This is a genomic window from Vibrio renipiscarius, from assembly GCF_000827885.1.
Lineage (GTDB): Bacteria > Pseudomonadota > Gammaproteobacteria > Enterobacterales > Vibrionaceae > Vibrio > Vibrio renipiscarius.
Genome location: NZ_JTKH01000024.1, coordinates 863,804 through 921,474 on the forward strand (window position 1 = coordinate 863,804; position 57,671 = coordinate 921,474).

The following is a 57,671-nucleotide window of genomic DNA, read 5'->3' on the forward strand; positions in this document are numbered from 1 at the left end:
GCTCTATTCGCACCATGTTGGGCAACCATCTTCGCTTCAACGCTACAGTCGGTTGATACACGTTATACCGAAACGGCGGGTGGCTTTGTTGTGATGTCGATCATCGGTGGTGCCGCTATTCCAGTTGTACAAGGTCTGCTGGCGGATAACATGGGCATGCAAACCTCATTCATCGTAAACGCAGCGTGTTTTGCTGTTGTCTTCTGCTACTTCTTGAGTGAGAAGAAGTACAAGCAAGTCTTTACCTACACGACCGCGAACGCATAATTGAATTAAGTGGCCATTCTGCAAAGGGTGGCCATTTTGAGAGGTGACAATGTTTACTATCCCGTTATACAAAGAACAATTTCGTAAAGAAAAAACGCTGATTGCGCAATCTGAGTCATTCGAGATTCATTCCTTCCTTTACAACTCTGGTATCCATGCGGTTGAGATTAAAAACTCAAAAGGCCATCTTGTGATTTTGCCGTTTATGGGACAAATGATCTGGGATGCCGAGTTTCTTGGTACCGATTTGTGCATGAAAAATATGTTTTCAGAGCCGAAGCCTGCAAAAACAATTGTAGAAACGTACGGTTGCTTTGCGTTCCATGCGGGTATGATTCGCATGGGGTGTCCAACACCTCAAGATGATCATGTTCTGCATGGTGAAATGCCTTGCGCTGCGATGGATAGCGCTTGGCTTGAAATCAGCGATAAAGCGGTAACAATCAAAGGCAGCTATGAATATGTGATGGGGTTTGGTGACCACTACTTGGCACAACCATCGGTCTGCCTAGCGAAAGATTCGAGCCTATTTGATATTCAAATGAAGGTGAAGAATTTGGCGACAGTGCCAATGCCGTTACAGTATATGTGTCATATTAATGCGGCCTATTTTGATAATGCGGTCATGACACAAAATATCCCAGACCACGCATTGCAGTTACGTGAAAGTATTCCTGCGCACGTACAGCCAAACGAACAATGGCTCGCGTATAATGAAAGCCTAAAAACGTCGGCACCAATTCAAACCTTAAACACACCGGATATGTACGATCCTGAGATCGTTTACTGCATGGATAATATTTCGCAGTACGCTAAACGTGCCGTGTTTACGATGACGGTTGGCGATAAGCAGATGGTAACGGAATTTAGCACCGATGAGTTTAATAGCGCCACGCGTTGGATTTTGTACAGTGGTGATCAACAAGTCGCGGCCTATGCCTTGCCTGCAACCTGTCGTCCAGAAGGGTTTTTAACGGCCAAAGAAAAAGGCACGTTAATCTACTTGCAGGCGAATGAAGAGCGGAGTTTTACGGTACGCACCGGTATCCGTTAGATCGATTATTGTCCATTTTCTTTTCTCTCTCCTCGTGCCAAATAAGATGCGTTTGGAGAGAGTAAAGGGAGATGCCTTTGGCCTTTTAGCCGATGATCGTTGAGCCAGAAACATGGAGTCTCAACGAGATAAAGGCGGAAAGGGAAAAGTCATCTGTTAGACAATCTGTTTGAAAAGAGTTCCTCGAGAACCAAGGATTACCCAATGAATAAGTTAGTTGTGCTAGGTAGTGTTAACGCAGACCACGTTCTTCAAGTGCCTTCTTTTCCTCGCCCTGGCGAGACGTTACATGGACGTAATTACCAGGTTATTCCTGGAGGTAAGGGCGCCAACCAAGCGGTGGCTGCCGCACGTTTGAACGCTGATATTGGTTTTATTGCTTGTGTCGGAGATGACTCGTTTGGCATCAATATTCGCGAGAGTTTCCGTTTAGATGGGATCAACATCAAAGGCATTAAGATGCAGCCGAATTGCCCAACGGGTATCGCGATGATCCAAGTCTCTGACAGTGGTGAAAATAGTATCTGTTTGTCTGCTGAAGCGAATGATCACTTAACCGCGGATGCGATTCATGATGATTTGGCGACCATTGCTGGCGCGCAGTACTTACTCATGCAGTTGGAAACACCGCTAGAAGGCATCGAGTGTGCCGCTAAAGTGGCAAAGGAGAATGGCACACAAGTCATTTTAAACCCTGCGCCAGCTCGTGCATTGCCCGATACACTGCTGCAAAATGTGGATGTGATTACACCGAATGAAACAGAAGCCGAAGTGTTGACTGGCGTGACGGTTCAATGCGATGAATCAGCTCAGCAAGCCGCCAATATTTTGCATCAAAAGGGCATTGCGACCGTTATGATTACGCTGGGGGCGAAAGGCGTTTGGCTCAGCCAAAATGGCATTGGCCAATTGATCGCAGGGTTTAAAGTTGACGCGATGGATACCACGGCGGCAGGCGATACCTTTAATGGGGCATTCGTCACTGGTTTGCTTGAAGAAATGCCTATAGAATCAGCGATTAAGTTTGCTCATGCCGCTGCTGCGATCAGCGTCACGCGTTTTGGTGCGCAAACATCCATTCCTCATCGTGAAGAAGTCGAGGAGTTTCTTGCTAAGCAGTAATTAGGATTAGATTAGTATGGCGACAATGAAAGACATTGCGAAATTGGCGTGTGTATCCACCTCTACGGTCAGCCATGTTATTAACAAATCTCGTTACGTGAGCGAAGAAATTGCAGAGCGGGTGAATAAAGCCGCTTTGCAGCTTAACTATTCGCCTTCTGTGTTGGCTCGTAGCCTAAAAACCAATCGAACCCAAACATTAGGCATGTTAGTGACGACGTCCTCGAACCCCTTTTTCGGTGAAGTAGTGAAAGGGGTTGAGCGCAGTTGCTACCAAAAAGGCTACAACCTCATTTTGTGCAATACCGAAGGCGACCAGCAACGAATGAAAGAGTCGATCACCACGTTATTACAAAAGCGGGTTGATGGAATGATCTTGATGTGTTCTTCGCTAGAAGGGGAGAATATCGATATTTTTGATCGATACCCTGATGTGCCTGTGGTTGTTATGGACTGGGGCCCAATGCTGTTTGCGAGTGATAAAATCCAAGATAACTCTTTTCATGGGGGCTACTTAGCCGCGAAATACTTGATTGAATGTGGGCATGAAGATATCGGTTGCATTACAGGGCCATTGAATCGTTACCAAGCGCAAATGCGTTATGAAGGTTACAAGCGCGCATTGAATGAAGAAAATTTTGCGTTTCATCCCAATTGGATCATTGAATCGAATTTTGAATGTGATGGCGGCTATGAGGCGTTTAACCGAATGTATCAAAAAGGGCCACTACCAAGCGCTATTTTTGTTTGTAATGACATGATGGCGATGGGCGTTATCAATGCCGCCAATGAAAAAGGCATTGCGATTCCTGAAGAGCTTTCCATTATCGGTTACGATGATATTCAAATCGCAAAGTACATGTCACCGTCATTAACTACGATTCATCAGCCCAAATATCGTCTAGGGCAAGCCGCGGTTGAGACACTGCTAAGTAAATTGAATAATACCGGTGAAGAGTCTCAAGTGATTCAACTTGAGCCTACGTTAGTTGAGCGCAATAGTGTCGCTATCTACTAAATTTTCGGGTTAAGAAGCATTAAAATTGATGGCCGATCGTGGTAAATCACAGTCAGGTCATGGTTGATATAAGAGCCTTTAGAGGCTCTTTTTTTATGTCTGAATTTTGGGTATAAAAAAACCGGCGATAAACGCCGGTTTTTCTTATGACTTAATATTAGTCTTCGTTGCGAGCTGGGCGACCATGGCCACGCTCACCACGGTGGTTGCCACGGTTGTCGCCGCCACGGTTACGGTCGAAACGACGTTCGCCATCACGGTTACCAGCTTCGCGGTTGCCGCCTTCACGGTTGCCACGGTAGCCGCCGCCATCGCGGTTAGCACCAGCACCAGCTGCAGCACCATCACGGTTACCACGGTAGCCGCCGCCATCACGGTTTCCGCCTTCACGGTTACCACGGTAGCCGCCGCCATCACGGTTGCCAGCTTCGCGGTTGCCGCCTTCACGGTTACCACGGAAGCCGCCTTCACGACGAGCGCCACCTTCACGGTTGCCGCCTTCACGGTTACCACGGAAGCCACCTTCACGACGAGCACCGCCATCACGGCTACGAGGCTCACGGAAATCGTTGAAATCACATACTACAGCGCCAACTTCTTTCTGACGAATACGCAGTTTGTTTAGTTTGCCAGCCGTTTCAGCATCCATCGCTTTAGGAAGCTGAACATAAGTTTGGCCTTGATCTAGTTTGATAGCACCGATAGAGCCTTTCACTAGACCTAGTTCGTTCGCTAGTGCGCCAACGATATCTTTAACTTGAACGCCTTGCTCACGACCCACTTGAAGTTGGTAAGTTTCCCAATCTTGAGTGCTGAAGCTACGACCACCTTCACGACGACCGCCGTCACGGCTATCACGACCGCCATCACGACGTTCTGTGCGACGTTGCTTGTCACGTGCAATAGCTTCTACCATTGGGTCATCACCAACGTAGAATAGTGGACGTTTGCCTTGTTGGCGCTTAAGCAGGATCGCCGCTAGAGTGTTTGCGTCGATTTCTAGAGATTCTTGTAGTTTTTCAACTAGCTCAACGAATTTCTCTAGTGCTTTGTGTTCTTTTTCTGCTTCTAGTTCTGCACCTAGTTTAACTAGACGAGATTCAGCAACTTGATCACGCATTGGAAGTTGGATTTCTTCCATTAGTGATTTAGTTACACGTTCGATAGTGCGAAGCATACGGATTTGGTTGCCGCGAACAAGAAGGATCGCTTTACCTTTACGACCAGCACGGCCAGTACGACCGATACGGTGGATGTATGATTCAACATCGAATGGGATGTCGTAGTTAAATACGTGAGTAATACGTGGAACGTCAAGACCACGTGCAACAACGTCAGTTGCTACTAGGATGTCGATTACGCCAGTTTTGATGTGATCAACAGTACGCTCACGTAGAGACTGAGGAATATCACCGTGAAGTGCAGCAGCTTTAAAGCCACGTGCAGATAGCCAATCAGCTAGACGCTCGGTGTCTTGACGAGTACGTACGAATACGATTGATGCGTCAGTTTCTTCAGTTTCAAGTAGACGAGACATTGCTTCGTCTTTCTCTACGCCTTTAACAACCCAGAATTGCTGCTCTACTTTATCAACAGTATGGTTTTTACCTGCAACGTCAACCATTACTGGTTCACGTAGGAAGCGCTCAACAATGTTTTTCAGCATTGGAGGCATAGTTGCAGAGAAAAGTACACGTTGCGCAGTTGAAGGCGCGTGTTCCATGATTGCAGTAACATCGTCAACAAAACCCATGTTCAGCATTTCATCTGCTTCATCAAGGATAAATGTCTTAACTTCGTCTAGGTGTAGACGGTCACGGTTGATAAGGTCTTGAACACGGCCAGGAGTACCAACAATGATATGTGCGCCATTTTTAAGAGCACGCATTTGATCAACGATAGAAGTACCACCGTAGATTTCTAGAACTTTAAGACCAGAAATGTTACGACCAAGGTTTTTCATTTCAGCTGCTACTTGGATCGCTAGTTCGCGAGTAGGAGCAAGAACAACCGCTTGTGGTTTACGTTGAGCAAGCTCAATCTTGTTTAGTAGAGGCAAAGAGAAGGCTGCTGTTTTACCAGTACCTGTTTGTGCTTTACCTAGTGCGTCAGAACCTGCAAGTAGGTGCGGGATCGCAGCTGCTTGGATAGGTGTTGGAGAAACGAAGCCCATATCGTTAAGAGCTGAAAGGATGTCGTCGTTTAGTGCTAAATCACTAAATTGAATTACTGAGTCTGTCATTGGGATCCCATTAACATAAAAAAACAAAAGGTCCCACGAGCTCTACCAATTCCAATACCAATCCAGATAAAGAGCTGATTCCATTCAGATGCGGAGAAGTCGTAAATCGCATCAAGCCGCTAGGGACATAAGGGAGGCGGATTATTCCCTAAAAGCATAAAAAAATCCAGAAAAAATTGAATTTCATCACAAAAATTTCTTAAAAAAGGCGAAATTGCAGAATTTGTCGCCGCATGCCGCTTTTTTTGTTGCTATTTTGCTCAGCTATGGCGAGGTAGAACGTGAACAAAGTCTCGCTTTAGGTAGCTTGGGTAAAACCGCAATGTTATAGTAAGCCCAATTTTACAAGTGATTAAGAATAAAAATGTTTCAAGATAATCCGCTACTGGCTCAGCTTAAACAAAAAATCCAAGAGAACCTGCCTAAGAAAGAAGGCACCATCAAAGCAACTGAAAAAGGCTTTGGCTTCTTAGAAGTAGACAGTAAAACCAGTTTCTTTATTCCGCCACCGTGTATGAAGAAATGTTTACACGGCGATAAAGTAAAAGCCATCATCCGCACTGAAAACGATCGTGATCAAGCCGAGCCGGAAGAGTTATTGGAGCACAATCTTACTCGCTTTATCGGACGCGTAAAAATGTTCAAGGGTAAATTGAATGTTACGCCTGATCATCCTCAACTTAAAAAGCAGGCATTAAAAGCAAAAACTCAGAAAGGTTTAAACCCGAACGATTTTGCTGAAGGTGACTGGGTTGTTGCTCATCTTATTCAGCACCCATTAAAAGGTGATGCTGGCTTCCTTGTGGAAATTTCTAAAAAAATCACGGATGCGAATGACAAAATCGCGCCTTGGTGGGTAACACTCGCGGAAAACGATCTGCCAAATAGTGAACCTGCGGGAATTGACAACTGGGAACTGAAAGACGATGCCGACCTAGAGCGTATCGATATGACTCACATCCCATTCGTGACGATTGATGGTCAGTCAACCAAAGATATGGACGATGCGTTATACGCAAAGAAAAATGCCAATGGTGACTTTGAGCTAACGATTGCGATTGCGGATCCTACCGCTTACATCACGCCAGAGAGTGATATGGATAAAGTCGCGCGCGAGCGTGGTTTCACCATTTACTTGCCAGGCCGCAATATTCCGATGCTGCCACGTGATCTTGCTGATGATCTTTGTTCATTGATCGAAGGTGAAGTTCGTCCTGCGCTTTGTTGTACCGTGACGGTAGATAAAGAGGGTGTGATCGGTGACGATATTCACTTCTTTGCTGCACACATCAAATCGCACGCCCGCTTAGTGTACGAGCATGTTTCTGATTGGTTGGAAAATGGCGAATCACCAGAATGGCAACCAAATGACGAGATTGCTCAAATTGTTCGTGATTTGTATGAGTTCTCATTAGCTCGTGCTAACTGGCGTCAAACGAATGCGGTGGTTTTCCCTGATCGCCCAGACTACCGTTTTGAATTGAGCGAAGACAACGATGTTGTTGCGATTCACGCGGATATGCGTCGCACGGCGAATCGCCTGGTTGAAGAATCGATGATCACCGCGAACATCTGTGCGGGTAAAACACTGCGCGCGAACTTTGACTGTGGTGTCTTTAATACCCACGCAGGTTTTAAACCAGAAAAAATTGCTGATGTTGTGGCGCTGGTTAATCCAGAGGGTGAATTGCCATTTACCGCTGAATCTATTGCAACTTTAGAAGGTTTCGCGGCACTACGTCGTTGGTTAGGTCAGCAAGACACTAGCTACCTTGATAACCGCATTCGCAAAGCGCAAGCGTACAGCGAGATGGGCAATCAGCCATTGCCGCATTACGCGATGGGGCTGGATATTTACGCGACGTGGACATCACCTATCCGTAAATATGGCGACATGATTAACCACCGTATGCTAAAGGCCTTCGTTCTTGGCAAAGATCCAGTGCAAACGGCAGATGAGACGGTAGGCGAAGAGCTGGCTCTGCATCGTAAACACCATAATATGGCTGAGCGCAAAGTGGGTGACTGGTTGTATGCACGCACGTTGGCGGAAGAGCCAAGCAAAGAAACCAAATTCAGTGCGGAAATTTTTGATATCAATCGCGCGGGTATGCGTGTTCGTTTGATCGAAAATGGCGCGGCAGCCTTTATCCCTAGTTCACTTATCATGGCGAACAAAGAGCGAATTGAGTGCAACGGTGAGCAAGGTACGATCTCTATCGATAAGCAGCTAGAATTCCGTTTGGGTGATGTACTTGAAGTGGTTCTTACTGATGTAAACCAAGAGAACCGTAATGTGGTTGCGAAACCGACTCAAGTGTTCGCTGAGCTTGTGACAGATTCTCCAGAAACACCAACAGAAGCGCCTGCTGAGACTAAAGCGGACTAGCTTTCGTTTTTGCAACGTTTGTTAACGCATCCCTCGAACTCAGTTCGGGGGATTTTTTTAGGATTCAGTACCCGTAAATAATGTGCATCCGATCGCATTGTTGTTGATTTTTAGGTCGGATTCGTACACACTAAGAGCTAAGGCATATCACTTTTGAAATTCCCAATACTATCTTGGGCTTAGATTGAATTTACTTGATGTGCTTTTTACGATTACGTATCGTCATTCTACTTACATGGTGTGGGTTTGTCAGAGGATAATAAACTGGCACCGTGGAAGACTATAAAAATGACAAAGGCGACCTGTAAGTCGCCTCTTTGTTGCCCACTTAACACTCTTGGTTTGGCCGCCGATCAGTTAGGTAGGGTGCAAAAATTGGTGTTACGCATAGCTGGCTATTGGCTTAGATTCCTTACTAGATACAAACTAATAGTTGTTGTAACCTGCCTGGGCATTGCTCAGGCATTTCTTTATCTGCCGCACAATCATAAGCAATCAGTACATTAGCGATAGTGAATTTAATATTCAATGCGATGCAACGCTAAAAAATATCCATTATCAGTATGCTATTCTGCAAGTTTGTATCATAAAACCTGTTCTATATGGCTTTTTGAAGGGCTAAAGCAAGAGTAATCAGGGCAAGTCAGTCTGATGTGCGCGCAAGAAAAACTGTTCAGATCGAGACACTGATTAGAGTTAACGGGGGCGGCTAATTACACCATTCTTCCAAAAACAGCGTAATAACGTTATCAGCGATTAAGATCATCAAGAATGCTCTGAGACGGGTGTTGATCGGTATGAAGAGCCTCAGTCGTTAGAATTCACGACTTGAAGGGGCGCAGCCTAGATACTGCAGTAAAACGTAAATACTTTCTTCTGCTAACGCAACGCGACGAAAAAGATTGGCAAACGTATCATCCCCGCCAAAACACGTTTGAATATAATAGTTAATCTGTTGCTCATCATAGCCTTCCACATACATCGTGCGTACCCATTGATACTCGACAGATTTTAAATCGATGAGTGTACTTTCACTTAATGTTGTCATGTTCATCATCAAGGCTTTACTCAATTAGTCGTATTGAGCAAGGATTTAAACAAATTATAGTGAAAGAAAAATGACAGTAAGGCGATTTAGGTTCGGTTGCTCGCTGTCATTCTCGGTTGTGACAATGTTTACTTTAGGTATTTAACGTGGGCTTCCATTTCGTCACCAATATGTTTGCGCATGTTCATCAAACGGATGGCGGACTCTCTTAATGCGATATCATCTTCGCTGATTGGAACCCATTCAGGGACGGTGGAGGGCTTACCATCTTCATCAACCGCGACCATGATGACAATGCAGTGGGTGGTTAATCGATTGGTGAGTTCTTTGGGATCGTTGGCTTGTACATCAATCGCGATGTGCATTGAAGAGCTGCCGGTATAAATGACCTTTGCATTCACCTCTACCAGATTGCCAACATGGATCGGGCGAACAAAGCGAATCCCCCCCGCGTAGGCCGTGATGCAGTATTTGCCACTCCACCCGGCTGCACAGGCATAAGCGGCTAAGTCGATCCACTTCATGGCGGCGCCGCCATGCACTTTTCCGCCAAAATTGACATCACTCGGTTCTGCTAAAAAGCGCAGGGTAATATCACGTTGTCTTTTGCTCATCGTCTTACTCCATGACGGTTATCACTGTTGTTACTTTTGCTTTATAGCAAGTTACAACGTAAATATTCGATTGTCATGTGTGGCGCTCATAGATTGAGCCTTGCGCGACGTTGCGATGGAAAATATGGCGGTTAGTCTATTTGTGCACTTCTTCAAACTCACCTTCGATGAAGCCTTTGTTCATTTCTGGGTTTTGTTGTTTTTGCATTTGTGCCTGTAAGTTATCGCGCAGGCGCTTACCTGTGATCGCACCTAGAATCGCTAATGGAATCGCGAGTAATAACCCAAACATCACAGTAAAAAAGCCAATGAACAACGCCAGTGCTGTTGTGATCATTCTATACATTATGTGTACCTCTATTGTGTCGTGTAGGAGAAAGAGTAAAAACAGAAGGTTCTGCTTACACGAGATAACAGGATTAAGATTAATACACGTTAGATGAACAAGAGATGAATACTGATTACCGCTTCAATAACGAAGCGGTAAGCGAGTTAGCAATGCATCGCGTCAATGTATAATGCAGGCTGACTTTTTGACTCAACTGGCGTGACTGAACTTTCGCGGCCGCATGTTAGTGATGGCCACTCGGTGTATCACTTGTCTGAGCCGTTTATCTCGTCTAGCGGTAGCCAGTTTACTTGTACATTCGCTTGCAAAAACATTTCTTGGCTGACTTTGATTTTATCGCCCCAGCGAGAGAGGAAATCGTCCGTTTGCTCTGGGCAGTGTACGGCGGAAATGCCCGTTTGAATGATTTTTGCCGCGCAATTTGGGCAAGGAAAATGCGTCACCCAGATTTCACAGCCATCTAAGTCGCGTTTAGCGAACAGGATTGCATTTTCTTCGGCGTGAAGTGTTTTTAAGTATTTCATTTCGCGTTCGTCGGTTTCCGCGCTGTCGGAGATACCATGTGGGTAGCCATTAAAGCCGACTGAGACGATGCGATTTTGTTTGGTAATAACGGCACCAACCTGAGTTGATGGATCTTTACTCCAAGAGCCAACAAGCTCAGCCATTTGGTAAAAGCGTTGCGCCCATTTTGAAATCATTAAAATGTCCTTACAAAGAGTGAATTTGATGACGAGTCAGCGATGGCACTCATACACTCGTTCTCGCTCAAAATACAATAATGTGATCTCGGTTGGATCATAATATCTCACTTTTTAATGAGTTAGTAGCCACAATCCGCCGGCATGGTTGTACGATTTTGTCACCGGGTGTTGCCTCCCTAGTCCGAGTAAATAGCAAGTGGGTTAAAAATCTCCCTTCGGCGTGTAAGAGATCGCTTACGATGATGTGAGAAACTGTCATTTGAGCGATAAGATTTTATTGAAGGATAGGATTTATCGTTCTGATAAATAAGGAATAAATTAGAATCGGCATAAATGTAGATAAATTCTTGGTCGATTAGGCTATTGAGACCTTCGGCTTGGATAGGTAGATTAAAGGGGTCGGCAGGAAGCGGACACGGAACAGGAAAGACCCACGGATTTGGTCATCTTCAGGATGAAGATATAGTCATCGAGGAACGATGATTAGCTAGGATAGCGTAGGACACCGCTAGGACAGCGATGTAAGGAAGTGCTGAAGGATACAGCGTACGATCAAGGATATGATGCAGGGAGCACTTATTAGTAGCCGGATTGCTGCGAGTAAGAATAGACCCCGTTAGGCTTGCCTAGCGGGGTTTTCTTTTATACGGACAAAATAGCGTGATTAGCGCTTAAAAGTGACCGCTTCAGTTTCAGCTAGGTGGATTTGCGTTGTTGCTGGTTGCGTTTCTGCAATCACCTTACCGTGGCGCACAGAGTAGCGTACTGGTACTTGGCGACGTACAGCATCAAAACCATTTTCAGCTGGAAGGATAAGCAGGCTACCCGGTTTCCCTAATTCGATGCCATGTTGGTCATGAATATTCAATGTGCGTGCTGAGTTCGTGCTGATGAGCTCTAAGCCGTTATTGATCTGATCGTAACCCATCACCTGACACACATGCAGCCCCATATGCAGCACTTGCATCATGTTCGCCGTACCCAGTGGATACCAAGGATCGAAGACATCATCATGGCCAAAGCACACGTTGATGTTGGCAGCCAGCATTTCTTTCACTCGTGTCACGCCACGACGTTTCGGGTAATCATCAAAACGGCCTTGTAGGTGAATGTTCACCAATGGGTTCGCGACAAAATTGATGCCTGACATACGCAGTAAACGGAATAAACGAGATGCGTATGCGCCATTGTAAGAGCCCATCGCTGTCGTATGGCTTGCCGTGACTTTGTGACCCATGTTGAACTTGTGCGCGAGCGCTGCCAAGGTTTCAATAAAGCGTGACTGTTCGTCATCGATTTCATCACAATGCACATCGATCAGGCGGTCGTATTTTTGTGCCAGTTCAAACACGTAATGCAGAGATTCTACCCCGTATTCACGGGTGAACTCGAAGTGCGGAATAGCACCGATGACGTCCGCACCTAATTGCACCGCTTCTTCGAGAAGTTCTTTGCCGTTCGGGTAAGAAAGAATGCCTTCTTGTGGGAACGCAACGATTTGGATATCGACCCATTCTTTCATCTCTTCACGCACTTCGATCATCGCTTTTAGCGCAATCAAGGTTGGGTCTGAAACATCAACGTGGGTACGTACGTGCTGTACACCGTTAGCAATCTGCCATTTGAGTGTTTGCTTAGCGCGCGATTTTACATCTTCGATTGAAAGCAGTTCTTTGCGTTCAGCCCAACGCTCGATGCCTTCAAACAAGGTGCCAGAAATGTTCCAGCTAGGCTCGCCCGCAGTTTGCGTGGTGTCTAGGTGAATATGCGGCTCACAGAAAGGAGCAACCGCTAGGCCGCCCTCGGCATCCAGTACGTCGCCCGTAAAATTAAGTTCGGCGGCATTGTCTTCAATACGCGCGAATTGACCATCCATAATCAGAATCTGCTTGAGACCTTCTTGTCCTTGCAGTGTTGCGTTCTTGATCAGTAGCGTTGTCATGATGGTTCCTTACGCTGGCTGCTCGGCCAGAGTCTTTTTATTAACAATAGGATTTAAAACTAAGTAGCTGATTGCGCCGCCAAGAACGGCATTTAATGGCACCACGCCTGGTAAGAAGTGTCCAGCGGCGACGCCAATCGCAACGGCTGCGATACCGGCCCAGTTAATCGTTTGGAACTGAGCTTGGTCGAAATTGAGGTAGCGTTTACGGTTGGCTAAGAAATCCGCGATGATTACACCACCGATAGGTGGAATAGCCAGTGATAAGAAGGTCAACCAACCCACGAAGTTATTGTACAACCATAATGCGCAAAGTGTACCGATTACGCCGTTGAGCATAGAGATATATTTGCTTGGTAGGCCAGTGATGTTTGAGAAACCTAAACCCGAAGCGTACAGGGCATTGTCGTTTGTCGTCCAAATGTTGAGGCCTAGAACGATAATGGCAGGAATCAACAAACCTTGTGCAATCATGACTTCTGAGATGTCTGATTGACCCGTCACCGCCGCTCCCGCCGCGCCAAAAGCAAACATCAGTGAGTTACCGACAAAGAAAGCAATCATCGTGACCATGACAGCACTCATTGGTTTTTTACCAAAGCGAACAAAATCCGCTGTTAATGTCCCTGCGCTGACAAATGAACCAACCACCATTGCGAGTGCGACAGAGAAATCAAGTGGCTCAGCTGGCTGTACTTTTTGCAGTTGCTCGATGCCACCGATGCTGTTGACGGCTTCAATCACTGAGTAACCACCAAGTAAAGCAATCGCTGGAACCGCAATCGCAGACAAAATCATCAGCGCTGCAATACCAAAATAAACCGTTGCTGTCATAAGCAGGCCGGATGCGATGATCAGCACATTGGTATCAATGCCGGTCGCTTTGTGCACGGGAATAGCGAACATCGCCACACCAACACCAAACCAACCAACTTGAGTGCCACCAAGAAGTGCAGAAGGAAGCCATGAGCCTTTAGAGCCAAAAGAGAATCGAGCAAGAAGATGAGTAGAGAGGCCAGTAGAAGCGCCGATATAGCCAAGAAAAGAAGTGTAGATGCCGAGGATGAGGTTACCAATTAGAACAGCAAGCAAGAAATCATTGAAGGAAAGCCCAATACCGAGAGAACCACCCGTCCACATGCTTGCGGAGAAAAAAGTGAGCCCGAGCATCACCATGGTTAACGACGCTACGCCTTTACGGGCTGAAACTGGAACAGGTCCAAGACTATAATTGTTATCTGCGGCCATTTTTACCTCTACAAGTTGGACAAAAAAATTTAAATGCCATGTTTTGGTTAAACGGCGCGTATTATGATGATTGAAAATAAAGTGTCAATGATAAAATTGTCATCTAAATTGATAATTAGCACCTTTCTGTGGTTAATGTTTTACTTATCAATAATTTAAATTTATTGTTTTAGTTTATTTATTATCAGGAAAACGTTTTGCTTGAGTATTTACGCCTTTTAAGAGGGCGTTTTTTTTGTTTTAGCTCATCGATGGGCTCTGTGGGTGATTACGTTATTTTCTTCGCTGATATGTGACCTGCTGCTTACCAGGCAAACGTTCTCTAATAGGGAAAGTAGAAGGAAAAACGTGGGATATCCATATTGGCGTTTATTTTGTGTATTTTTTGTCGGCTTTAGATGTGTTTATGGTTGAAGCACTTAAAAGCGAGTGTTGGTGATGTGTTTTTGAGCAGGTTTAGGTCATTTAATTTTAAGTTGTTCTTTGGTTGATGATTGTATACCACGAGTTAGTGATCGACTGAGTGTGAAAGAGAGTAGAAGAAACGAGTCCCAAAACTGGAATTTTCATGGATGATAGTTGTGAAAAAATTGATATCGACGTGTTAATTGAGAGGTTTGTGCAGGGAAAAATTGCGTGATTACCGTATAATGCATTCAGCATTCAAATAAGGAGATAAAGAATGAAACTTCGTTACTGGCTTTCAATGTCTACGTTACTCGCAGCGGCTTTTTCAGCTCAAGCAAGCGCAAGCTGTGAAGTGACGATTGAAGCAAATGATATGATGAAATTTTCGACCGATTTGATCAGCGTTCCAGCAACCTGTGAAGAAGTCTCGATCACACTCAAGCATACCGGCAGCCTACCTGCGGCATCAATGGGCCATAATATTGTGATTGCTGATACGGCAAACGTTCAAGCGATTGGCACGGAAGGTATGAGTGCTGGGATTGATAATAGCTATATCAAACCCGGAGATGATCGTGTTTATGCCTTTTCGAAAGTGATCGGTGGTGGTGATTCAACCACATTGACATTCGACACCGCGGAGCTGAAATCAGGTGGCGATTATACCTTTTTCTGTTCGTTTCCAGGCCACTGGGCGATCATGAAAGGCAAGTTTGAGTTCCAATAACACGCACAAATTTGTTAAGGCGTCGTTATTTATAAAGCATCGTTATAAAAAATGCCCCGATTCTCGGGGCATTTTTGTTGAACATGATTCACGATTGATCACTTGTTGATAATCGCTGTCTTATTTGTTGGTTACTTGACTGACCAAGTGACGTCTTCACCCGCTTTGATTGGAACAACGATATCGTTGCCAAATGGCATGTTCGCAGGCACCGCCCATGCTTGTTTGGTGAGTGTGACGGTATCCGTGTTACGTGGTAGACCGTAAAAGTCAGGACCATTATGACTTGCGAACCCTTCAAGCATCTCAAGTTTGCCTTCTTGTTCAAAGACTTCAGCGTAAAGCTCTAGAGCGGCATGTGCTGTGTAAGAACCGGCACAACCACAAGCGGCTTCTTTTTTATCTTTTGCGTGAGGCGCTGAATCGGTACCCAAGAAGAATTTTTTGCTGCCACTTGTGGCGGCGGCCACTAAGGCTTGCTGGTGGGTATTGCGCTTTAGAATCGGCAAACAGTAAAAGTGCGGTTTAATACCACCCACAAGCATATGGTTACGGTTATACATCAAGTGATGCGCCGTAATCGTTGCGGCAACATTATCGTTTGCCGCATTAACAAAGTGAGCGGCTTCTGCGGTCGTGATATGTTCTAAAACGATTTTTAGGTTAGGGAAGTCATTAACAATAGGCGCAAGAACCGTGTCTAGAAATTGTTTTTCACGGTCAAATATGTCGATTTCGTGCGCAGTCACTTCGCCATGAATCAACAGCAACATACCCACTTCTTCCATTGCTTCCAGCACTGGATAGATGTTTTTTGCTGAGGTTACACCAGAATCTGAGTTCGTGGTTGCGCCTGCAGGATAAAGCTTCGCTGCCACAACAAGGCCTGAAGCTTTGGCTTTGCGAATTTCGTCTGGGGTGGTGTTGTCTGTAAGGTAAAGTGCCATTAAAGGAGCAAACTGAGCACTTGGTTTTTCCGCCATGATACGTTCACGATAGGCAATGGCCATTTCGGTATCAGTAATCGGTGGGATGGTGTTTGGCATGATGAGCGCGCGGCCATTGTAACGGCTGATATCGCGCACAGTGTCTTTAAGTACTTCGCCATCGCGAAGATGTACGTGCCAGTCGTCCGGACGAGTAATTGTAATCGTTGTCATGTTAGCTCCCACCATGGAATAGTTGTCTGATTGGAGCCTAAGCATTTGTTTATATGAATAAACGCGAATGCTTAGGCGACAGGATGATAGAGGAAAGCGATGACGATTTCACCTTCTTTTTTTATCAGCAGTACTCGTGGCATAATAAAAAGCTAAACGTTTGCGTTATCCAAAGCACAATAAGATGCCGTCGTCGTTTGACTGACTTCGCGCTCGATCGTCAGTGAGTACGAACAATGTCGGCTATATTCGTAAGCACATATACCCAAGGAATGTGTCACTAAGGAAGAGTTATGTCAGCTTCAACACTTTCAACAATTCATGTTTATCCGGTTAAGTCTGTTGCCGGCGTTTCAATGTCTACCGCTTGGGTCGAAAAGCAAGGGCTGATGTTCGATCGACGTTTCATGTTGGCAAAAGCCGATGGTGCGATGGTCACCGCTCGAAAATACCCGCATATGGTGCAAGTGAAGTCGGTATTGTGCCCCGATGGTTTGCTGTTTACTGCGCCAAACCGTCCTTCACTGCGTATTCGATACAGCACATTTAAGATGCAATCGACACCAGTGACAGTGTGGGGGGATACCTTTAGTGCTTACACCACATCAGATGAGGCGGATGACTGGTTTAGTGAGGTCGTGGGATGCCGTGTTGAGTTGGTTTTTACGGGTGAGCAATCGCATCGTATTCGTGAAAAGTTAGGCCACAATGTCAGCTTTGCCGACGGCTATCCGTTGCTGATCATTAGTGAAGGATCATTGGCGGATCTTAATGAACGCAGTCGCGAGATGCATACAATGGATCAATTCCGAGCGAACTTGATCGCCTCGAATCTTGAGCCTTTTGTGGAAGACAGTTGGAAGCGGATTCGTATTGGAGAGGTTGAATTTGAGATCGTAAAGCCATGCGAGCGATGCATATTGACCACCGTGGATACAGAAAAGGGCGTGTTTAAGGCGAGCAAAGAACCCCTAAAAACCTTGAGTGAATTTCGAGCGAATGAATCGGGCGGCGTGTTCTTTGGGCAAAACTTAGTGGCGAAGAATGAAGGGATGATTCGTGCGGGTGATGCCATTGAAGTGCTGGAGTATAAAGAGAAAGAATACTACGTTGATCGCACTTCCCAACGCGATAAAGAAACCTTTTCGGCGGCGCAGGTTGAGCAAAGCGTCGAACAAACGGTCACAATAAAAGTGAATAATCGCGAGTTTGTGGGTGACAACCAACGAACGATGCTAGAACAGGCGGAAGCCGCGGGCATCAATATACCGAACAGTTGCCGAGCGGGTTTATGTGGAGCCTGTCGAGTGAAAGTGGTCGCTGGAAATGTCACTCATGCTCAAGTCCCAGCGTTGGATCATATTGATGTTGAGGGTGGGGAAGCACTGGCGTGTTGCGCCGTACCTTCATCAGATATTGAAGTGAACTATTAGTTTAAATTCATCTTAAGACTTGTGCTAATTATGTGATTAGCACAAGTCGTTATACTGGATCGTTATTTAGAATCGTAGGCTCGATATCGTCTTTTTTGCGGCGTTTTATTTGCGCCAAAATGACCCCACTGATCACCATGATACCGCCGATTAAGTGGTAAATATGCACGGTTTCACCCAGTGTTGTGGCTGCGAGCGTCACGGCGACCACAGGCAACAGATTCATAAACATTGCGCTGTTGTCTGCGCCAATGACATCAATCGATTTGATCCACATCCATGGCGCTGCAATCGATGCTGCAATCGATGCATAGAGGACAATGGGCATGGCTTCAGAAGGAGGAAGTAGCTGATCGCTCGTGAGCCAAATAGGGGCCAGCATAATCATTGAGGCGAAACCTTGCACGTAGATCGAGACGGTATTGGGCAGGTTCATCTTCCAACGCTTGAGCAATACACAGTATAAAGCATACGCAAAAGAAGCCACCACCATTAACGCATCACCCGTGGTTACGCTTTGCGATAAGAAAAACAGCATGTCCCCTTTGCCTAGCATGTAGGCCAATCCCACTAATGCGATTACGCCGCCCATAATACTATTGCGAGAAATCGGTTTCCCCAGTATTGGTACGCTAATAAAAATGGCAATCAATGGGACTAACGCACTGATTAGAGACATATTTGATGCTGTCGTCGTGACAGCCGCAAAATAACCACACGATTGGTTAATGACCATGCCAAGTAACCCGAGCACCGTGAGTTTGGCAAGATTCGGACGGATATCAGACCAAAGTTTGATGACCTTAGGTAAGCAAAATGGCGTTAAAATGGCGATGGCAAACAACCAACGATAGAAACTCATTGCGCTTGGCTCAATGAGAGATGCGGCCATTTTACTGGCAACAGCATTCGTACCCCAGATGAAAACAGTGAGTAGCGGTAGTAAGTAGATCATGTGAGGTTTATCGCATAGTTAGGCTGGCGGGTAGTTTGTCAGGTCTGTATAATTGCAAGTATCTATAAAACGACATTGTGCGCTCTAGGAAGACAAGTTTGAGAAAACCAGCCAAACATCTGCACCCGTCGTTATCGATCGATAAAGCGCCATCAGATGTATTTATGAATTTTGAGGCGTTTTTGTCGAACACCGAGACGCGTGTTCACAGCCATCCATGGGGTCAAGTTCAATTGATCAGTGGTGGCATTCTTGAAATGGAAGTTGAGGAAACTCGTTTTTTAGCCCCACCTCACCTAGCAATCTGGGTACCACCCGGCATTATGCACACCAGTTTTAACCGTAAGCCTTTGTCTTATTGCTCATTGAATGTGGCTTTGCATTTAACCGAAAACTTTCCAGATAAAACCAGCTTGATTCGTGTCACCTCAATCGCTTCCTCGATTGTGGATGATTTTCGCTCTCGACGAATTAATGTCGCTCAAACTGAGGCGGATAAACGCTTAGTTCAAGTATTGCTGGATCAACTTGCTACACGTGACACGCAGCATCACTTTCTTCCTTCTAGCGACAACAAATACATAGCGCCAATCCTTGCGGCAGTCGAAGAAGATCCGACCGATAACACCAGTTTATCGGAATGGGCAGAGCGGGTGCATACGACTGAACGCACATTAGCGAGGCATTGCCAATCGGAATTAGGAATGAGTTTCACGGAATGGCGCTTGCGCGTTCGTTACCTCTATTCAATGGAGCTATTGCAAAAGGGTCAGTCGGTGAAAGAGGTTGCCTTTACTCTCGGTTATAACCAAGCCAGTCCATACATTGCCATGTTTCGTAAGTACGCGGGTCAAACTCCGGAGCAATACAAAAGCAAACTGATCTATTAAGTCGGTTTACTCGACGTCGATAAAGTAGGTCGATTGTGACGATGGATTGAGGTAATGATACTGATCCAGCGTGAGATCTTTACTGTCCAATACTTTGCTAATGCTTAAGCCAAACTCGGCAATATTAATGATTGCCGCTTGGCCTCGAGGCACGTTCTGATCGTAAACCAATATGTATGGACTCAGTCGAGTTTCTTTATTGGTGGAAATCACCACTCCGATTTGGTGATCAGAGAGCTCAACAATCGTGCCTGGAGGATAAACGCCCACCACGCTAATCAACGCCATGATGTCTTTAACATCATGCTGATTACGGCACTTATTGTATAAGTAAGTTAGCGCATTGTGTGGGCTGCATGGGTTATCTAATCGGTTACAAAGATTATCGTAGGCATTGGCTAAAATGAGTATGCGTGCGAGTGGGTGAATCTCATCTTGGCTCAAGCCTTTTGGGTAGCCAGAGCCGTCGTTACGTTCATGGTGCTGCCCAATCAACGTTAATGCCGCGGCGGGAAACTGGGGGATTTGTGCGCTAATTTTCAGGCTTTTGTCTAAATGAGAATAAAGCCGTTTTCTATCATAGTCTTCCAGTGGTTCTGGTTTTGATAGCAAACTCACAGGCAGTTGAACCTTGCCGATGTCGTGATACAAAGCCGAGAAGGCCACTAATTGACACTGCTTAGCGTTAAAGCCTTTGGCCTGACATATCAACACCGACAATAGAGACACATTTAATGAGTGGTAATGCAGTCGACTGTAGCCGACGGAATCGTTCATCAAATGGATCGCACTCCCGCTTTCGCTACTGATGTTTTTATAGAGAAAGTTGACGATGGACAGCGATTTACTCACGCTTGGTTTTTCGCTCAGTTTGTCGAGTTCAAAGAGACCTTGGACATCGTTAAGGGTATTAGAAAATGCCTCTTTAGAACGAAGAATACGATCTTCAATCGCGGCAAATTGCTTACAACTCTCTTGCTTCTTCAGCCACATGTCGTGGATGGCTTCTTCTGTAATGGGTTCGCTCGGGATACTCGCGATCACTTCATCGGTAGTGTTTTGATTTAGAGGCTCAATCGGTTCGTCACTCACGTCACTTTTGAGAGCATTGATCGTGATCGTTTTAATGCCGAGTTGCTTGATAATGCTTAATTGTTCATCATTCTTTATTTTGAATGAATTGAGTAAAAAAGGGTGTTGGCCCCACTTCAGTGGGAGATAAACATAGTGGCCGATATGCAGTTGGTTTATATCAAGTCTTACTTTCATGCTCGTTTCATATCAAGAATTAAAAACATTACCCTATCAACCGATGAAATTTTCCGAGCCGCGATAAGCGCGGATCTTGAATTCGTGCTGGGTGAATTCGTTTTCGGTATTAAGGGTTTGTATTCTCGATAAAAAGTGCTCGAGAATGACCGATTCGAGCCAGACTGTACTCTTGAGTCAGACATATTTCTATCTTATCTCACCGGAAAGTTGATATTGGTAGGTTCTATTGCGCTTTCCTTAATCATGTTTGGTCATGTTTGGTCAAAGAGGCCGTGGTGATGGCACTTTAGAATGACATGACAGCGGTATTACTTGGCGTAGAACGGCACTAATCTGCACTCTTAAAGATAAAGAGTCCCCATCATTGCACCGATATGACGGGTGTGACGTAGAAAGCTATATGAAAGGATTTAAATCGGATCTTGCGACCAAGATTTGCCCTGTGTGTCAGCGGCCTTTTTCTTGGCGTAAAAAATGGCAACGCAATTGGGCGAACGTTCTCTATTGTTCTCAGCGATGCCGTCGAGCAAAGAAGCCAGCAAGTGATGCAAGTTAACGCGACTTCGCCATGCTTCTTTTACTGTGCCTCTTTTACTGTGCCTCTTTTACAAGGTCTCTTTTAAAGTGTCTTTTTTAAAGAGTCTCGAGGTTGTTGATGTAGTGTTCGGCGGTGTCTAGAATCGCGTCTTGGACTTGTGGATCGGTACGATCCCAAGAGCGATAAATCATGCCAATGCGTGGGTTGTTAGCAAGGCGCTCGCGATGTTTGTGCATGAAGCGCCAGTAGAGGCTGTTTAATGGGCATGCCCCTTCGCCGCTCCGTTGTTTAACGTCGTAGTGGCATCCTTTGCAATAGTCACTCATCTTGTTGATGTAAGCGCCACTTGCCGCATAAGGTTTGGTGCCGACGATACCGCCATCGGCAAACAACGCCATGCCGCGAGTGTTGGGCATTTCGACCCATTCAATCGCATCGACGTACACACTCAAATACCATTCATCGACTTGGTCGGGGTCGATCTCAGTGATCAAGCAAAAATTCCCCGTCACCATCAAGCGCTGAATGTGATGCGCGTAAGAATAATCGAGCGATTGAGAAATGGCGTGATGTAAGCACGACATCTTGGTTTCACCATCCCAGAAGTAATGGGGCAAAGTGTTATGAGCTTCAAGCGCATTTAACGTCTGGTAGTTAGGCATATTGGCCCAATAAACGGCTCGAATATACTCTCGCCACCCGAGCACTTGGCGTACAAACCCTTCCACTTGAGCGATGTCGATATCACTGCGTTGACGATAGGCGGCCAGCGCGGCCTCAATGACTTCGGCGGGAGTGAGCAGTTTACTATTGAGCGAAAAGGAAAGTCGGCAGTGATACAAACTCCATTTGGCGTCATGGTTTTCTGTCATGGCATCTTGGAAGCGACCAAAGAGCGGCAAGCAAACTTGGCAGAAATGGGCGAGTAAGCCCAGACTTTGTGAACGATTAATTGGCCAAATGAGCTGCTCGCCGATCGTGCCAATGGTCTTGATATTGTGCTGTTCAAGCCGCTGGATAACCTCGTGGGTTTCAGATCCAAATAACAAAGGCTGCGGAAGTTGCTCAATGTCTTTTGGTTTGAGCTTAATGCGATTGTTCGCGTCGAAATTCCATTGACCCCCTTCGGGCTTTCCCTCTTGAATTAGGATGTTGAACCGCTTACGCATCCGGCGATAAAAATGCTCCATCATAATGTGTTTTTTCGCGGGGAACTGTTGTTCAATTTCGGCAAATGGCAGCATGAAGTGTTCGCTATCAACGCAGTTCGTTACCACTTGAGTGCGCGTTTGGTCGGTTTGGCAAGCTTGTGCATCGTCGCATGTCTCACTCTGTTGTACCGGCGGTAATGTCAAATTGGCCAGCTGTGCTAATAACCGATACTCATCCGGTCGTTGATACTCAAAAATGCGGGCATTCACTTCCGTAACATAGTGTGCAATCAAAGCGGGAAGATCCGTAAAATGCTGAGTATCGTCTAAGGTCAAATACAAGACATGATGGCCTTCTTCTTGCCGTTCATGGGCAAATGCCTTCATGGCGAGAAAAAAAGCGCATACTTTTTGGATATGGTGGGGAGTGTAAGTCGCTTCTTGATGCAGTTCGGCGATCACATATAAGGTTGTGTCATCCACACGAGAAAACCAGCTGTGCTGAGCGTTGAGCTGATCGCCCAAAATAAGTCGTACACGAGTGTAGTGCATTACAATGATTCCTCGTTGCTCATTGGATGACAGATGGGCCAATCGACCATATCGACACTGTTTAACTGAGCCGCGGTACAGTGCCCTTGCCAGCGGTCAATGAAGACAAAATTAGCATCATATTGCTGGGTTTGTTTGTCGAGATCGAAACGGCGTGAGCCACGTGGATCGGCCCCAACCCCCGCAAGGTATTGCCAGTTTCCCCAATTTGATGCCACGTCATAATCCACGAGTTGCGTTTCAAAATAGGCCGCGCCATAGCGCCAATCAAGTTGCAGTTCATGGATCAAACAACTGGCCACAATTTGTCGACCACGGTTGGACATGTAACCGGTTTGCTTCAGTTGATGCATGCAGGCATTGACGATGGGAAAAGGCGTTTCGCCTCGTTTCCATTGCAGAAAGCGTTGAGCATAAAAACTGGTGAGGGGCGCGGAGGACTTGTTACCCGCGAACTGAAACAGTGAGGTTTTATTTTTTAGTGCAGACCAATAAAAATACTCCCGCCAGAGCAGCTCAAAAGAGATCCAGTAGGTGGAATCATTCGCGCCATATTGACGCTCGTGCTCCGCTAATCTGGCAAGGACGGTACGGGGCGATAAGCATCCCAGCGCTAACCACGGTGACAGCTTGGTTGAATAATCCATGCCATCTAAGTCGTTTCTGGTTTGCTTGTACTCTTGGGGTAAAGAGGAAGCGAAGTAACGTCGAGCATGCGCGAGCCCGGCTTGTTCTCCGCCGTCAAATAGCGCTGGTGGAGAATCGCTCACCTCTTGGTATTGAGCGAGATCGTCAGCCTGAATGGTATTTTCAATGTGCACATCGAAGGGCTTGGGTAGACCGGATAGTGGGGGGGCGATGTTGACGGGTAACTGGGGCTGCGCTTCCATTTGTTTGCGAAACTGGGTAAATGTTGCTGGCAGCGAAGCGAGTGAAAATGGCAAATCGGCCTTGCGATATAAACTGTGCACATTGTCTTGCGTCATCACCAAAGAAGGGAAGGCCACTTCGAGCTGCTGCCAAATATGGCGTTCATCGCTCCCAGCGAAATAATCACCGTAAAGATGAGTGACTGGGTATTGTTCAATGATGTTTGCCAAGGTCTTCAGAGGCGGCTCTGTCGTGACAACCAATCGTTGGCCTAAGGCGTTGAGTGATTCGCTGAGGTCGTATAAGGATTGAGAGAGAAAGCGTAATTTTGCTGCACCAAATTGATTTTCTTGCGTGTAGTGAGTGAGAAATCGGGTCATATCGGGCATGCAATAAAGGCAAATGAGCATGTCAACTTCTTGCGATGCGCGCTGTAAAAGCGGGTTGTCATCAATACGTAAATCTTGCGTAAACCAATATAACCCTATTTTTTTCGTCACGTTATGCTTCCTAATTCATCGTCTTTTTAGGTGGTTATTGTTACGGAAAACGGCGTCGAACGATCAGCGAGAGTCTCTCTTCCTCTGCGCTTATTGTATCTAAAATCTATAAAGTCATTCTTTGGTCGTGGTGATTATCAACAAAAACTATAAAGTATTATCACCATTATCGGTATTGTTGTTGCCTGAGATGCACGCTAAATTAACGTCATCACCACGGACTTTCTTACCCGCCGTCATACAATGAGAGGGTAATTGCGAAGCTTTGCTGCATCTTCAAGTTGTTTGGGTAAAGCATAATTTATTGGAGCCTTTCATGAACAAAACGATTTTAATTACTGGCGCAACAGATGGCATCGGTTTCGAAACAGCAAAAGTACTCGTTGGCCTGAATCATCACGTGATTGTGCACGGCAGAACGCCAGCGAAAGTGCAAGACGTTACGCAGCAGCTACAAGCACTAAACGAGACGGTTCGTGTGGACTCGATTGTGGCCGACCTTTCCGATCTCACGGCGGTGCGTAACATGGCTCACGAAGTGGGTGAGCGTTTTGAATCGCTTGATGTGCTGATTAACAATGCGGGTGTCTATACGTTACCGGTAACGAAGGGGGCGGGTGGCCTAGACGTTCGTTTTTTGGTGAACACCATTGCACCCTACATGCTGACAAAAGCCTTACTGCCAATGCTAAAGCCAGAAGGACGAGTGGTGAACCTTTCTTCTGCAGCGCAAGCCAGTGTCAACCTTGATGCGTTAGACGGTCAACGTGCGCTCGGTGATTCTGATGCTTACGCACAGAGTAAATTGGCGCTCACAATGTGGTCACGTTTTTTAGGTCTACAACAGGCAAAAAACGGCCCGACCGTGGTGTCTGTTAACCCGAAATCATTCTTGGGCAGCAAGATGGTTAAAGATGCTTACGGCGTGGATGGCGGTGATTTGTCACTTGGCGCTGATATCTTAGTACGAGCGGCGTTGGCGGATGAGTTTAGCCAAGCGCACGGCTTGTATTTTGATAATGATATTGAGCGTTTTGCTCAGCCACACCCAGACGCATTAAATGAAGGCAAAGTGGCGCAGGTCATCGCGCACATTGATCGCTTGATTGTGTCACTGGCGTAACAACGAGCCGTGACTCTCTGCTTGCTTGATTTGTTATGTGGGTAGAGAGCATCACCTTAGATAGCTCTAGTTCGATATCGAACAATTTATATCGAACAATTGATATTGAATTCGTGTTGAATAAAAAAGAGAGCCGGCGGAGATCGCGGCTCTCTTTTTTCGTTCAAACAGACTTGTTTCTGTTTGATAATCTCAATCTGATAGCGCGATTACGCGTTCAAATGATGAGTGATGACAAAGTCTAAACCACCGGTAATGGCGGCAACTTGCGCTTGATTACATTCAGCGTCAGTCACTTTCGGGCTGTCTGGATACACTTCCGTCGTGGTGTGGAATAGGCATTCCGTTACACCGCCACATAGGCCAAGCTGTTTCATTGGGTAAAGGATTACGCCTTCTTGCACTACCTCAGAACCAATGATCTCACCGTTCTCATCTGCCGGTGCAATGTGCGTCACTTTCGCTACTGAGGCAATGATCGCCGCTTGAAATTCTGGTTGAGGGTTTAGCGTGTCACCGACGGTGTAGAAACCATCAGGAATGGTGTCAGCGTCGTACTCTACGCCATCGCGAGCGGCCAATGCAGGTCTAAATTCTGATTCGTCAGTATCGGTCGTTTCGTGTAAATCAAAGTGCACCAAGAAATCACCAAGACTCGCCACTAATTGACGCAACGCTGCCGATTCTTCGGCTGGCGTGTCTTGATAGAACGAGCGGTTTGGATCCGTCGCTAGGGCGTTCCAACGGTTGATCGTTTCATAACCCCAAGGGCTCACGCATGGCGCGATCGCGATATTAAAGGTTGCGCTGTATTGTTCCGCTTTTTGCGCAGCAAATTCTAGCGCGCCTTGAACTCCGCTTGTTTCGTAACCATGCACACCACCCGTAATTAATACGCTTGGTTTGTCTTGTGACCAGTTTTTGCTTTTTATGCAGTAAAGCGGGAAGCGGTCGGCGTCATAAGATAATGCGCCATATTGTTCAACATCAAAGCGCTCTTTCAGTGCTTCAATTTTAGGTAATACTTCTTCGCTGTATAGGCGTTTGATTGTGGTTTGCTCACGCCATGCTTGGCGTTCAGCATCACCCCATTTTTGGCCTGGAGTGCCGATTGGATAAGTGTCGTTTACTGTCATCATTCGCTTCTTATTTGATGGGAACAGAATGAGCATAGCGAGGTGAAAGATAGCGTGCAAATGGAATTCTGAATAAAAACGAAAAGCGAACATTTGTTGTGCGCAAAGAGGTCTCCGAAGATTGTCTTTAACGGTTGTTCGTTGATCTTTTGGAGTGTTTTCAGCCGCCTTGGCTGCCTACGCCGATTGACTACGCCAAAGGAAATGCGTTAGAGGGTGACGTATTTGATGGTGTGTGGCATATAATGAGTCATAAAATACGACACGTGGTGTACGCCGCAGAAGGATGTCGAGTCAATGAATGGAGATCGCGCAATATGAGTCATGTTAATCATACGGATGTTATTTTACATGCCTTTGATTGGCCGTATTCGCTGGTGGAAGAGTACGCACAGCAAATCTCAGATTTAGGGTATAAATCGGTACTGATTTCACCTGCAATGAAATCATTATGTCTTGAAGAAGGGACACCATGGTGGCAGCGTTACCAGCCGCAAGATTATCGTGTCGTGAGTAATCAGTTGGGTGACCTTTCATCATTGAAATCGATGTTAGTGGCGTTGGAAGAAAAAGGCATCCACCCATATGCAGACGTTGTCTTTAACCATATGGCCAATGAATCTGATATTCGAGATGATCTTCAATACCCAAGTGAAGAGGTATTGACGCACTATCAACAACATCCGTCGTATTATCAAAATCAGGCCTTATTTGGGGATTTGAACACGCCTTTATTTACCCATGACGATTTTGTGGCGGCATTTGGTATTTCTGACTGGCGGGATAAATGGCAAGTGCAACATGGCCGTTTGGTTGGGAGTGAACAAGACCCTGGCCTACCAACCTTGGCGGCGAATGCACATGTGATCGCCCAACAACGCGCTTACTTAGTGGCACTGAAAGAGCTTGGATTTAAAGGCTTTAGGATTGATGCCGCTAAGCACATGACGTTAGACCATCTCGCTGAGGTGTGGAGCGAGGATATATGCCAAGGTGTTCACGTCTTTGGTGAAATCATCACCGATGGTGGCGCAAGCAAGCAGGAGTATGAAACGTTCCTTGAACCCTACTTAGCCAACACAATGCTTGGCGCTTATGATTTTCCATTATTTCAAACGCTTTTCGATGCCCTGCAAGCGACCGGCAGTTTAACCAGCTTGGTTGACCCGTACAGTATCGGACAAGCCTTAGCCGAAAACCGAGCGATCACCTTTGTGACGACTCATGACATCCCGAATAATGCCGTGTTTCAAGGGTTAGTTTTAGAGGAAGCGTTAGAGATGCTGGGGTATGTGTACTTATTGGGCCGCGATGGCGGAGTCCCTTTGATATACAGCGATCTTAATCCCGCGCGCAGTGATGACCCACAAAGTGATGCTCAATCACAACATCGTTGGCATGACACATGGCAAAGCCAGTCAATGAAGATGATGATTCAGTTCCACAATCAAATGCATGGTTTACCCATGATAACGCTGAGCTCATGTGCTGAAACATTGGCGTTTCAACGCGGAGAAGAAGGGATCGTATTACTCAATAAGTCTGATAAGCAGCAGCGCTTTGAGTTGCCGATTAGCGGTGTCTGGAGTGATTTACTCATGAACAGCCAATGTGAAGTGAGAAACGACACACTGGTTGTTGCCGTGCCACCTTGCAGTGGCGCGATGCTCGTTTTAGAGTCTTGCGAATAGCGGCGAAGTATTATTCGCCAGCAATCGTATGGTAAAGAGCACGGAAAGCATCGACATTTCCTGAAAACAAGTCATTGATAACTTTGACTTGTGCTTGGCCTGAAAGTAGGCGTTTTCGCGCTTCACGGACACGCAATGTGACTTGCACATCTTGAGGCAAGTCACCGGCTTGATCGGGGTGCCATTGTGAGACTTGTTGACTGAAACTATCGAGAGTAAGCGTTGGTGAGCAGTCAGTCAGTTCTTTTAATAGAAGATTAAGTAACTCAACTTTCGCTAAACGTTCATCTGGCATTTGCGCTAAACGGTTGATGATGGCTTGTGACAGCTCATTCAGTTCAATATAACCCGCTTGTTTCGGCAGCGGTTGTGCGACGCGGCAAGAAACCTCCGTATGCTGAACACGAGTTTGTGGCAAGCAACAAACAGACGCAAGGCAATCAAAAGGTAGCCATATCGCTTGGCCTTCTTTTACGGCATATTCATGCTTTCCCAACCGGACTAATACCAATCCACATTCGACGGTCAGCAATGTGTGCTTCAGCAGCTTCTTTCGAGGTGTGATGGATAGAAATTCAATATTCGTCGTCTGATGAGAAATAGAGTAGTGCATGGAATGGCTCGATAAATATGGGGCGCTAAGATTACCGTTTCTTCAGTTAAAAAGCCATGATCAGCATCGGTTGTCACCCCTACAAATTTGTCGTTCTGGTCTGACCTTACTGAATATGTGTGTTCTAATGCTGCTAAGAATCCATTCTATGCGTAGAATGGCCCGCGATTTGTGACTAATTTAGACTGAAATGACTGAGAATACTGATCCTTATATTGAAATTCGTCCTTATAACAATGACGAGATTCCAGCGGCAATTGACCGCTTAATTCAAGATGAAGAGTTTATCTCTGCGATCTTGCAACATCGATTCTCAAACCATGCCGCTTGGTTTAAAACCCTAATGGCGCCGATGGTTAAAGTGTATTTGAAATTCAAGTGGGCAAAACTCAACTCTATTGAAGCGATTCAACTGGAAGTGAAAAAGTATTTGCAGCAAACCCTGAATAGCACGACGCAAGGCGTGACCTACAGTGGTTTAGAGAAATTGGATCACAATACGGCTTATCTCTTTGTGTCCAACCACCGTGATATCGCCATGGATCCGGCATTGGTCAATTTTGGTTTGTATCAAAGTAACCACAAAACGGTGCGAATCGCGATTGGCGATAATTTACTGAAAAAGCCTTGTGCGACCGAACTGATGCGCCTAAACAAAAGTTTTATTGTGAAGCGTTCAGCGAAAGGCCCACGAGAGATGATGAAAGCCCTCGGAACGCTTTCTTCTTACATTAAACACTCGTTAGATACAGGCAATTCTATCTGGATTGCGCAAAGAGAAGGGCGAGCAAAAGACGGCAATGATGTCACGGAACCTGCAATCTTAAAAATGTTCCACGTTGCTGGCCGAAAAGACAAAATTGAATTTGGCCCCTATATTCAATCATTGAATATTGTGCCGGTTTCCATTGCTTATGAAAATGACCCGTGCGATGTGGCAAAAGCCAGAGAGCTCTATGAGAAACTGGTGAATGGTCGCTATGAAAAAGGCGAATTTGAAGATATCGAAAGTATCATCCAAGGTATCGTTGGGAATAAGGGCCGCGTGCATGTTGCGTTTGGTGACGTCATAGACCGTGAGTACGCCACACCTGATGCATTAGCCTCTGAGATTGATCGTCAAATTCACGCTAACTATAAACTGTTCCCAATGAACAAGTTGGCTGCTGGAGATGAAACGGTGGATGAAGCTGTGAAAGCGCAATTGGCTGAAAAACTGAATCAATTGCCAGAAGGTGCACACTCATTCTTAGTGGACAGTTATGCCAATCCGGTGCGAAACCAAGCATAACGAAGAACAAGTCGAATATTTATTTAGAAGGGTAGCGTTGCTGCCCTTTTTTGATCGTGAAGCGGCGAGAATCTACAACGCGACAGCGCCGCCAAGTGTGAGCTTACTTGGCCATTTAGTGATTTTGTTTCCCCCTAGGAACAGATTGCCCTTTATGGTCATCGTCTCAGGGAGTTGAGTGATGTTAGAGCCGCCTAAGAAGAGGTCACCATTCACAATCAACCCTTCTGGAAGCATGCTTAAGGGGGTGCGCATCACGCTCAGATCGCCATTCACTCGCAAGCGATTGGGCAGTTTTTCCAGTGGTGTATCGGTAAAGTTAAGGTAGCCGCCGACTTTTATTCCTGAGGGCCAGCGCTTAATTTTTCCGCCAAGAAAATTGGCGTAACCCCGTATATACGTCCCTTTTCCTATCGTAACCAACGCACTATTTGCCGCTTCAAGGTTACCTTGTATCGAGGTGTCTTTCGGCAGGCGTTTGATATGAGTGTGCGCCATGTTGAGATTACCATCAATGCTAAATCCATCGTGTAACTCAGTATAAGGCTTATGGCGTAAATCCAAATTGCCATAATTGTCTAAGTGATTGAGTGTACGAAAAGCATCCAGTTTTTGGGCGGAAGCGACAGGAGAAAGCAGCGTTGCGCCTAATGAAAACGCGATGAGTAGAGGTCGAATCATAACGGACTGGCTATCAATGAAGGGGGAACAGTATTGCGAACCGAGACGATAAGGTCAACGATTGAAGGGCCGAGATGGGATCAAGATAAAGCGGGCAACGCCCGCTTTGGTATTAGCGAGTTAGAGAGCGAGTCTTTAATTCGAAAATCAGTTTTTCAGCACTTACTTCGAACTTAAAACGAGCCGTTAGTTCGGTAGAGTCTGCGTTCACTTCTGTTGCTTCATATTCAACAGCCGCGTTCACTTGTTTTGCTAGTTCAACGTATTTTGCTAGTTCAACTTCTAATAGCGAGTGATCTTGAGAAAAAATGGTCACTTCCGCTATGTCGTCGCCTTCTTTGATGAAAAAACCCATTTCACCAGCACAACCACACGCTTCACATACTTGAGCTTCTAGTTCATTACTCATCGTACAATCCTCTTAAAAAAATCATGGATATTTTATCGGTATATTTGAACATAATCCATCTAAATGCAACGGTGTCGCGTGGGGTTGTTTCGTTGTGCAGGATCGACTTTTACGATGATCCCTGCCATTTTTAACGATTTCCTGCATTTTCTTGTGTGATGTGCTTCATATAGGCTCAAATATTACTGTTATTATTTAGTCAGAATGGTGTGCGTTTAGTTGTAAGTGGTCTAGATTTGTAACATCATCCCTGCATTCATAAAGACATAATAAATGACTCGTATTCATATTCTTTTGATGCATTATTTTTGAGAAAAAGCGTGAGCTTTTGTTATTTAGCAAAATTGAGACAAAGCAGCATGGTAAGATGCGATGCAAAGACATACATCAACATATTGTTATTATTGTTAAGTAATAGATATCACGAGTCTCTATTTTTATTGACTCACTTTGAGTCAAATGGATTTACAAGAAGAGCTTAGACATGCCAAAGCGTAGTAAAGAAGATACTGAAATTACCATCCAGAAAATAATGGACGCCGTCGTTGACCAACTTCTTCGTTTGGGTTACGACAAAATGTCATACACCACGTTGAGCCAACAAACCGGGGTTTCTCGTACGGGTATCAGCCACCACTTTCCGAAGAAAACGGATTTTTCAGCCGCGTTAGATGGCCGTATTTTCAGAATGTTTGTAGAGCATCTTAATTTTGATGCGAGTTTAAGTGACTTTTCCGATAGCTGGGTAAAAGCGCTCGATAACAGTGAATTTTTAGCCATACTTCGTCTGCTGTTCCATCATATTGTGACGTCTGAAACCGCGCATGAATTTGCGGCGAATGGCATTGACCGTTTATATAAAGCAGTTGAAGTGAAGTTTGGTGACGGCAGTGCAAAAGAATTAGAGTGGTTGCTGGGTAAATCACTTATTCGTATGGCACATTAATCGATGTAACATCATGTTGATTTTGAAAACCAGTGGTTCAGCCACTGGTTTTTTTATGCCACAAGCCTAGGTCATACATCGAATCCTCGAGGAGAATGTTGGCGTAATTTGTTGAAGAGAGCGGATATACCCGCCTGACGTGAAGGCGCAACGGTGTGGTTCGGCACTTTCAAACCTCATCGCATAGTGCTTATAGCAGGTTGAATTATCTACGTTTAAACCGTATCTGGCCCTATAACTATCTGTTACAATCGTGACGATAAATCCCACTCATGGCACTAGGTACCGATGTCTTATCCTGTCTTGATCTGCGACGATTCGGCGCTTGCGCGCAAGCAAATTGCTCGTTCTTTACCTGCGCCAATCAATGCCAATATACACTTTGCCGTTCATGGTTTCGATGCGCTTGAGCAGTTAGAAAACCACGCGTTTAAAATATTATTTCTTGACCTGACGATGCCCGAATTGGATGGCTTTGGTACGCTAGAGATCATTAAACAGCGAGGGATCAATATTCACGTCGTGGTGGTTTCTGGTGATATTCAGCCTAAAGCCAAAGAACGCGTTATGGCGCTCGGCGCAAAGGCATTTATTCAAAAGCCGATTGATCAAGCCATTCTTAAAAGTGTCCTCAGAGATCTCGTTGATCCTGCCGGCCAACCAGCGACGTCTTCGGTGGCGTATGCGCCCGTGCAGATTCCCACTTTGCGTCGACGTGACATTTATATGGAAGTCGCCAACGTTGCAATAGGGCGCGCTGCAGATGCATTAGCGCGTCATTTTGATGTGTTTGTGCATTTACCTCTGCCCAACGTCAATATTTTTGAAGTCAGCGAGCTTCATATGGCGCTAAGAGATTTAGCGAGCAACGACCAAGTTTCTGGTGTATGCCAAGGGTTCAGTGGCGAGGGAATTGCTGGTGAAGCGCTGGTGCTGCTCAGTGATTCCAGTGTTGCGGATTTAAAGCGACTGATGAACATTCCAGACGATAGTGATGAGCTTGAAGAGGTCGAGCTATTAATGGATGTTGCCAATATTCTGGTGGGCTCTTTCTTGAATGGATTGGGTTCGCAAGCTGAAGTGCGTTTTTTCCAAAGTGCCCCCGTGCTACTAGGGCAGCATGTCTCGATCGATTCTGTTATTGAATCGACCACAGGTTCTTTTCATAAAACCATGACCTTTGAAGTAAGCTACAGTGTCGATGGTACTTCAATCCGATGCGATCTTCTCTTTATGTTTGTTGATGAGTCATTACCGCTACTGGATAACAAGCTATCGTATCTTATGGAGGATTTTTAATGGGAAATCTTCCTGCAGAGTTTGAGCAGTTCCACTGGATGGTGGATATGGTGCAAAACGTAGATTTAGGTCTAGTGGTGATTGACCGAAATTATCATGTGCAGCTTTGGAATGGCTTTATGACACATCACAGTGGCATTCAATCACATGACGCCATTGGTAAGCCTATCTTTGACCTTTTTCCTGAAATTCCACAAGAATGGTTTAAGTTAAAGACGAAGCCGGTGTATGACCTTGGTTGCCGCAGTTTTATCACTTGGCAGCAGCGTCCTTACCTATTTAAATGTCGTAATGTTCGGCCGATCACGCAACAAGCCGATTTTATGTATCAAAATATCACGCTGAATCCTATGCGCACCACAACGGGAGAGATTCGCTCGCTGTTTTTGTCGGTCCAAGATGCAACAGCAGAGGCACTGGTTGTTTTGAATCAAAAATAGCCACTCCTCGTAAGAGACAAGATCAAAACAGAAGGCTAGCTTGGTATTAGCTGGCCTTTTTTGTCCCCATGCGACGGCATCAAATACGGCAACCAATACGGTAAAAGATACGCAAAACTCTACGTCATTGTTCAAATTACTCAACGCGTGCGAAAAGCGCGAATAGGGAACAAATCAAAAATAAAGGTGAGGAGAGCAAGATTCGCCTCATGTTATGCCTTTTTAATGAAGATTGAAGCGTCGTTATGCGAAAATAGTTGCGAAAAAAGGGTAGGCAGAGCAATGACAGAGAGGGCAAATGTCGGCACTTTTATCATTAAATGTGATCTGAAACGTGTCTATGGATGTAGTGAAATTGGCACGATGGATTTCGTTACGCAAACCATTGCGCTGTCGAAATGTACGTTTTTTCTTTAAAGTGATGAAAACAAAGAGTATTTGAGGTTTTACTGAAGGGAGTGAGTTTACTAGGTATGCAAGAGAACCCAACTGTAGCATAAAAAAAATCGAATTATCAGACTTGCGAGAAAGAAATCCCGACCTATAATGCTGAAAACCGGAGCGTCTGCAAACGCTCCGGTTTTTTTGTGTCCGACAAACAGTAATTTCGTCTGCAAACGAAATTACCAACGCACTCTGCAGTGACACATAGCTATATGAATCAAGGAATTACACAATGCGTATCGAACAAGAACTTAAGTTAGGCTTCAAAGATGTCCTGTTTCGCCCGAAACGTTCTACCCTAAAAAGTCGTTCTCAAGTTAATTTAACCCGCGAGTTTACATTCAAGCACAGTGGTCGTCAATGGTCTGGTGTGCCTATCATTGCAGCAAACATGGACTCTGTGGCAAGTTTCGCGATGGCCAAAGCGCTCGCTGAGCATGGTGTAATGACGGCGGTTCACAAACACTACACCGTTGCTGATTGGGCAGAGTTTGTTGAAGGTGCTGATAAATCGCAACTGAATAACGTGATGGTTTCTACGGGCACTTCAGAAGCGGATTTTCAAAAGACCAAAGACATCATGGCGCTTTCTGATGAGCTTATCTTTATCTGTGTTGATATTGCCAACGGCTATTCAGAGCACCTAGTGGAATACGTGCAGAAAGTGCGCGCTGCATTCCCTGAGAAAGTGATCTCGGCTGGTAACGTTGTAACTGGCGATATGTGTGAAGAGCTTATCTTAGCCGGTGCAGATATCGTGAAAGTAGGTATTGGCCCAGGTTCAGTGTGTACGACCCGCGTTAAAACAGGCGTAGGTTACCCTCAACTTTCTGCAATCATCGAGTGTGGCGACGCTGCACACGGTCTTGGCGGCATGATCATCGGTGATGGCGGTTGTTCTTGTGCGGGTGACGTGTCAAAAGCCTTTGGTGGCGGCGCAGATTTCGTGATGCTTGGCGGCATGCTAGCAGGTCATGAAGAGTCAGGCGGTGAGGTGATTGAACAAGATGGCAAGAAGTTCATGAAGTTCTACGGCATGTCTTCACAGTCAGCAATGGCGAAGCACTCTGGCGGCGTTGCAAAATACCGTGCAGCTGAAGGTAAAACCGTACTATTGCCATTCCGTGGCAGCGTTCATGAAACGATTTCAGACATCCTTGGCGGCGTACGTTCAACGTGTACCTATGTAGGCGCAGCAAAGCTTAAAGAGCTAACAAAACGCACGACGTTTATCCGCGTACAAGAGCAAGAAAACAACGTATACGGTAAAGAGTGAAACTAGAACGTTTCGGAAAATTCTGTTGAAACACCCATAAAGTGATATTTACGACCATAAGTTGATATATATTGCACCCATAACTTGATATTGCCTTTTTCTATACCATACTTTTGTAAGTTTACGACATATGGTGAAAGAGGCAATATATCATGGATCGCCATTTAACCTCCTCCCAAGTAGTTTCTGATGCACTTGAAAGTGCTTTTACGACCCCTGCACGTAACTTGACAAAATCTCGAGGCAAAAATATTCATCGTTTCGCTAGCGTAAAAATGGGTCACAGAGTATCTGTTGAGTCTACGTTGGAATTCGATGCTTGTTTTCATTTTGATTTTGTAAAAAGCATCACCAGATTTTGCTCTCAGCCTATTAAATATACTTATGTCTTAGATGGTAAAAAACATAAGTATGTTCCAGATTTTTTAGCAGAGTTCGATACAGGGGAATTAATCCTCTATGAAGTAAAAAGTGACTTTGAAGTATCTAAAAGCGACTTCAAAAGAGAGTTTGAAGCCAAAAGATTAGCCGCTAAACGACTGGGTGTTGAATTAGAATTAATCGAAGAGTCACAGATTAGAGTTGCCCCACTTCTTAATAATCTTAAGTTAATTCATCGATATGCATCACGAAGTGACTTAACGGAAATTCAGCAATTAGTCTTATCTATCTTTCGCCGTTTTGGCTCTCTGAACGTCAACACACTTATCTCAAAAACAGGTATATCTAAGCCTTACATAATGCCAATTATTTGCGATTTATTATCAAAGTGCTTACTCGATACCAACTTAGAAGTTCCAATTACTGCTGATACGACACTTGAGTTGAGATATGGCTAGTACCACCTTTGCTAATTTTTATCGAAAAGCAGATGCCGAAAATTGTGAGTCGAACGAAAATATTAGCGACGCTGAAGTCAGTTTGCTGGGTGAAGGCACAACATTCACTGAATTGTCGGCATTTGATGACGAAACATTGAAAGAAGTGAAGTTTCGTTTGCGATTGCTCAAGCAAGTAAACGTCCAGTGTGAACAAATAAACGTTAAAACGATTGAGCCATTGAGGGTGTCGTTGCAGCAGGAAAATCAACGACCTATACCAAGTGCAATTACGATTTACCGTTGGTGGCTCATATTTAGAAAATCTGGTTTTGACCCTGTTTCTTTAGTACCCAAAACAAGGAAGCGAGGTAATAGAACGATTAAAGTTCCACAAGTAGTATCAGACTTTATGGATCAAGCGGTTAATCAGGTAATCTCAGCAGAAAAAATAAATATTAATTCAGCATTTCGTAGAGTGCGAAGGAAGATCAGGCAGTACAACTTATCTCATGCTACTCATTTCAAATACCCTAACTACGAGTCTATTCGTAAGAGAGTCCATAAAAAAACACCTTTCGAAAAGTTGCTCGCGCTAAAAGGACCAAGAGTGGCAAAGCGTGAGTTTAGGAAGATGGGCAAAAAAATATTAACGGCAAATATTCTGGAAAGAGTCGAAGTAGACCACACTGTTCTTGATTTGTTTGTCGTGCACGATGAATACCGTGTTGCGATCGGAAGACCTTATCTTACCCAATTGGTTGATTGTTATAGCAAAGCAGTGATTGGATTTTTCTTGGGATTTGAGCCTCCAAGTTATGCTTCAGTAGCTCTGGCGTTAAAAAATGCAATCCAACATAAAGAGAAGTTATTAGCTGATTTCCCATCAGTGGAAAATGAATGGCCGTGCTATGGCATTCCAGATTTGTTAGTGACTGATAATGGTAAAGAATTTATATCAAAAGACTTTGCTAACGCGTGTGAGAGTCTGCTTATAAATATCCATCAGAACAAAGTAGAAACACCAGATAACAAGCCTCATGTTGAGCGTCAATTTGGCACGAGCAATAGCTTATTACTGAATGATCTTCCAGGAAAAGCGTTTAGTAACTATCTCGAAAGGGAAGGTTATGACTCAATTGGTGAGGCGACGCTAACTCTCAATGAAATTAAAGAAATTTACTTGAAGTGGTTGGTAGATATTTACCATAAAAAATCAAATACTCGAGGAACAAACTGTCCAAACGTTACTTGGAGGCAAGGCTCTAAGTTATGGAGACCCGATGAATTTGTTGGAACGGTAGAAGAGCTCGATTTCAGGTTTGCGAAATACGGTCAAAAAATGCTTAGGAAAGAAGGGGTAACAGTTGCTACCGGGCTCTCATATAGTAGTGAACGTTTATCGGAATATCGTGGTATTAAAGGCGACCACAAAGTTAAGTTCAAATACAATATCGAAAATATGGGATTGATTTGGGTACTTGATGAGGATAACGAAGAGTATTTCGCTGTTCCTGCGATAGATTTTGAATACGCATCAACGATTTCATTTTGGCAGCATAAGCAAAATATGGCGATTAAACGTAAGTTGTATAACTCAGAGTATGATGAAGATGCAGAGGTAGACGCAGAGATTGCTATTGAAGAGCTTGTCGACAAATCAATGAATAAAAAGAAAACCGCAATCCGGAACAAACGGCGTGGAGCAAGATATCAAGAGAATGCAGAGAGAGCAAAATCGCTGAAACGGGATATGACCGAAAACTATATACATACTGAAAAAAATGAACCAGATGTTGATGATAATGATGCTTGGGGTATCGATTACGTCTAGGAGAATATCGATATGGATGATGATAGAAGTATTCGTATTAGCATGGCGAAAAGAGCATTTGTTTCAACTCCGAACGTAACCAAAGTCCTCAAATATATGGATAGGTGCCGAGAGTGCTCGGATTTAGAAACAGAGCCGACCTGTATGATGGTATACGGAGCCTCAGGAGTAGGTAAGACAACGATAATTAAAAAGTACCTTAAACAGAATGAAGGCGATTCTGATGTGCATGGCGATACTGTTCCAGTTCTTCATATAGAGTTACCAGACAATTCAAAACCGGTTGATGCTGCGAGAGAGTTGTTATTGAAGTTAGATGACCCCCTTGCACTTTACGAGACCGATATAGCCATATTGACGAAAAGAGTAGTGGAACTAATACCATTATTGGGTATTAGGCTGATAATTATTGATGAATTTCAACACTTAGTAGAAGAGTCATCAAACAAGATTCTTACACGGGTTGGTAACTGGCTGAAAATGATACTAAACAAATCGAAATGTCCTATCGTGCTTTTTGGTATGCCTTACTCCAAAGTGGTGTTACAAGCAAACTCTCAACTGCAAGGTAGATTTTCTATTCAGTTCAATTTACTTCCATTTAGTTACCAAAACGGTGAGGGTATATTTAAGACCTTTTTAGATCACCTTGATGAAGCTCTCCCATTTGAACAAAAATCGGGACTGGCAAACCAAAAGTTGCAGAAAAAGCTTTATGCATTTTCGCAAGGTAATATGCGCTCCCTTAGAAATCTAATTTACCAAGCGTCTATTGAAGCCATTGATAATAATCATGCGTCAATTCAGAACGAAGATTTTATTTTTGCGTCTGAGTTGACCTCTGGCGACAAGCCAAAAACGTGGAAAAACCCTTTCCTAGAAAATGCCAGCATTACAAAAGATATGTTACGGGCACCACCAAAAACGCTGGGTTGGGAAGATTACTTTAGAAATAGTAAGCGAAAAGGTAAAGGTTCTGATCTCAGTGATTTGTTCAGTTGATGCTCGATGATACCGAGAGGCTAAGAACCGTGAGTTAATGCAGAGCATGAATTACAGCGTCAGCTAACTCACTGTTTACAGAAATACGCTACAGGCTCTTAACGAGCGAATTAGCCAAGGCTCCGTAAAGCTTCAAGTCTCGTAGCTAAATTCACTATGCCACTACAGTGATCAGAAAAGCGACCAAGAAACGTAAACTGTTCCCGACAGATGAATCAGCTAGAAAGGTGGTGTATCTGGCGATTATGGATGCTTCCAAGAGATGGACAATGCCAATCCATCACTGGAAGCAAGCTCTAAACCGCTTTATGATTATGTTCGAAGACCGACTAATGGAATACTTGTAACCAAGAGCAGTTACACAGAATTATTTACAGGGTCTAATCTAATCATCTGTTACACAAAGTTTTTTCATGCTAGGCAGTATTACTATTTTCTATTCATGATAAGGTAACATGCTTATCGAAAACTTTTCTTTTAACTTGTCATGTTCAGAGTGAGAAATAACATCGGAAAAGTCACAGGGGGATGAGTTCCCTACAAAAGTAACTCTCTTTATTGATGATAAATTTTCTGATAACTCTTTACAGATCCAAGAAAAGTCTGGCCGTGACACTTTGTCGGAAATGTTATTTATTATATACATTCTTTCTATTTGCATTTTGCTATTTTTGTGGAAGTTAATATCGAGAGTTTCAAAATCATGGCGGTTTGCAGAATACTCAAATAATTCAATGTGAACCTCATCGCTATGGCCGTGAAAATTGATTTCATTTTTACCTTCATAAGCAATGTACCAGTTTGAATTACCATTCTTGTTTTTAAAAATATCGTATTTATTTGGTATGCTTGCTATAGTCACATTTGAATTTTTTGTGTGTAAACTAGAGTTGTTCATTCTTGCTGTTATTGAACCCGATGAATCCCAGAGTTGATACGATTGCTTTATATGTTCGGTTGAACGAATTCTGTTATCGATTTTTACTTTGGAATTACCTTTTACCCTGATGTGATATGAACTTAAACCATATATATCAATTTTGCTATCTGAACCCATAATGGTTAATCTTTCGTGAATAAGGCTCTTGTTGAAGTGTGGTGAATTTGGAGAGTCACAGGTTGATAGGTGCATGCGTTCGTAGTCTCTATTTGTACTAAACTTACCTCTAGGGTAATAATATGCTACGTCTAAAGAGGGGACGTAATCATTGCAAAGATTATTTAAATTAACATGGTTTATTGTATCGATTATTCTTAATTTTGACCTGTTTAGATAAACAGAAGCTATGTTCAACTGATTGTCGATGGTGTCATCGTGGAATTTAAAGGTTGCTGAATCTTCAGAATCATGGGTTCTAGTAACTGAAGGGTCTCTCGTGTCAGTTATTGTAAGTTCTGAGTTGGTAAGTATGGTCGATATATTGTATTTAACTGCATTAATATTAACGTCTGAGCTTATGAACGATGAGTTCTTGATTACAATATTATCTGCGTTAATTTGAAACGAGCTTAGAACTGAATTCCAGCCATCCATTAAACGAAACTCATTAAATTTATTTGATAATAATGTTATAGCGTATGAAAATGGTAATCGGTAGTCACTTAATTCTAAATTAGTTAACTCTTGTTTTTCCAGTAATCGATTGATTGAATCTTTTCTATCGTAGGCTGACATTCTGTTGTTGTATGCCACATCGTAGTCAGCTCTTTTATAGTTCAATTCAAAGTCTTTATTTGCTAGATAGATGCCAAAAATGCCTATAAATGTTGAAGTTAAAATTGATATGTGAATTAATAAAACGATTAGTCTTACCCTGCTAGATATAGGTTTTTCATAAAAGAAAAGTGAACACATGGTGTTTTCAATCAAATCTTTTTTGCTAACGCTGCTGTAACCTTGTTTTATTGCTAGTTCATGAAAATACCGTTTTTTAGATTCCCATTTCAGCCTTCTATCAAATTCTGGTTTAGGGTTTTCTCTATGATATTTAGATTGTTTAACTCTGCGGTATAAAATGTCTTTCACAAATGACTTTCCATGATTACACGAAAAATAAACATTTTTTAGAAAGAAATGGCCAATGCGTTTTTTGTTTTTTTTCATTTTAATTTTCCTACGGCTAAACATATCAATGTTATACCTTCACTATGATTGACTTTTTACTTGTTATTTATTTTTAGAGTTAGTTCTCCTTTTTTTGAAACAATATGCATTGCGGATTGCATAAAAAATTCCCAAGGGTAGAAATTCATAAGGTCAGACTATCGTTGATTTCCTTAATTGAGTTCCTCCATCTTTTACTAATAAGATAAAGCACCTAACCGACCATTGACCAATTCCAAGCATTGGTAAGCCCCCGCTTCTCTAGACACTTAATAGCTATATAATTGAACAAACTATGAGGTGTTGCTATGAGCGGAAAACGCTATCCAGAAGAATTCAAAATTCAAGCCGTCCAGCAAGTCACAAAACAAGGTCATACTCTCAGCTCTGTTGCTGAGCGGTTGGGTGTCAGTTACAAATCCTTGTGTGATTGGATTAAAAAGTACGATAAGCCAGAGAAGCAGCGTAAACAAGAAGACGAGCAAAGTGCTGAGATACGTCAGCTGAGGGCTGATTTAAAGCGGGTTACGATGGAAAGGGACATTTTAAAGGAAGCCGCGGTGTACTTTGCAGGGGAGTCAAAGAAAAGTACACGTTCATAAGAGAGCGACTTCAGAAGTATCCGCTGTTGGTTGTGTGTGGTGCTCTTGGAATTGAGCGCAGTGGTTTCTATGCCTGGTGTCGACATCCTCTCAGCTCTCGAGGCAAAGAAGATCAACGTTTGCTCGGAAAAATTAAACAGTTTTGGCTCGAGAGTGGTTGTGTATATGGGTATCGAAATATCACGATTGATTTAAAAAGTGATGGTGAGTCCTGTGGTAAGAATCGGGTTTACCGACTAATGAAATCTGCCAACATTAAGGCTGTGCGTGGGTATAAACGGCACAAAGGCTTTCATTCTGGTAAAGTCGATTTAGCCGCGCCAAATATCCTCGACCGAGAGTTTACGGTTGATAAACCTGATACAAGTTGGGTGACTGACTTCACTTATATTCGTACCTATGAAGGTTGGCTTTATCTCACCGTTGTTATTGATTTATTCTCCAGAAAAGTCGTCGGGTGGACGATGAAAAGTAGCCCAAAAACCGATCTTGTTATTGATGCCTTGTTGATGGTGATTTGGCGCAGACGGCCAAGTGAACAGGTACTCGTTCACTCAGATCAAGGCGTGCAATATACCTCGAGCGACTGGCGCAGTTTCCTAAAAGAGCACAATATGGAAATTAGCATGAGTCGAAAGGGAAACTGTCACGACAACGCCGTTGCTGAGAGTTTTTTCTCGCTGCTCAAGAAAGATAGAGTAAAACGAAGAATCTACAAAACTCGTGATGAGGCCCGCTCTGAGATATTTGAATATATCGAGTGCTTCTACAATCCAAAACGGAATCATGGTACTAATGGTGGACTGTCACCGAATGAATACGAAAGACAGTATTATCAGAAACTTGAAAGTGTATAGAGTTCTGGGGTCTTACCACATTAGGTGATGTTGATGACCTGTTCAACATTGCAGCTATCGATTTTGATTAACTTGACAGTACATGATGATTCGCGATAATTGCTGTATATAAAAACAGTTATCATTGGAATTTTCATGTCACTTGTCAGCGCCAGTGCGGGGATCAGTCAATTTGAAAGTCCTGCAGCGGAATATAAATCCTTAAAATCACTAAGCTTAGATTACCTCATTGTTGGTGAGCGTAAGTCTTCGACCTTCTTTGTACGCGCACAGGGTGAAAGTATGACGGGAGTCGGGATCTATGACGGCGATTTGTTAGTGATAGATCGAGCGTGCATAGCACGGCATGGCGATGTAGTGGTCGCAACTCATGATGGGCTTTTCGTGGTTAAGCTTTTAGATTTACACCAGAAGCGCTTGATCAGTGCCAATGAAGAATATGCACCCGTTGCCATTAAATCAGATTCACTTATTGAGGGAGTGGTTGTCCAATCAATTCGTTGCCATCGTCCTCTAACTCCATGATTTTTCTTTGTGATGTTCACTCTATGTACTGCTCTGTTGAGGCGGTATTTCGCCCAGACTTACGTGATAAAGCCATTGTCGTACTGAGCAATGGGGATGGTATGATCGTTGCGTCCAATAAGAAAGCCAAAGCCGTAGGTGTCAAAAACAATGGCATATTGGACTAGGTTAACTATTGTTACATCCTTGTAATGCTAATACCTCAGATAGATATAACAAAAAAACTGTTATAAAGACCAACTTTCTTGTTACTTCCCCTTGTAACTTGGTGCATTTTTGTTTTTTAGGAACGCCTGAATTGAATTAGTTTGAATGTAATCTGTCGGTTTCGCTTCCTCGATGTAATCAGAACTGACAGGTTGCCCTAAATCGGTTCTGCCCCAAAATGAGCTAGAAGCAACCTTTACAATAGTTTGATACCTCATTATTCGACTGAATTTATCTAATTGATCAAGCAGTAACTATATGATTTGAGGAGTGGATGATAAACTCGACCATTAGAACCTGTGTATTACTAAAGGTAGATTAATGGCGTTTAGAGCTCGGACAATAGGTAAAACTTCTCTGTTTAAGGGTGAGAGCTCTGGCGAGAATGCTTTCACCCTAGTAATTGGAGATAACGGTTGTGGGAAAACCCAGTTGTTACTCGATATCTGTAATTATTACCAAATGATGTATGGCAATTTGTTGAGTTCAGAATCTGCTGATATTAGCGTAATACGTCGAGATTACTTTAGTCAAAACTTCAAATGGGAGGCTATCGAAAAAGCCTTTGGCCATTCTGTCCCCCAAAAGCTAATTTGTGCATCAACAAGCCAATTTGAAAAGTTTGCTGAAAACTGGAAATTAAAAAATGACTTTGTGCAAGGTGGGTACTATGCCTACATCGGATCTAAGCCCTTTATTCCTGATCGATTGCCGTCTACACGTATAGCATCAACAGCTTTGAACCAACTTCTAGCGAGAGATACTTATGACGCTAGAAAAATACGGTCTCTTCGAGAGTTTTTGGTAAGTTTTGGATTTGATGATGTTCTAAAAATTAGCTTAGAACCTATATTTTCCCTTAGTGAATTAAATAAGGTAAAAAGTGGGGATAAAAGCGTTGCTCTAGAAACTCAAATAGCATTACGAAATGCATATGAGCATTTTGAGTTAGAAGATATTAGTGAGCTAGGCTATTTAATGGAATTTATCATTGATAAACCTGAAGTTTTGCTATGTTTCAGTGACTCTGGTGTACTTCTCAACTCTATATGTAAGAGTGCAGCTATTCCATACTCTGCAAGGCAATTAGCAGATTTGCTCATGTCCGGCCTAGTCAGTGTTAGCAACATTGAAACTGTTAACGGGCAATGTTTTAATGAGTTAGGGTTGTCAGAAAGTGCAAAAATGCGTCCTTTAGCTTCTAGAAGCTCTGGCGAGCAATGCTTGTTCTTATTATTTCTAGGCATTATCTCATCTATCGATGATAATTCGTTGATATTGATAGATGAGCCAGAAATCAGCTTACATCCATCTTGGCAACAAAGGTTTGTTGAAATTTTAAACAAATCCCTTAGTGAATATTCAGGCTGCCACTTCATAATTGCAACTCATTCTCCTCTAATAGTCTCAGATATTGCGGTTAAAAACTGTGAAATATTGGACATGACAGAACAGGTACTTACAAGCGCTTCAGAGCATCGTTTACGCTCATCCGATTATCAACTTGCCACTCTCTTTCATAACCCTGGACACAGTAACGAGTATCTAATAAAAACGGCCATTTATGTATTCTCAAAGGTAAAATCAGAAAAGAAATTCGATAATCAAGATTTAGATAAGCTAAGAATGCTTAACGATCAGCTATCTTTGTTACACGAGGATGACCCAGTTATAGAGTTGGTAGAAATGCTCAATGAGGTTTATCGCAAATATGGCTGATATTAAAAATGAGGTAGTGTTTTCCAAAGAACAGAAACAACTAATTAAGGGAATAGTTGAGGATGAAAACTTTTCACACCATGACTGGACTAAGGAAGAGCAAAAAGAACCATTACAAGCTTTAAGAAAGTATGTTCGTAGTCATTACAGAGTCGAGCAAAATGCAAAATGTGCTTATTGTAGAAAAGACGTCAGTGTTCAAGCTCCTTCAAATTGTCAGATTGAGCACATTGCGCCAAAAGAAATGTATAAGAAGTACATGTTTTACCCTAAAAATCTATGCGTTGCTTGTGCAGATTGTAATTCCATCAAATGGAAACGCGACACCATAAAGCCACTTAGTACCGGAGAGCGGAGAAAGTATCCCTCTTCGTCAGGGGCTTTCTTGTTAGTCCATCCTCACTTCGATGATTACGCTGACCATATCGATATTTTTCGTGACCGTTGGTATGTGGACAAAACACAAAAAGGGCACTTCACTATTGGGTTGTGTAAATTGAATCAACGTTCTATGGACTTTGGCTATCCTGAACCTGATGAGATGATGGTTTTAGCTGAAGACCTTCGCAATGCGAAATCGAATGGCGACAGTTACTTAGTGGATTTAATTAAAGCACGGATGCGTGAACTGCTTGATAATTAAAGGGGCTATACTTACTTTTATTCATCAATAGCGATCAGCTTAGCAGATCTCCCTAACAAGGTTTTGTCCAAAAACTTGCTAGCGCTGGTGGCGTTTAGTGTGGTGGCGTTTAGTGTGTGGCGTTTAAATAAAGGATGAAGCTCTTCAAATGAGGAGTGATTAGGTGTTTTCGCCAGAATTCTGAAAGTAACTTTCTTACCGTTAGAGTCTTGCCAAATTGTTTGATTCACAGAAATATCAACTTATGGTTGTTTTTGGCAAAATCAAGATATGGTTGTTTTTCGGTTAAGTGTCTGATTTTAATTGATTCGTGATTATCACTTTACAGTTGTTTCAACAGAAAAATCGAATAATTGAGAGCCGCTTTTAGCGGCTCTTTTTTTTGTCTGAAATATATTAGGCTTTTTCGCTCAGAATTTTATGTATTGTTTCTCACATTGGTCGTTATTAGCTTGCTTTGTGAGCGGATTTTACAGTCTCAATTCTGTGGTATTACGTAACGGGCTTCAGGGGGGGGGGGGAATATGTTGATTCCTTTTTGATGAAAGTAAGGCAACTTCTATGACGTGAGTGAAGTAGAGCGCGGTCGAGCTAGCGGTTGTTTTTGCCCTAGTGAAAACAAATTCTCGTTGCAAGGCAGGTCATTAAGCAATGCATTCGAGAGTTATCCTCATTTGACATGCTATTTGCCGAATGGAAAATCGAGCTATATAAAAATGATCAGTTTGTTAGGATGCAAGCAGTAACAGGATATTCTACGAAGTCGCATACATTGCCGATCGAACAATTTGAATTGGAGCCCTCAGCGCCATATAACGATCTGGATGTGCTTTGTCATATCGGTGGTTATCCCGTTGGTATCCATTTTAGCTACAACGGTCGTTTGTGTTACCTTCCTATGGGGGACGAACAATTATCGTTAATCTATATTGAGCCGCTTAGCGCGCTTTATGCGACGTTCACTCAGAAAAGCCATGATTCATTTAAAGAACTGGTTATGGACTATGTCTTCAAGATTGGTTCTAGAAATTGGCTGTGTAGAAACATGTCATTCCTCCCGGCTATAAAATAGGAGAAGAATCAACAATTTTCTGGAATTAAAGAAATACTGAGACATAACATCAACTGTGCAAAGCATATCGATGGGAAATGAAATTATGATTTTACAAATCAGCTTCGTAGTAATGTGACTTTTTCTTGTACGATTTGTCTGACTAACTCTGAGAGCCAAGCGATTCTTGGGTGCTGGCTATCACCTTTCAAACACAGCATTTCAATATCAAAGTCGGGTATATCGATTGGTGGTTCGCACAAAGTTAAATTGTCGTCTATCAAGCTAGATTTACCGACCATTTCAGCCATTACGGCTAGGACTCGTCTTCCTGTTAGCATCCTTCTGATAGTAAGGAATCTCGTTGTACCAAGAACGACATTTCGTTTTACTTTCATCTGCGCTAGTTTTTTGTCAACTTGAGTTGAAAGCTCCTGGCTTGCCGTGACAATCATTTGGGGAGTATCTAAATAAGCCTCTAGTGAAATGGGTAATTCACACTGAAGAACATCGTTATCGAAAGTACAAAGGTGTCTTTCGCGATATAGAATGGTACTTTTCACTTTGTTTGGAAGATCGGTAAACACACCAATACACAGGTCAACGGCTTGAGACTCCAAAGCCTCAAGGTAGTCATTGGCGTCAACAGGCCGAAACAATATTTTGGCGTTTGGGGCCAGCATTTGCAGTTGATCAAATAATTCAGGGGCAAAGATCTGTTCGGCATAATCACTAAATCCGACCTTAAATAGCCCTTCGAACTTTTCTGGAGCGAATGTATTTGATTGCAGTATGTCTTGACTGACTATGGTCATTATTGCAGTGATTTTTGGTTCGATCTCATAAGCTCTCGCCGTTGGACGCATTACATTGCCGTCTCGTTCGAACAATGGATCGGATAGTAGCTCACGTAACCGTTTTAGATTGTAGCTGGTTGCTGGTTGCCCTAAATGCAGAGACTCGGCGGCCTTCGATACACTCCTGTAACGGAATAGAGCATCAAAAGTCAGTAAGAGATTAAGATCAACACGTTGCCAATTCACCGCGTTCATATAGATTCCATTCAACATCATATAAGTATTAGTGTATTCAATACAGAAAATGAAATCATTCGATTTCATTAATTCACTATGAATTTTTATACTTCGGGCAGTTTTGAAGTAAGGAATACCCAATGCGAAGCCCTGCAATTTCTGCGCACTTAGAGTTACTAGAGTCATTGAATGTTAATCAGTTTAAAACCAATAGCTCCGAAGTAACGCAAGGTGATGTTTTTATATGCCGTCAAGGTAATAGTGTTGATAGTCATGAGTTTGCCGAAGAGGCGCTTGTCAGAGGTGCTAGTGCACTAATTGCTAATCGCACAATGAATCTCCCTATACCAGTGATTATTACCGAGAGTTATTACCAAAGCTTAGCTTTAGTGAAAGCCTTTTATCGTCATCCTCATTTGAGGCTCAAGCATGTAGGGGTTACTGGGACGAACGGTAAGACCACGGTATCTGATTGTCTGAATCAAATCTTAAATCGGAGCTGCCGAAGTGCTTACATCGGAACGTTAGGAGCAAAAATAGCGGACTTATCTATACCGTTAGAAAACACGACCCCTGATGGTGCGACTCTACTTAATTTATTTAATGAGATGGGTAAGCTAAGCATTGATTTTAATATAATGGAGTTAAGCAGCCATGCGCTATCGCAGGATAGAGCTGGTTTTGTGTCTTTGCAAGTTGGTGTCATCACCAACATTGGTCATGATCATCTGGATTATCACAAAACCAAAGACAGTTATGTACAAGCCAAATTACAGTTAATTGATCGAATAAAACCTCAAGGCACACTCGTTGTAAACCTAAATGATCCACACGCCGATGCGGCAATAGCACGCGCAGCTCAAAGAGTGAATATGTTGACCTTTGCTATTGAGAATTCTCACGCCGATTTAAATGCCACCCAGCTTGTTTCTACATTACAAGGAACTCGTTTTGATCTTGTGTTTGGACAAGATCGCATGACGGTGAACTCACCGATGCCATTTGATTATAACGTTGAGAATGTCTTAGCCATCGTAGCCGTACTTTTAAGCATGGGATGGACGCTTGAAGCCGCAGGAAAAGCGATCGAATCACTAAAAATGCCGGATGGTCGTGCCCAGTTTATCGAGTTGTCTAATGGAGCAACTGGACTTGTAGATTATGCTCACAATAGTGACGGATTACGCTCACTACTAAAAAATGTGCGTGCGCATGCTGCTAATAGACTCGTTGTCGTTATGGGCGTTACTGGTGATCGAATTCGCCAAGCGAGCGCCATGGGAGAGATTTGCTCTAAATATGCGGATTTGGTTATTTTTACTTCGGACAACCCCATGGGGACCGAGCAAAATGTACTTTTTCGAGCGTTAACTTCTTTAATCAATGATACCCCTCGTTTTGAAATTAGTGATAGAGCTGAAGCAATAAAGCTTGCTAAACAGCTAAGCGAGCGAGGTGACTTAATTGTTGTATGTGGTAAAGGTAACGAGACGTTCCAATACTTCAATGACGGTAAGGGTAAAAAGCATCGCTATATTGGTGATTTAGCAGTATTACAGCACTCGGAGGTTGTATGAATCGAAAGCAAATACTTCGCCTCTTATTTGGGCTTTTTTTGAGTAAAGCAAGCTATGCAGTTGTATTGCCAGATCCTCCTGAGCTCAGTGCTAAGGGCTATATACTGATGGATTTTAATTCTGGTTATGTTCTTGCGGGAAATAATGTGGATCTAAAACTTGCGCCTGCAAGCCTTACTAAGTTGATGACTGCGTATGTTGTCGGTCAAGAGATGAATTCAGGTCGTTTGTTATGGAATAGCCGAGTTGATGTGAGTCAAAAAGCGTGGTCTGCAAACTTCCCTGACTCATCCAAAATGTTTATCAAGCCTGGCGATAAAGTGACGGTAAGAGAGTTAATGCTAGGTTTGATTGTGCAATCAGGGAATGATGCGGCGGTTGCATTGGCTGAGCATGTCGCGGGTGATGAGGTGGCATTTGTGAGCTTAATGAATGGTTGGGCTCAGTCTCTAGGTATGGAAAATACTCAATTTATTAATGCGCATGGTTTGGATGGCGAAGATATAGCCACGACACCAAAGGATATGGCGCTTTTAATGAGGGCTATTATTCAGGATGTCCCAGAAGTTTATGAATTGTATAAGGAGCGTAGCTTCACTTGGAGTGATATTGAACAATATAACCGTAACAAACTTCTTTGGGATAGGTCGCTTGATGTCGACGGTGGAAAAACAGGATACACCGAAAATGCAGGTTATAGCTTAGTTGCCTCTGCATTGGAGGGAAAGATGAGATTCATTTCAGTTGTAATGGGAACATCCAGCCCACAGAAGCGAGCCGATGAATCTAAGCAACTGTTAAGTTATGGTTTTCGCTTTTTTGACACGTTACTTGTGGCGGAAAAATCAAAAGAAATATATCAAGCAAGGATATGGAAAGGAGAATCCGATAATTTGTCGGTGACCGTAGACAATAATATTTATTTGACTCTTCCACGATCGAAAAGCAGCAAATTAATACAAGAAATCGAGTTAAATGAGAAAATTATAGCCCCAGTAGCGAAAGGTGAAGTTGTTGGGAGAGTGATTTGGAGCCTTGATGGTGAGCCGGTAAAAGTTGTTGATGCAGTGAGTGCCAATGAGATAGGTGAAGGTTCGGTATTTAAGCGGTTTAAAGATAGCCTAATCGTCTGGATGAGTTCTCTTTTGAACGATTTTCGTAATATGTTCGGAGGGGGGGCATGATTACTGAAACTGCGCGGGTATCTATGTGGCGAAATAGTAATTATACCCGTTTACTCTCTGCTCAGGTTATCTCGTTAATTGGTACGGGGATCAGTTCTGTTTGCTTGGCGTTACTCGCATACGATTTAGCTGAAAGCGATGCAAGTACCGTATTAAGCTTTGCTTTTGCTATAAAAATGGTGGCATACATAGGTTTAGCCCCCATTTTTTCGGTTATCAGTCGACACTGGAATAAAAAATACGCGTTAATTGCGTTAGATGTAATAAGGGCGAGTTTATTTGTCACTCTGCCATTTGTCGATCAACTGTGGCAAGTGTATGTACTAATGTTCGCGATCAATGCGTGTTCAGCAGCGTTTACGCCGCTATATCAAGCAACCTTGCCAAAAGTTTTGACTGATAAAGAGGATTATACACGGGCTCTTTCTTATAGCCGTATCGCTTATGACCTAGAGCAGATTTTAAGTCCGATTATTAGTGCTCTTCTGCTAACGATTATAAGTTTTCGCCATTTGTTTTGGCTTGATGCAATTACTTTTATTGTTTCAGCTGTTTTGTTAGCTTTTTGCGTTATTCCACCAGATAAATCAATGGGTAATGTAAAAAATAAACGACCATCAATTTTGAATGGATTAACTGCCTACTTATCTGAGCCTAAATTGCGCTCTCTTTGGTATGCATATTTGGCTGCTGCGGCAGCAAGTGCCATGGTTATCGTTAATACGGTTGTGTATGTGCATGATGTATTACACGGAGGGGATACAGAAACCGCTTTGGCCATGTTTTTCGTCGGTTTGGGTTCAATGCTTGTTGCACTTCAGCTACCCAAATGGCTGTCTAAACATGCTCCTCAGCGCTACCATTTGTGGGGAATGATGTTGATTTTAATCGCATTATATCTCGGGACTTGGCTTCCTAGCTGGGGAGGCTTCGGTTTGATGTGCTTTATTCTTGGGATTGGGATGTCGTGTATTCAAACAACGTCGGGTCTCATTATCAATGAAATTGCTCGTGATGGTGATGCGGGAGAGTATTTCGCTGCACACTTTTCACTGACTCATTTATGGTGGTTATTTACCTACCTTGCTGCGGGGATATCTGCGAGCTGGTTTGGAATGACGGGGGCGTATTGGGTTATGTTCGTTATCGCAGGTGCGGGTGCTGTTTTTTATGTCTCTTCAATAAGGCATCATCACTCAATAGCCTAAGATGATTGGGGTCTAAAACGGTTGTTAACTAGCTTAACGACCGTTTTTTTGCCTGAGTTTGGGATGTGGTGGCAAAGTATCTACAACTGAGACGCCTTTGTTTGGGGCAAATGTTAAAAACGGGCTATTGTCGTTTCTATCGTTTTTTTACGAGCTGTTTTTCACACCACTTGCTGATTTGCGGTGAGTAAAGAGCAAACACGCTAATAAGCAATGCAATACCAATAATCGTGAAAAGACCATTCATAATATTCCCTCAGTTCTTAGACCTCTCTGCTTACGATAGCATAGAATGATCAAAACCGAACGTGCTTCGCAACAACTTGCCAATCGCGATTTAGAATGGCCCCCCCCTAAATCGTTTATGGCCATTTTCTATTAATTGCTTTACTCATTTACCTCCTATTCATGAGCTTTTCTTCTACTAAACGTTATCCATTATTTAGCATCTATCGCGGGGTAAATGTTATCGATGAGGAAGATATTGATTTTTTGGATTCATTTAGTTGAATTATGTCGTTAAGCTTATGTTTTTAAGGGTATATTAGAATTGAATTAAAGTGAATTAGACAAAAATGCCGTGTTTAAATAGAGAAATTTTTTGTCTAATAAATGTTATACAAATAAAAGGAAGTGTCATTGGACAACAAGGTAAAAACAAAGCTAAAAAATTTAACAGGTGATCAAATGTTCACGTTATTAGCTTGGATCGGTGTAATAGCTACAACAGCGGTTGTAGCTGCATTGGTATTCTACTTTACCCATTTTTCTGGGGAGCTTAGTAATAAACAGGAAGATTGGGGTACGTTTGGTGATTTTTTAGGTGGCAGTCTCAACCCTATACTGAGTTTTCTTGGTCTAATTGCTCTGCTATTGACGATAGTCCTACAAAATCGCGAACTAGAAGCTACACGTCAAGAGCTAGCAAGATCTGCCGAAGCTCAGATTAACTCTGAGGCTGCATTGAGCCAACAATCTGAAATTTTGGAACAGCAGAGATTCGAATCAACTTTTTTTCAATTGGTTAATTTGTATAATGAAATTGTAAAATCGATGCAAGTAAACCACTTAAGCAGAAGCATAGAAGGACGTGAATGCTTTTTTATACTTTATAGCCAAAGATATGTAGGCTCCAGCGGCACAACTCTTGATTATGTATATGATAATTTCTATCGAGAGCATCGGTCTGAGATAGGGCACTACTTTCGTCATGTTTATCAGATAATTAACTTTATAGACAAATCAAATATTTCAAATAAAAAGCAATACTCTAACTTTATACGTGCCCAGTTATCGGATTATGAGTTGGTATTACTTTTCATTAATGGGCTATCAATACATGCTAGAGACAAGATGAAACCACTTATTGAAAAGTATGAATTGTTTGAGCATCTTTCAATTGACCTTTTTGAGTTTGGCGTTGAACGGGCAAAAGAGTATGAAATATCAGCATTCGGTAAATCGTCTGACATTGAAAATATTCGAAAGTTATTTGTCTAACAAAGAAGGATTAAGCGCTGCGCAGTCAGCGTTAAATCCTACACCTGATGCGATGATCGAGCAGGTGTTTAACGGCGGTTTGCGTTGAAAATGTTGCTCTGCGTTATCGATTTGACGGTTGATTTGATGACTGTATGGCTCGTGTTTTCAATTTGAGAAGTCTATATCAGGGAGGATATTGATGGATGTTTTGTTCTTAATCGCCGCAATTTTGTCGGCGCTAAACTTGTTACACGCTGTGATATATAAATCTATTTTTTTCGCTGGAGGTTGGATTGACTATTATGAAAACAGGTCACACTTTTGGGCTGGATTTACAGCGTTTTTGCTCCTTTTATTTTTCTATGGTGGATTCTATTTTGTGATTTTTCCTGATTTTCTAGGCGAGTGAATTAGAGTGCTAGCTGTCGGTAAAGAATAATTGCTTCAAGTTGGTTTAAGCGCGCTTTACGCCTTCAAGTTGTTTGGGGTTAGAATTAGGCATAAAGTGTTTAAGGCGGATTATGATTTGAGGCGCAAGGAGAGTTTTAGATGGGAACTATAATAGGCTTGGTCGTTTTAGCGGCGATAGATTGGTATCTTGTTCGCAAAACGGGGCTTCATATACATCAACTCATTTCAAAAAAGTATGCAGAGTATTTAGATGGCAAAGAAAATCGTAAATAGAGCCGTTGGCGAGTCTCTTTTTGAGTATTCGGTTGTGAGAGGACGTTGAAGAAGCGAATCGGTGAAAGGCCATTAAGGGCTTGGCCAATCACCTATCTAACACCTTTGCTCTTTTTCTATTGGCGCTTCATATATCGATAAAGTGCAAAAGGAATAATCAGAGTCACAACAAAGCTGACAGTCAGAATACTTAAGTACGTTGTTGACGCATCCCCTCCGCCTAGCTGCGCTGGTGGGATGAATGAAATACCAAGCGCGAGTACAGAAATGATCAACCCCGCGACGGAACATAGAAGTTTTACGGTTATACCGCCTGGAATTTCAAACGCACGAGGCAGATCTTTAAACTTTAAAATGACCGCTAAGTAAGAGATAAAAAATATAATATAGCCAACCAAGTAAATGACGACAGTGAGAGAGATGGCCGTGAAAAAGGAAACATTTGCGCCACTGCTACCGAAGGTTAAAACGGCGGCCCATATACTGACAATAATGCCCTGCATAATTAAGAAATTCACGGGTACATCATAAGCATTCGTTTCCGCTAACTTTTTAGGCAGTAATCCATCCTTACCGGCTTCGAGCATACCCCAAGAGGGGCCAACCACCCATGCAGAAACCTCTGCACACACACCAAAAACAATGAAAACGGCAATAACACGCACAATCCAATCCATGTTCTCAAAAAAGTGCGCGAACAGACCTTCAAAACCCTGCACAACACCGATTGATAATCCCAACGATTTTTCAGGTACGACTGCGCCAATCGCAATACCACCAATGGTATTTAAACAAATCGCTAATAAGACCAGTAAGATAATCGCGATCGGATAGTCGCGCTTAACGTTTTTCATCTCATTGGCATGCGTTGCAGACGCTTCAATCCCCGCGTAAGCAAGAATGAAGGAAACAAAGACGACAACCGTATTGAGCTGGCTGAAGTTTGGCACCATTTCGCTCAAGGACAAATCCATGTCGCTAATACCACCAGTCGCAAAAAAACCAATCGTTAACGCGAAGAGGACGATAGCAGGTATCGCAATACCCAACACAAAACCATATTTCGCGATCGTACTGGTGAACTTGGTTCCTTTAAATTGAGATAGAGTCAGCCCCCAGAAAATCACCATAACGCCGATAAAGCGAATGAGGGGATCATCATTCAGCGCTTCCCACTGAAGTACATAAGAGAGCGCGCCTAAAATAAAGTAAATCATGGTGACGAATCCAACGGTGATTTGAAACCATTGGAAAAAGATGTTTGCAAATCCCCATTTTTCGCCCAGAGATTTACCCGCCCAAGTATAAACACCGCCTTTATCCCAGCCTTCGATGGTTGCCATTTCTGCTGCGCAAAGTGCAACGGGTAGAAACCAGAAGAGACCGGCAATGACCAGGTAAAACACCAAAGAAATACCCGACGATGCAAATGTTGGATACTCATAAACGGTCATAACCATGGTTGCGGTTAATGCAAAAAAGCCAAAAAGGCTTAAATGTTTACTGCTTGATGCTGCCTTGCTCATGATTCAATGCCCCTCATTTTCCTTTCGATGGTCAACGCTTTTGACGTTTTGCAAAAAGTGTAGCTTAGATTTCACTCGCAAGGCTGAGTGTTTATATTGATGAATATGTTCGTCACTTGAGGTGTCGCGCATTGAATCATCGAAAATAGAATGAAGAGGGATTTTTTGAATCAGAAGTGATGGTATGAAAACGAAAGAAGGGGGCAGAACGGAATAAAAGGCGTTATTAAAAAGGCTATATAGCAGCAGATAAGTAAGTGGGCAGTTATTGAATGATGCATTCAAAGGGCATTATTTTTTGATTAATGAGTGATGTTCTTATCAAAAGAGTAAGAACATCACCTTTTTTCAAATCCGTGAAAGGCTGGTTACAGAACCCAAGATAGGGTAAGTAACAAAGTAATCGCTGAAGTTGCTAAAAACAGAATAGACAGTGTCACAATTTCCTCAAAAACAGAGGCTGGTTGTGTCACGTTGTTTTCTACTTCAGGAGTACTCGCAGTGTCCGATATAGCGATAGAGTTAGCATTCATAGTCGTATACCTTAATGTTCATCATTTCCAAAAGACGTGCAAAGTCTACTCTTTTTGTGATGAACTTCAAATAATTAAATGAAAAATTGTCATTTAAATTGAAATGCAGAACGTACATTATGACTAAAAATTGGCGTTTACGATGCGGGAGGCCTTGCTATATAAGCGATGTACGTTAAATCATCAGTTTGTAGAAAAATAATCCTAATATTAAATCTGTGGAGAGGTTATCCACGTAAAAGATTGGCTGGAAACATAAGAATAAAGAAAAGGGATGATGTTTCATTCCAACGTTGTTCGGGCGCAAGACGAGCAGCGGCACAAGGGAAGCGAGGGAAGGTTATGCAGATTTTGATCGTTGGTGGGAGTGGGGGAATTGGATTCGCGATGGTGCACGAAGTGCTTAACGCCTTTCCTACGGCTGAGGTGCATGCGACGTACCATCGACATCGTCCTATTTTCCAGAATCGGCGTTTGCAATGGCATGCGCTTGACGTGACTAAGGAGCCAGAGATTGAAGCGCTGAGCGAGCGATTTATTGAGGTAGATTGGTTGGTCAATTGTGTGGGCATGCTGCATACCTCTGTTAAAGGGCCGGAAAAAAATCTCGCCGCGACAGACAGTGAGTTTTTTTTGGCAAATCTTTCCGTCAATACCTTGCCTACCTTAATGCTGGCCAAATATTTCACACCGAAATTAAAACGAGCAGAAGCCCCTAAACTGGCAACGATTTCCGCCAAAGTGGGCAGTATTGAAGATAACCGCTTGGGCGGTTGGTACAGTTATCGAGCCTCAAAAGCCGCGCTCAATATGCTGCTAAAAACCATCGCGATAGAATGGCAACGCACACTTAAGCATGGCACGGTCGTCGCTTTGCATCCCGGAACCACGGATACCGCACTCTCTCAACCTTTTCAGGCGAATGTGCCTGAAGGAAAGCTCTTTGAGCCGACTCGTGTTGCGCGTGATTTGGTTGAGTTACTGAAGACGATGACCCCAAAGCAAAGTGGGGGATTTCTTGCGTATGATGGCCAGGAATTGCCTTGGTAATGCTAGTGGTGATAGTGGATGTGATCGTTCTGCAATAAACGCATCCCTGTTGACTCGCCACGCCATGAGCTGCTTAAGGGGGCGTTAAAGCTCTGATGATTATGATGATTATGATGGTTCTGATGGTTCTGATGGTATAGCACGAAAGGTTACAAAGACGCGCGAGGGTAAATGCATTGGCCGTTGTCGATTAAGCCCGACGTGAGATGAATATCGCCTTGTTTTGATA

52 protein-coding genes and 1 pseudogene (2 of these 53 running past the window's edge) are annotated in these 57,671 nt (G+C 43.4%); 32 read left to right on the plus strand and 21 right to left on the minus strand.

Going from position 1 to position 57,671, the window contains the following annotated elements; all coding sequences use genetic code 11:
• The 4 genes from fucP to OJ16_RS17535 all read left to right on the plus strand — a co-directional run.
• Positions 1–267: the 3' end of an L-fucose:H+ symporter permease gene (fucP, locus tag OJ16_RS17520; RefSeq protein WP_040992542.1), read on the plus strand. Its footprint begins 1,056 nt before the window's first position; the window shows 267 of its 1,323 coding nt (coding positions 1,057–1,323); its start codon lies off the left edge, out of view; the stop codon is at positions 265–267.
• 49 nt (positions 268–316) lie between these two features.
• The gene (locus OJ16_RS17525; RefSeq protein WP_040992543.1) at positions 317–1,321 is read left to right on the plus strand and encodes an aldose 1-epimerase family protein; all 1,005 of its coding nucleotides are present in this window, start codon (positions 317–319) and stop codon (positions 1,319–1,321) included.
• Between the two features lie 204 nt (positions 1,322–1,525).
• On the plus strand, positions 1,526–2,443 hold the full coding sequence (rbsK, locus tag OJ16_RS17530; RefSeq protein WP_040992544.1) for a ribokinase: 918 nt from the start codon (positions 1,526–1,528) through the stop codon (positions 2,441–2,443).
• A 16-nt stretch (positions 2,444–2,459) separates the two neighbouring features.
• Positions 2,460–3,461, plus strand: a complete 1,002-nt coding sequence (locus OJ16_RS17535; protein WP_040992545.1) for a substrate-binding domain-containing protein — start codon at positions 2,460–2,462, stop codon at positions 3,459–3,461.
• Positions 3,462–3,618: 157 nt separating this feature from the next.
• Here the strand turns inward: OJ16_RS17535 and OJ16_RS17540 are convergent, their stop codons facing one another.
• On the minus strand, positions 3,619–5,703 hold the full coding sequence (locus OJ16_RS17540; protein WP_040992546.1) for a DEAD/DEAH box helicase: 2,085 nt from the start codon (positions 5,701–5,703) through the stop codon (positions 3,619–3,621).
• Between the two features lie 364 nt (positions 5,704–6,067).
• On the opposite strand from OJ16_RS17540, the gene rnb reads away from it, so the two are divergent.
• Positions 6,068–8,092 (plus strand): exoribonuclease II, encoded by a 2,025-nt coding sequence (gene rnb / locus OJ16_RS17545; RefSeq protein ID WP_040992547.1) that lies wholly within the window; start codon positions 6,068–6,070, stop codon positions 8,090–8,092.
• An 814-nt stretch (positions 8,093–8,906) separates the two neighbouring features.
• Here rnb and OJ16_RS17550 read toward each other — a convergent pair.
• The 6 genes from OJ16_RS17550 to codB form a co-directional block, all read right to left on the minus strand.
• Positions 8,907–9,149: a hypothetical protein gene (locus OJ16_RS17550; RefSeq protein ID WP_408063507.1), complete on the minus strand. Its 243-nt coding sequence runs from the start codon at positions 9,147–9,149 to the stop codon at positions 8,907–8,909.
• A gap of 119 nt (positions 9,150–9,268) precedes the next feature.
• Positions 9,269–9,754 (minus strand): acyl-CoA thioesterase, encoded by a 486-nt coding sequence (locus OJ16_RS17555; RefSeq protein ID WP_040992549.1) that lies wholly within the window; start codon positions 9,752–9,754, stop codon positions 9,269–9,271.
• Positions 9,755–9,890: 136 nt separating this feature from the next.
• The gene (locus OJ16_RS17560) at positions 9,891–10,100 is read right to left on the minus strand and encodes a hypothetical protein (protein WP_040992550.1); all 210 of its coding nucleotides are present in this window, start codon (positions 10,098–10,100) and stop codon (positions 9,891–9,893) included.
• Positions 10,101–10,348: 248 nt separating this feature from the next.
• Positions 10,349–10,804, minus strand: a complete 456-nt coding sequence (locus tag OJ16_RS17565; RefSeq protein WP_040992552.1) for a dCMP deaminase family protein — start codon at positions 10,802–10,804, stop codon at positions 10,349–10,351.
• Between the two features lie 667 nt (positions 10,805–11,471).
• Positions 11,472–12,749, minus strand: a complete 1,278-nt coding sequence (locus OJ16_RS17570; protein WP_040992553.1) for a cytosine deaminase — start codon at positions 12,747–12,749, stop codon at positions 11,472–11,474.
• Positions 12,750–12,758: 9 nt separating this feature from the next.
• Positions 12,759–13,997, minus strand: coding sequence for a cytosine permease (gene codB, locus OJ16_RS17575; RefSeq protein ID WP_040992554.1), 1,239 nt, complete (start codon positions 13,995–13,997; stop codon positions 12,759–12,761).
• Positions 13,998–14,679: 682 nt separating this feature from the next.
• Between codB and azu the strand changes: the two genes are divergently transcribed.
• Positions 14,680–15,132 (plus strand): azurin, encoded by a 453-nt coding sequence (gene azu, locus OJ16_RS17580; RefSeq protein ID WP_040992555.1) that lies wholly within the window; start codon positions 14,680–14,682, stop codon positions 15,130–15,132.
• A gap of 131 nt (positions 15,133–15,263) precedes the next feature.
• Here the strand turns inward: azu and pyrC are convergent, their stop codons facing one another.
• On the minus strand, positions 15,264–16,292 hold the full coding sequence (gene pyrC, locus OJ16_RS17585) for a dihydroorotase (protein WP_040992556.1): 1,029 nt from the start codon (positions 16,290–16,292) through the stop codon (positions 15,264–15,266).
• A 293-nt stretch (positions 16,293–16,585) separates the two neighbouring features.
• Between pyrC and OJ16_RS17590 the strand changes: the two genes are divergently transcribed.
• Positions 16,586–17,725: a YcbX family protein gene (locus tag OJ16_RS17590; RefSeq protein WP_040992557.1), complete on the plus strand. Its 1,140-nt coding sequence runs from the start codon at positions 16,586–16,588 to the stop codon at positions 17,723–17,725.
• Positions 17,726–17,774: 49 nt separating this feature from the next.
• Here the strand turns inward: OJ16_RS17590 and OJ16_RS17595 are convergent, their stop codons facing one another.
• On the minus strand, positions 17,775–18,680 hold the full coding sequence (locus OJ16_RS17595; protein WP_040992559.1) for a DMT family transporter: 906 nt from the start codon (positions 18,678–18,680) through the stop codon (positions 17,775–17,777).
• 98 nt (positions 18,681–18,778) lie between these two features.
• On the opposite strand from OJ16_RS17595, the gene OJ16_RS17600 reads away from it, so the two are divergent.
• Complete coding sequence (locus tag OJ16_RS17600) at positions 18,779–19,570, plus strand: AraC family transcriptional regulator (protein ID WP_040992560.1); 792 nt, start codon at positions 18,779–18,781, stop codon at positions 19,568–19,570.
• Positions 19,571–19,576: 6 nt separating this feature from the next.
• Here the strand turns inward: OJ16_RS17600 and OJ16_RS17605 are convergent, their stop codons facing one another.
• A complete protein-coding gene (locus tag OJ16_RS17605; RefSeq protein WP_040992561.1) occupies positions 19,577–20,839 on the minus strand; it encodes an HD-GYP domain-containing protein in 1,263 nt (420 codons plus the stop codon).
• Positions 20,840–21,242: 403 nt separating this feature from the next.
• Here OJ16_RS17605 and OJ16_RS19850 point away from each other — a divergent pair, with 403 nt between their 5' ends.
• Entirely contained in the window at positions 21,243–21,398 is a 156-nt protein-coding gene (locus OJ16_RS19850; protein WP_082030272.1) for a DUF2256 domain-containing protein, read from the plus strand.
• 77 nt (positions 21,399–21,475) lie between these two features.
• Here OJ16_RS19850 and OJ16_RS17610 read toward each other — a convergent pair whose 3' ends face one another.
• Positions 21,476–23,083: a cryptochrome/photolyase family protein gene (locus tag OJ16_RS17610; RefSeq protein ID WP_040992562.1), complete on the minus strand. Its 1,608-nt coding sequence runs from the start codon at positions 23,081–23,083 to the stop codon at positions 21,476–21,478.
• Positions 23,083–24,453 (minus strand): DASH family cryptochrome, encoded by a 1,371-nt coding sequence (locus OJ16_RS17615; protein ID WP_040992563.1) that lies wholly within the window; start codon positions 24,451–24,453, stop codon positions 23,083–23,085. Before OJ16_RS17615 ends, OJ16_RS17610 begins: the two co-directional genes overlap by 1 nt.
• A gap of 316 nt (positions 24,454–24,769) precedes the next feature.
• Here OJ16_RS17615 and OJ16_RS17620 point away from each other — a divergent pair, with 316 nt between their 5' ends.
• On the plus strand, positions 24,770–25,576 hold the full coding sequence (locus tag OJ16_RS17620) for an SDR family NAD(P)-dependent oxidoreductase (protein WP_040992564.1): 807 nt from the start codon (positions 24,770–24,772) through the stop codon (positions 25,574–25,576).
• A 209-nt stretch (positions 25,577–25,785) separates the two neighbouring features.
• On the opposite strand, the gene OJ16_RS17625 is transcribed toward OJ16_RS17620, so the two are convergent.
• Positions 25,786–26,712, minus strand: a complete 927-nt coding sequence (locus OJ16_RS17625) for a M14 family metallopeptidase (RefSeq protein WP_040992566.1) — start codon at positions 26,710–26,712, stop codon at positions 25,786–25,788.
• Between the two features lie 317 nt (positions 26,713–27,029).
• On the opposite strand from OJ16_RS17625, the gene OJ16_RS17630 reads away from it, so the two are divergent.
• Positions 27,030–28,403, plus strand: coding sequence for an alpha-amylase family protein (locus OJ16_RS17630; RefSeq protein ID WP_040992567.1), 1,374 nt, complete (start codon positions 27,030–27,032; stop codon positions 28,401–28,403).
• A gap of 10 nt (positions 28,404–28,413) precedes the next feature.
• Here the strand turns inward: OJ16_RS17630 and OJ16_RS17635 are convergent, their stop codons facing one another.
• Positions 28,414–29,016 carry a hypothetical protein gene (locus OJ16_RS17635; RefSeq protein ID WP_040992568.1) on the minus strand — a complete coding sequence of 201 codons (603 nt, stop codon included), beginning with the start codon at positions 29,014–29,016 and terminating at the stop codon, positions 28,414–28,416.
• Positions 29,017–29,206: 190 nt separating this feature from the next.
• On the opposite strand from OJ16_RS17635, the gene OJ16_RS17640 reads away from it, so the two are divergent.
• On the plus strand, positions 29,207–30,307 hold the full coding sequence (locus tag OJ16_RS17640; protein ID WP_040992569.1) for a 1-acyl-sn-glycerol-3-phosphate acyltransferase: 1,101 nt from the start codon (positions 29,207–29,209) through the stop codon (positions 30,305–30,307).
• A 72-nt stretch (positions 30,308–30,379) separates the two neighbouring features.
• On the opposite strand, the gene OJ16_RS17645 is transcribed toward OJ16_RS17640, so the two are convergent.
• Both OJ16_RS17645 and OJ16_RS17650 read right to left on the minus strand, forming a co-directional pair.
• Positions 30,380–30,988: a hypothetical protein gene (locus tag OJ16_RS17645; protein WP_040992570.1), complete on the minus strand. Its 609-nt coding sequence runs from the start codon at positions 30,986–30,988 to the stop codon at positions 30,380–30,382.
• A 112-nt stretch (positions 30,989–31,100) separates the two neighbouring features.
• Entirely contained in the window at positions 31,101–31,397 is a 297-nt protein-coding gene (locus OJ16_RS17650; RefSeq protein ID WP_040992571.1) for a DUF406 family protein, read from the minus strand.
• A 484-nt stretch (positions 31,398–31,881) separates the two neighbouring features.
• Here OJ16_RS17650 and OJ16_RS17655 point away from each other — a divergent pair, with 484 nt between their 5' ends.
• The 8 genes and pseudogenes from OJ16_RS17655 to OJ16_RS19855 form a co-directional block, all read left to right on the plus strand.
• Positions 31,882–32,343 carry a TetR/AcrR family transcriptional regulator gene (locus tag OJ16_RS17655; protein ID WP_040992572.1) on the plus strand — a complete coding sequence of 154 codons (462 nt, stop codon included), beginning with the start codon at positions 31,882–31,884 and terminating at the stop codon, positions 32,341–32,343.
• A gap of 288 nt (positions 32,344–32,631) precedes the next feature.
• On the plus strand, positions 32,632–33,642 hold the full coding sequence (locus OJ16_RS17660; RefSeq protein WP_040992573.1) for a response regulator: 1,011 nt from the start codon (positions 32,632–32,634) through the stop codon (positions 33,640–33,642).
• A complete protein-coding gene (locus OJ16_RS17665) occupies positions 33,642–34,082 on the plus strand; it encodes a PAS domain-containing protein (protein WP_040992574.1) in 441 nt (146 codons plus the stop codon). Before OJ16_RS17660 ends, OJ16_RS17665 begins: the two co-directional genes overlap by 1 nt.
• Before the next feature lie 676 nt (positions 34,083–34,758).
• Positions 34,759–35,802 (plus strand): GMP reductase, encoded by a 1,044-nt coding sequence (locus OJ16_RS17670; protein ID WP_040992575.1) that lies wholly within the window; start codon positions 34,759–34,761, stop codon positions 35,800–35,802.
• Positions 35,803–35,954: 152 nt separating this feature from the next.
• Positions 35,955–36,641, plus strand: coding sequence for a TnsA endonuclease N-terminal domain-containing protein (locus OJ16_RS17675; protein WP_040992576.1), 687 nt, complete (start codon positions 35,955–35,957; stop codon positions 36,639–36,641).
• Entirely contained in the window at positions 36,634–38,454 is a 1,821-nt protein-coding gene (locus OJ16_RS17680; protein ID WP_040992578.1) for a Mu transposase C-terminal domain-containing protein, read from the plus strand. The genes OJ16_RS17675 and OJ16_RS17680 overlap by 8 nt, the downstream gene beginning before the upstream one ends.
• Positions 38,455–38,466: 12 nt before the next feature.
• Positions 38,467–39,456: a TniB family NTP-binding protein gene (locus tag OJ16_RS17685; protein WP_040992580.1), complete on the plus strand. Its 990-nt coding sequence runs from the start codon at positions 38,467–38,469 to the stop codon at positions 39,454–39,456.
• Positions 39,457–39,623: 167 nt separating this feature from the next.
• A pseudogene (locus OJ16_RS19855) lies at positions 39,624–39,803 on the plus strand (IS256 family transposase); the annotation flags it as partial.
• An 89-nt stretch (positions 39,804–39,892) separates the two neighbouring features.
• Here OJ16_RS19855 and OJ16_RS17690 read toward each other — a convergent pair.
• Complete coding sequence (locus OJ16_RS17690) at positions 39,893–41,560, minus strand: hypothetical protein (RefSeq protein ID WP_040992582.1); 1,668 nt, start codon at positions 41,558–41,560, stop codon at positions 39,893–39,895.
• A 308-nt stretch (positions 41,561–41,868) separates the two neighbouring features.
• On the opposite strand from OJ16_RS17690, the gene OJ16_RS17700 reads away from it, so the two are divergent.
• The 5 genes from OJ16_RS17700 to OJ16_RS17720 all read left to right on the plus strand — a co-directional run bounded on the left by OJ16_RS17700 (position 41,869) and on the right by OJ16_RS17720 (position 46,113).
• Positions 41,869–43,019, plus strand: a protein-coding gene (locus tag OJ16_RS17700) for an IS3 family transposase (RefSeq protein WP_152613865.1) whose coding sequence is annotated in 2 segments (ribosomal slippage) — positions 41,869–42,106 and positions 42,106–43,019 — 1,152 coding nt in all. Because the reading frame shifts where the segments join, the coding sequence is not laid out codon by codon here.
• 135 nt (positions 43,020–43,154) lie between these two features.
• Positions 43,155–43,544 carry a LexA family protein gene (locus OJ16_RS17705; RefSeq protein WP_040992587.1) on the plus strand — a complete coding sequence of 130 codons (390 nt, stop codon included), beginning with the start codon at positions 43,155–43,157 and terminating at the stop codon, positions 43,542–43,544.
• The gene (locus OJ16_RS19860; RefSeq protein WP_082030273.1) at positions 43,541–43,711 is read left to right on the plus strand and encodes a Y-family DNA polymerase; all 171 of its coding nucleotides are present in this window, start codon (positions 43,541–43,543) and stop codon (positions 43,709–43,711) included. The genes OJ16_RS17705 and OJ16_RS19860 overlap by 4 nt, the downstream gene beginning before the upstream one ends.
• A 361-nt stretch (positions 43,712–44,072) precedes the next feature.
• Positions 44,073–45,470: an ATP-binding protein gene (locus OJ16_RS19865; RefSeq protein ID WP_040992589.1), complete on the plus strand. Its 1,398-nt coding sequence runs from the start codon at positions 44,073–44,075 to the stop codon at positions 45,468–45,470.
• Entirely contained in the window at positions 45,463–46,113 is a 651-nt protein-coding gene (locus OJ16_RS17720; protein WP_052810377.1) for an HNH endonuclease, read from the plus strand. The genes OJ16_RS19865 and OJ16_RS17720 overlap by 8 nt, the downstream gene beginning before the upstream one ends.
• A gap of 17 nt (positions 46,114–46,130) precedes the next feature.
• On the opposite strand, the gene OJ16_RS20005 is transcribed toward OJ16_RS17720, so the two are convergent.
• Entirely contained in the window at positions 46,131–46,343 is a 213-nt protein-coding gene (locus tag OJ16_RS20005; RefSeq protein ID WP_152613866.1) for a hypothetical protein, read from the minus strand.
• Between the two features lie 542 nt (positions 46,344–46,885).
• On the opposite strand from OJ16_RS20005, the gene OJ16_RS17725 reads away from it, so the two are divergent.
• Complete coding sequence (locus tag OJ16_RS17725; protein WP_160289879.1) at positions 46,886–47,185, plus strand: hypothetical protein; 300 nt, start codon at positions 46,886–46,888, stop codon at positions 47,183–47,185.
• A 98-nt stretch (positions 47,186–47,283) separates the two neighbouring features.
• Here OJ16_RS17725 and OJ16_RS17730 read toward each other — a convergent pair whose 3' ends face one another.
• Positions 47,284–48,339 carry a LysR substrate-binding domain-containing protein gene (locus OJ16_RS17730; protein WP_330217473.1) on the minus strand — a complete coding sequence of 352 codons (1,056 nt, stop codon included), beginning with the start codon at positions 48,337–48,339 and terminating at the stop codon, positions 47,284–47,286.
• On the opposite strand from OJ16_RS17730, the gene OJ16_RS17735 reads away from it, so the two are divergent.
• From OJ16_RS17735 to OJ16_RS20245, 5 genes are all read left to right on the plus strand, one after another.
• Positions 48,339–49,775 carry a Mur ligase family protein gene (locus OJ16_RS17735; protein WP_040992593.1) on the plus strand — a complete coding sequence of 479 codons (1,437 nt, stop codon included), beginning with the start codon at positions 48,339–48,341 and terminating at the stop codon, positions 49,773–49,775. The genes OJ16_RS17730 and OJ16_RS17735 overlap by 1 nt on opposite strands.
• On the plus strand, positions 49,772–50,959 hold the full coding sequence (locus OJ16_RS17740; protein ID WP_040992594.1) for a D-alanyl-D-alanine carboxypeptidase family protein: 1,188 nt from the start codon (positions 49,772–49,774) through the stop codon (positions 50,957–50,959). Before OJ16_RS17735 ends, OJ16_RS17740 begins: the two co-directional genes overlap by 4 nt.
• Positions 50,956–52,167 (plus strand): MFS transporter, encoded by a 1,212-nt coding sequence (locus OJ16_RS17745; RefSeq protein ID WP_040992595.1) that lies wholly within the window; start codon positions 50,956–50,958, stop codon positions 52,165–52,167. Before OJ16_RS17740 ends, OJ16_RS17745 begins: the two co-directional genes overlap by 4 nt.
• A gap of 639 nt (positions 52,168–52,806) precedes the next feature.
• Positions 52,807–53,667 (plus strand): putative phage abortive infection protein, encoded by an 861-nt coding sequence (locus OJ16_RS17750; RefSeq protein ID WP_052810376.1) that lies wholly within the window; start codon positions 52,807–52,809, stop codon positions 53,665–53,667.
• 531 nt (positions 53,668–54,198) lie between these two features.
• Positions 54,199–54,333: a hypothetical protein gene (locus OJ16_RS20245; protein ID WP_152613868.1), complete on the plus strand. Its 135-nt coding sequence runs from the start codon at positions 54,199–54,201 to the stop codon at positions 54,331–54,333.
• Positions 54,334–54,449: 116 nt separating this feature from the next.
• On the opposite strand, the gene OJ16_RS17760 is transcribed toward OJ16_RS20245, so the two are convergent.
• Entirely contained in the window at positions 54,450–55,859 is a 1,410-nt protein-coding gene (locus tag OJ16_RS17760) for an amino acid permease (RefSeq protein WP_040992597.1), read from the minus strand.
• Between the two features lie 875 nt (positions 55,860–56,734).
• Between OJ16_RS17760 and OJ16_RS17765 the strand changes: the two genes are divergently transcribed.
• Entirely contained in the window at positions 56,735–57,442 is a 708-nt protein-coding gene (locus tag OJ16_RS17765) for an SDR family oxidoreductase (protein WP_040992598.1), read from the plus strand.
• A gap of 149 nt (positions 57,443–57,591) precedes the next feature.
• Here the strand turns inward: OJ16_RS17765 and OJ16_RS17770 are convergent, their stop codons facing one another.
• A protein-coding gene (locus OJ16_RS17770) for an FAD:protein FMN transferase (protein ID WP_040992599.1) crosses the window boundary here: on the minus strand, positions 57,592–57,671 show its 3' portion. The gene runs 874 nt beyond the window's last position; the window shows 80 of its 954 coding nt (coding positions 875–954); the start codon falls outside the window, past its right edge — the gene reads right to left on this strand; the stop codon is at positions 57,592–57,594.

Excerpts from the sequence above, each read along its gene's own strand:
- OJ16_RS17635 (WP_040992568.1), bottom strand. The coding sequence starts at position 29,016 with ATGCACTACTCTATTTCTCATCAGACGACGAATATTGAATTTCTATCC.
- OJ16_RS17550 (WP_408063507.1), bottom strand. The coding sequence starts at position 9,149 with ATGATGAACATGACAACATTAAGTGAAAGTACACTCATCGATTTAAAA.
- OJ16_RS17680 (WP_040992578.1), top strand. The coding sequence starts at position 36,634 with ATGGCTAGTACCACCTTTGCTAATTTTTATCGAAAAGCAGATGCCGAA.
- OJ16_RS20245 (WP_152613868.1), top strand. The coding sequence starts at position 54,199 with ATGGGAACTATAATAGGCTTGGTCGTTTTAGCGGCGATAGATTGGTAT.
- OJ16_RS17525 (WP_040992543.1), top strand. The coding sequence starts at position 317 with ATGTTTACTATCCCGTTATACAAAGAACAATTTCGTAAAGAAAAAACG.
- OJ16_RS17565 (WP_040992552.1), bottom strand. The coding sequence starts at position 10,804 with ATGATTTCAAAATGGGCGCAACGCTTTTACCAAATGGCTGAGCTTGTT.
- OJ16_RS17560 (WP_040992550.1), bottom strand. The coding sequence starts at position 10,100 with ATGTATAGAATGATCACAACAGCACTGGCGTTGTTCATTGGCTTTTTT.
- OJ16_RS17675 (WP_040992576.1), top strand. The coding sequence starts at position 35,955 with ATGGATCGCCATTTAACCTCCTCCCAAGTAGTTTCTGATGCACTTGAA.
- OJ16_RS17630 (WP_040992567.1), top strand. The coding sequence starts at position 27,030 with ATGAGTCATGTTAATCATACGGATGTTATTTTACATGCCTTTGATTGG.
- OJ16_RS17620 (WP_040992564.1), top strand. The coding sequence starts at position 24,770 with ATGAACAAAACGATTTTAATTACTGGCGCAACAGATGGCATCGGTTTC.
- OJ16_RS17740 (WP_040992594.1), top strand. The coding sequence starts at position 49,772 with ATGAATCGAAAGCAAATACTTCGCCTCTTATTTGGGCTTTTTTTGAGT.
- OJ16_RS17640 (WP_040992569.1), top strand. The coding sequence starts at position 29,207 with ATGACTGAGAATACTGATCCTTATATTGAAATTCGTCCTTATAACAAT.
- OJ16_RS17625 (WP_040992566.1), bottom strand. The coding sequence starts at position 26,712 with ATGACAGTAAACGACACTTATCCAATCGGCACTCCAGGCCAAAAATGG.
- rnb (WP_040992547.1), top strand. The coding sequence starts at position 6,068 with ATGTTTCAAGATAATCCGCTACTGGCTCAGCTTAAACAAAAAATCCAA.
- OJ16_RS17745 (WP_040992595.1), top strand. The coding sequence starts at position 50,956 with ATGATTACTGAAACTGCGCGGGTATCTATGTGGCGAAATAGTAATTAT.
- OJ16_RS17555 (WP_040992549.1), bottom strand. The coding sequence starts at position 9,754 with ATGAGCAAAAGACAACGTGATATTACCCTGCGCTTTTTAGCAGAACCG.
- OJ16_RS17685 (WP_040992580.1), top strand. The coding sequence starts at position 38,467 with ATGGATGATGATAGAAGTATTCGTATTAGCATGGCGAAAAGAGCATTT.
- OJ16_RS17765 (WP_040992598.1), top strand. The coding sequence starts at position 56,735 with ATGCAGATTTTGATCGTTGGTGGGAGTGGGGGAATTGGATTCGCGATG.
- OJ16_RS17665 (WP_040992574.1), top strand. The coding sequence starts at position 33,642 with ATGGGAAATCTTCCTGCAGAGTTTGAGCAGTTCCACTGGATGGTGGAT.
- OJ16_RS17610 (WP_040992562.1), bottom strand. The coding sequence starts at position 23,083 with ATGCACTACACTCGTGTACGACTTATTTTGGGCGATCAGCTCAACGCT.
- codB (WP_040992554.1), bottom strand. The coding sequence starts at position 13,997 with ATGGCCGCAGATAACAATTATAGTCTTGGACCTGTTCCAGTTTCAGCC.
- OJ16_RS17670 (WP_040992575.1), top strand. The coding sequence starts at position 34,759 with ATGCGTATCGAACAAGAACTTAAGTTAGGCTTCAAAGATGTCCTGTTT.
- OJ16_RS17595 (WP_040992559.1), bottom strand. The coding sequence starts at position 18,680 with ATGATCTACTTACTACCGCTACTCACTGTTTTCATCTGGGGTACGAAT.
- OJ16_RS19865 (WP_040992589.1), top strand. The coding sequence starts at position 44,073 with ATGGCGTTTAGAGCTCGGACAATAGGTAAAACTTCTCTGTTTAAGGGT.
- rbsK (WP_040992544.1), top strand. The coding sequence starts at position 1,526 with ATGAATAAGTTAGTTGTGCTAGGTAGTGTTAACGCAGACCACGTTCTT.
- OJ16_RS19860 (WP_082030273.1), top strand. The coding sequence starts at position 43,541 with ATGATTTTTCTTTGTGATGTTCACTCTATGTACTGCTCTGTTGAGGCG.
- OJ16_RS17650 (WP_040992571.1), bottom strand. The coding sequence starts at position 31,397 with ATGAGTAATGAACTAGAAGCTCAAGTATGTGAAGCGTGTGGTTGTGCT.
- OJ16_RS17660 (WP_040992573.1), top strand. The coding sequence starts at position 32,632 with ATGTCTTATCCTGTCTTGATCTGCGACGATTCGGCGCTTGCGCGCAAG.
- OJ16_RS17735 (WP_040992593.1), top strand. The coding sequence starts at position 48,339 with ATGCGAAGCCCTGCAATTTCTGCGCACTTAGAGTTACTAGAGTCATTG.
- OJ16_RS17605 (WP_040992561.1), bottom strand. The coding sequence starts at position 20,839 with ATGAAAGTAAGACTTGATATAAACCAACTGCATATCGGCCACTATGTT.
- OJ16_RS17535 (WP_040992545.1), top strand. The coding sequence starts at position 2,460 with ATGGCGACAATGAAAGACATTGCGAAATTGGCGTGTGTATCCACCTCT.
- OJ16_RS17705 (WP_040992587.1), top strand. The coding sequence starts at position 43,155 with ATGTCACTTGTCAGCGCCAGTGCGGGGATCAGTCAATTTGAAAGTCCT.
- azu (WP_040992555.1), top strand. The coding sequence starts at position 14,680 with ATGAAACTTCGTTACTGGCTTTCAATGTCTACGTTACTCGCAGCGGCT.
- OJ16_RS17655 (WP_040992572.1), top strand. The coding sequence starts at position 31,882 with ATGCCAAAGCGTAGTAAAGAAGATACTGAAATTACCATCCAGAAAATA.
- pyrC (WP_040992556.1), bottom strand. The coding sequence starts at position 16,292 with ATGACAACGATTACAATTACTCGTCCGGACGACTGGCACGTACATCTT.
- OJ16_RS17590 (WP_040992557.1), top strand. The coding sequence starts at position 16,586 with ATGTCAGCTTCAACACTTTCAACAATTCATGTTTATCCGGTTAAGTCT.
- OJ16_RS19850 (WP_082030272.1), top strand. The coding sequence starts at position 21,243 with ATGAAAGGATTTAAATCGGATCTTGCGACCAAGATTTGCCCTGTGTGT.
- OJ16_RS17570 (WP_040992553.1), bottom strand. The coding sequence starts at position 12,749 with ATGACAACGCTACTGATCAAGAACGCAACACTGCAAGGACAAGAAGGT.
- OJ16_RS17760 (WP_040992597.1), bottom strand. The coding sequence starts at position 55,859 with ATGAGCAAGGCAGCATCAAGCAGTAAACATTTAAGCCTTTTTGGCTTT.
- OJ16_RS17540 (WP_040992546.1), bottom strand. The coding sequence starts at position 5,703 with ATGACAGACTCAGTAATTCAATTTAGTGATTTAGCACTAAACGACGAC.
- OJ16_RS17720 (WP_052810377.1), top strand. The coding sequence starts at position 45,463 with ATGGCTGATATTAAAAATGAGGTAGTGTTTTCCAAAGAACAGAAACAA.
- OJ16_RS17690 (WP_040992582.1), bottom strand. The coding sequence starts at position 41,560 with ATGAAAAAAAACAAAAAACGCATTGGCCATTTCTTTCTAAAAAATGTT.
- OJ16_RS17645 (WP_040992570.1), bottom strand. The coding sequence starts at position 30,988 with ATGATTCGACCTCTACTCATCGCGTTTTCATTAGGCGCAACGCTGCTT.